At 68.1% G+C, this 57,671-nt stretch carries 46 protein-coding genes and 1 pseudogene (2 of these 47 running past the window's edge); 34 read left to right on the top strand and 13 right to left on the bottom strand.

Features of this window, described 5'->3' with window-relative positions; genetic code table 11:
* Nucleotides 1–17,341, bottom strand: the beginning of a protein-coding gene (locus tag KO481_RS20245; RefSeq protein ID WP_215918737.1) for an ADP-ribosyltransferase. The gene continues 19,007 nt to the left of window position 1, outside the view; the window shows 17,341 of its 36,348 coding nt (coding positions 1–17,341); its start codon is at nt 17,339–17,341; the stop codon falls past the left edge of the window.
* A 455-nt stretch (nt 17,342–17,796) separates the two neighbouring features.
* Between KO481_RS20245 and KO481_RS20250 the strand changes: the two genes are divergently transcribed.
* The 7 genes from KO481_RS20250 to trmD all read left to right on the top strand — a co-directional run bounded on the left by KO481_RS20250 (nt 17,797) and on the right by trmD (nt 21,890).
* Entirely contained in the window at nt 17,797–18,897 is a 1,101-nt protein-coding gene (locus KO481_RS20250) for an amidohydrolase family protein (protein ID WP_215918738.1), read from the top strand.
* A gap of 18 nt (nt 18,898–18,915) precedes the next feature.
* Nucleotides 18,916–19,068 carry a hypothetical protein gene (locus KO481_RS20255; protein WP_215918739.1) on the top strand — a complete coding sequence of 51 codons (153 nt, stop codon included), beginning with the start codon at nt 18,916–18,918 and terminating at the stop codon, nt 19,066–19,068.
* Between the two features lie 19 nt (nt 19,069–19,087).
* Nucleotides 19,088–19,666: a Uma2 family endonuclease gene (locus tag KO481_RS20260; RefSeq protein ID WP_215918740.1), complete on the top strand. Its 579-nt coding sequence runs from the start codon at nt 19,088–19,090 to the stop codon at nt 19,664–19,666.
* 204 nt (nt 19,667–19,870) lie between these two features.
* A complete protein-coding gene (rpsP, locus tag KO481_RS20265) occupies nt 19,871–20,308 on the top strand; it encodes a 30S ribosomal protein S16 (RefSeq protein ID WP_215918741.1) in 438 nt (145 codons plus the stop codon).
* A gap of 1 nt (nt 20,309) precedes the next feature.
* The gene (locus KO481_RS20270; protein WP_067669576.1) at nt 20,310–20,552 is read left to right on the top strand and encodes an RNA-binding protein; all 243 of its coding nucleotides are present in this window, start codon (nt 20,310–20,312) and stop codon (nt 20,550–20,552) included.
* Entirely contained in the window at nt 20,553–21,104 is a 552-nt protein-coding gene (gene rimM / locus KO481_RS20275; RefSeq protein WP_215918742.1) for a ribosome maturation factor RimM, read from the top strand.
* Between the two features lie 102 nt (nt 21,105–21,206).
* Nucleotides 21,207–21,890 carry a tRNA (guanosine(37)-N1)-methyltransferase TrmD gene (gene trmD / locus KO481_RS20280; protein WP_215918943.1) on the top strand — a complete coding sequence of 228 codons (684 nt, stop codon included), beginning with the start codon at nt 21,207–21,209 and terminating at the stop codon, nt 21,888–21,890.
* Between the two features lie 105 nt (nt 21,891–21,995).
* On the opposite strand, the gene KO481_RS20285 is transcribed toward trmD, so the two are convergent.
* Nucleotides 21,996–22,628, bottom strand: coding sequence for a Rossmann-fold NAD(P)-binding domain-containing protein (locus tag KO481_RS20285; RefSeq protein WP_215918743.1), 633 nt, complete (start codon nt 22,626–22,628; stop codon nt 21,996–21,998).
* Between KO481_RS20285 and KO481_RS20290 the strand changes: the two genes are divergently transcribed.
* The 12 genes from KO481_RS20290 to KO481_RS20345 all read left to right on the top strand — a co-directional run bounded on the left by KO481_RS20290 (nt 22,618) and on the right by KO481_RS20345 (nt 34,402).
* Nucleotides 22,618–22,767 carry a hypothetical protein gene (locus KO481_RS20290; protein ID WP_215918744.1) on the top strand — a complete coding sequence of 50 codons (150 nt, stop codon included), beginning with the start codon at nt 22,618–22,620 and terminating at the stop codon, nt 22,765–22,767. The two genes, KO481_RS20285 and KO481_RS20290, sit on opposite strands and share 11 nt — an antisense overlap.
* A gap of 140 nt (nt 22,768–22,907) precedes the next feature.
* A complete protein-coding gene (locus KO481_RS20295) occupies nt 22,908–25,472 on the top strand; it encodes a Tex family protein (protein ID WP_308166703.1) in 2,565 nt (854 codons plus the stop codon).
* Nucleotides 25,473–25,712: 240 nt separating this feature from the next.
* Complete coding sequence (locus KO481_RS20300; protein WP_215918745.1) at nt 25,713–26,603, top strand: hypothetical protein; 891 nt, start codon at nt 25,713–25,715, stop codon at nt 26,601–26,603.
* Nucleotides 26,604–26,749: 146 nt separating this feature from the next.
* On the top strand, nt 26,750–27,091 hold the full coding sequence (gene rplS / locus KO481_RS20305) for a 50S ribosomal protein L19 (protein ID WP_040826229.1): 342 nt from the start codon (nt 26,750–26,752) through the stop codon (nt 27,089–27,091).
* A 106-nt stretch (nt 27,092–27,197) separates the two neighbouring features.
* Entirely contained in the window at nt 27,198–28,025 is an 828-nt protein-coding gene (gene lepB, locus KO481_RS20310; RefSeq protein ID WP_215918746.1) for a signal peptidase I, read from the top strand.
* A gap of 39 nt (nt 28,026–28,064) precedes the next feature.
* The gene (locus tag KO481_RS20315; RefSeq protein ID WP_308166714.1) at nt 28,065–28,808 is read left to right on the top strand and encodes a ribonuclease HII; all 744 of its coding nucleotides are present in this window, start codon (nt 28,065–28,067) and stop codon (nt 28,806–28,808) included.
* A gap of 122 nt (nt 28,809–28,930) precedes the next feature.
* Nucleotides 28,931–29,236, top strand: coding sequence for a DUF2469 domain-containing protein (locus KO481_RS20320; protein WP_011210678.1), 306 nt, complete (start codon nt 28,931–28,933; stop codon nt 29,234–29,236).
* Nucleotides 29,237–29,413: 177 nt separating this feature from the next.
* The gene (locus KO481_RS20325; RefSeq protein WP_215918747.1) at nt 29,414–29,770 is read left to right on the top strand and encodes a YraN family protein; all 357 of its coding nucleotides are present in this window, start codon (nt 29,414–29,416) and stop codon (nt 29,768–29,770) included.
* Complete coding sequence (locus tag KO481_RS20330) at nt 29,770–31,278, top strand: YifB family Mg chelatase-like AAA ATPase (RefSeq protein WP_215918748.1); 1,509 nt, start codon at nt 29,770–29,772, stop codon at nt 31,276–31,278. The genes KO481_RS20325 and KO481_RS20330 overlap by 1 nt, the downstream gene beginning before the upstream one ends.
* Nucleotides 31,279–31,867: 589 nt before the next feature.
* Nucleotides 31,868–32,986: a DNA-processing protein DprA gene (dprA, locus tag KO481_RS20335; protein ID WP_245401256.1), complete on the top strand. Its 1,119-nt coding sequence runs from the start codon at nt 31,868–31,870 to the stop codon at nt 32,984–32,986.
* Nucleotides 32,987–33,082: 96 nt separating this feature from the next.
* Nucleotides 33,083–33,382: a transposase gene (locus KO481_RS20340; protein WP_504740216.1), complete on the top strand. Its 300-nt coding sequence runs from the start codon at nt 33,083–33,085 to the stop codon at nt 33,380–33,382.
* A gap of 96 nt (nt 33,383–33,478) precedes the next feature.
* Nucleotides 33,479–34,402: a tyrosine recombinase XerC gene (locus KO481_RS20345; RefSeq protein WP_215918750.1), complete on the top strand. Its 924-nt coding sequence runs from the start codon at nt 33,479–33,481 to the stop codon at nt 34,400–34,402.
* Nucleotides 34,403–34,648: 246 nt separating this feature from the next.
* Here KO481_RS20345 and KO481_RS20350 read toward each other — a convergent pair whose 3' ends face one another.
* Complete coding sequence (locus KO481_RS20350) at nt 34,649–35,164, bottom strand: DUF1990 domain-containing protein (protein ID WP_215918751.1); 516 nt, start codon at nt 35,162–35,164, stop codon at nt 34,649–34,651.
* Nucleotides 35,165–35,429: 265 nt separating this feature from the next.
* Between KO481_RS20350 and KO481_RS20355 the strand changes: the two genes are divergently transcribed.
* A complete protein-coding gene (locus KO481_RS20355) occupies nt 35,430–36,194 on the top strand; it encodes a siderophore-interacting protein (protein ID WP_215918752.1) in 765 nt (254 codons plus the stop codon).
* An 83-nt stretch (nt 36,195–36,277) separates the two neighbouring features.
* Here the strand turns inward: KO481_RS20355 and KO481_RS43135 are convergent, their stop codons facing one another.
* Nucleotides 36,278–36,745, bottom strand: coding sequence for a M23 family metallopeptidase (locus tag KO481_RS43135; RefSeq protein ID WP_308166704.1), 468 nt, complete (start codon nt 36,743–36,745; stop codon nt 36,278–36,280).
* A gap of 998 nt (nt 36,746–37,743) precedes the next feature.
* On the opposite strand from KO481_RS43135, the gene rpsB reads away from it, so the two are divergent.
* From rpsB to KO481_RS20390, 6 genes are all read left to right on the top strand, one after another.
* A complete protein-coding gene (rpsB, locus tag KO481_RS20365; protein ID WP_215918754.1) occupies nt 37,744–38,580 on the top strand; it encodes a 30S ribosomal protein S2 in 837 nt (278 codons plus the stop codon).
* Between the two features lie 106 nt (nt 38,581–38,686).
* Nucleotides 38,687–39,511, top strand: coding sequence for a translation elongation factor Ts (tsf, locus tag KO481_RS20370; protein WP_215918755.1), 825 nt, complete (start codon nt 38,687–38,689; stop codon nt 39,509–39,511).
* Between the two features lie 247 nt (nt 39,512–39,758).
* The gene (gene pyrH / locus KO481_RS20375; RefSeq protein ID WP_215918756.1) at nt 39,759–40,487 is read left to right on the top strand and encodes a UMP kinase; all 729 of its coding nucleotides are present in this window, start codon (nt 39,759–39,761) and stop codon (nt 40,485–40,487) included.
* Nucleotides 40,488–40,556: 69 nt separating this feature from the next.
* Entirely contained in the window at nt 40,557–41,114 is a 558-nt protein-coding gene (gene frr, locus KO481_RS20380) for a ribosome recycling factor (RefSeq protein ID WP_215918757.1), read from the top strand.
* A 69-nt stretch (nt 41,115–41,183) separates the two neighbouring features.
* A complete protein-coding gene (locus KO481_RS20385) occupies nt 41,184–42,116 on the top strand; it encodes a phosphatidate cytidylyltransferase (RefSeq protein ID WP_215918947.1) in 933 nt (310 codons plus the stop codon).
* A 377-nt stretch (nt 42,117–42,493) separates the two neighbouring features.
* Nucleotides 42,494–44,170 (top strand): metallophosphoesterase, encoded by a 1,677-nt coding sequence (locus KO481_RS20390; protein ID WP_215918758.1) that lies wholly within the window; start codon nt 42,494–42,496, stop codon nt 44,168–44,170.
* An 18-nt stretch (nt 44,171–44,188) separates the two neighbouring features.
* Here KO481_RS20390 and dgoD read toward each other — a convergent pair whose 3' ends face one another.
* From dgoD to KO481_RS20415, 5 genes are all read right to left on the bottom strand, one after another.
* A complete protein-coding gene (gene dgoD, locus KO481_RS20395) occupies nt 44,189–45,334 on the bottom strand; it encodes a galactonate dehydratase (RefSeq protein ID WP_215918759.1) in 1,146 nt (381 codons plus the stop codon).
* Nucleotides 45,331–46,095, bottom strand: coding sequence for an SDR family NAD(P)-dependent oxidoreductase (locus KO481_RS20400; protein ID WP_215918760.1), 765 nt, complete (start codon nt 46,093–46,095; stop codon nt 45,331–45,333). The genes dgoD and KO481_RS20400 overlap by 4 nt, the downstream gene beginning before the upstream one ends.
* A 72-nt stretch (nt 46,096–46,167) precedes the next feature.
* On the bottom strand, nt 46,168–47,250 hold the full coding sequence (locus KO481_RS20405) for an ABC transporter permease (protein ID WP_215918761.1): 1,083 nt from the start codon (nt 47,248–47,250) through the stop codon (nt 46,168–46,170).
* Nucleotides 47,251–47,306: 56 nt separating this feature from the next.
* Nucleotides 47,307–48,842, bottom strand: coding sequence for a sugar ABC transporter ATP-binding protein (locus KO481_RS20410; protein WP_215918762.1), 1,536 nt, complete (start codon nt 48,840–48,842; stop codon nt 47,307–47,309).
* Nucleotides 48,833–49,882 (bottom strand): substrate-binding domain-containing protein, encoded by a 1,050-nt coding sequence (locus KO481_RS20415; RefSeq protein WP_215918763.1) that lies wholly within the window; start codon nt 49,880–49,882, stop codon nt 48,833–48,835. Before KO481_RS20415 ends, KO481_RS20410 begins: the two co-directional genes overlap by 10 nt.
* A gap of 138 nt (nt 49,883–50,020) precedes the next feature.
* On the opposite strand from KO481_RS20415, the gene KO481_RS20420 reads away from it, so the two are divergent.
* From KO481_RS20420 to KO481_RS20435, 4 genes are all read left to right on the top strand, one after another.
* The gene (locus KO481_RS20420) at nt 50,021–51,256 is read left to right on the top strand and encodes an ROK family protein (protein ID WP_215918764.1); all 1,236 of its coding nucleotides are present in this window, start codon (nt 50,021–50,023) and stop codon (nt 51,254–51,256) included.
* A gap of 88 nt (nt 51,257–51,344) precedes the next feature.
* Nucleotides 51,345–52,259, top strand: coding sequence for an LLM class F420-dependent oxidoreductase (locus KO481_RS20425; RefSeq protein WP_215918765.1), 915 nt, complete (start codon nt 51,345–51,347; stop codon nt 52,257–52,259).
* A 103-nt stretch (nt 52,260–52,362) separates the two neighbouring features.
* Nucleotides 52,363–52,677, top strand: coding sequence for a hypothetical protein (locus KO481_RS20430; RefSeq protein WP_215918766.1), 315 nt, complete (start codon nt 52,363–52,365; stop codon nt 52,675–52,677).
* Complete coding sequence (locus KO481_RS20435) at nt 52,674–53,210, top strand: Dabb family protein (RefSeq protein ID WP_215918767.1); 537 nt, start codon at nt 52,674–52,676, stop codon at nt 53,208–53,210. The genes KO481_RS20430 and KO481_RS20435 overlap by 4 nt, the downstream gene beginning before the upstream one ends.
* 31 nt (nt 53,211–53,241) lie before the next feature.
* On the opposite strand, the gene KO481_RS44820 is transcribed toward KO481_RS20435, so the two are convergent.
* Both KO481_RS44820 and KO481_RS44825 read right to left on the bottom strand, forming a co-directional pair.
* A complete protein-coding gene (locus tag KO481_RS44820) occupies nt 53,242–53,556 on the bottom strand; it encodes a hypothetical protein (protein ID WP_215918768.1) in 315 nt (104 codons plus the stop codon).
* Nucleotides 53,557–53,666: 110 nt separating this feature from the next.
* On the bottom strand, nt 53,667–53,951 hold the full coding sequence (locus KO481_RS44825; RefSeq protein ID WP_372452085.1) for a hypothetical protein: 285 nt from the start codon (nt 53,949–53,951) through the stop codon (nt 53,667–53,669).
* Nucleotides 53,952–54,203: 252 nt separating this feature from the next.
* Between KO481_RS44825 and rlmN the strand changes: the two genes are divergently transcribed.
* The gene (rlmN, locus tag KO481_RS20450) at nt 54,204–55,313 is read left to right on the top strand and encodes a dual-specificity RNA methyltransferase RlmN (RefSeq protein ID WP_215918948.1); all 1,110 of its coding nucleotides are present in this window, start codon (nt 54,204–54,206) and stop codon (nt 55,311–55,313) included.
* A 44-nt stretch (nt 55,314–55,357) separates the two neighbouring features.
* Here rlmN and KO481_RS20455 read toward each other — a convergent pair whose 3' ends face one another.
* Complete coding sequence (locus KO481_RS20455; protein WP_215918769.1) at nt 55,358–55,639, bottom strand: hypothetical protein; 282 nt, start codon at nt 55,637–55,639, stop codon at nt 55,358–55,360.
* 271 nt (nt 55,640–55,910) lie between these two features.
* Between KO481_RS20455 and KO481_RS20460 the strand changes: the two genes are divergently transcribed.
* From KO481_RS20460 to KO481_RS20470, 3 genes and pseudogenes are all read left to right on the top strand, one after another.
* Nucleotides 55,911–56,387 carry a helix-turn-helix domain-containing protein gene (locus tag KO481_RS20460; RefSeq protein WP_245401186.1) on the top strand — a complete coding sequence of 159 codons (477 nt, stop codon included), beginning with the start codon at nt 55,911–55,913 and terminating at the stop codon, nt 56,385–56,387.
* Nucleotides 56,387–56,947 (top strand): PIN domain-containing protein, encoded by a 561-nt coding sequence (locus tag KO481_RS20465; protein WP_281066138.1) that lies wholly within the window; start codon nt 56,387–56,389, stop codon nt 56,945–56,947. The genes KO481_RS20460 and KO481_RS20465 overlap by 1 nt, the downstream gene beginning before the upstream one ends.
* A 4-nt stretch (nt 56,948–56,951) precedes the next feature.
* Nucleotides 56,952–57,167: pseudogene (locus KO481_RS20470) on the top strand (23S rRNA (adenine(2503)-C(2))-methyltransferase RlmN); the annotation flags it as partial.
* A 262-nt stretch (nt 57,168–57,429) separates the two neighbouring features.
* Here the strand turns inward: KO481_RS20470 and KO481_RS20475 are convergent.
* Nucleotides 57,430–57,671 carry the 3' portion of a CGNR zinc finger domain-containing protein gene (locus KO481_RS20475; RefSeq protein ID WP_215918771.1) on the bottom strand. It continues 331 nt past the right edge of the window, so 242 of the gene's 573 nt are visible here — the last part of the coding sequence; its start codon lies beyond the right edge, outside the window; its stop codon occupies nt 57,430–57,432.

A 57,671-nucleotide genomic window follows, 5' to 3' on the forward strand; every position in this document is an offset into this window, starting at 1 on the left:
GGGTGTGGGGGCTCGGCGGGGTCGAATCGGGGTGCTCCCGAGCCCAGTGCGCGGCCCAGTCGTCGTAGGTGTCACCGAGGGCGCGGGCGAACTCGGGGTCGGCCGCGGGGATCTCGTCGTTCGTCAGCCCGGTGGGCACCCGATCGCGCAGGACGAGACTGTTCACCAGCTCGTGCAGCGTGTCGGCGTCGAGTCGGAGGGGATGCAGGAAGTCGCGGTCATCGACGTTCCGGACGGGTTGCCGCCGACCCCCATCCGCTGCCTGATAGAAGCCCTTACCGAGGCGTTCGGCCGGCTCGGCGACCAGATTTCCCGCGAGGTCGAAGCCGTGGAAGCCGTTGCCGTCGTTGAATCGGAGCGCATAGGCCTTCTCGATCATGCTGGCCCACAGCGGTTCTCCCGGTTGATGGCCCGCGAAGACGCCGTTGCCGGTATCGGGTGAGACGTAGATCGATTTTTCGACGCGTACCCATTCGAGTTGGCCGCCGGTGGAGAAGCGGACGCTCGCGGTGCCGTCGCCGTGATCGTGCACGATCTCGCGGATCGCCTGCGGATTGCGGGCGGACAGCTGTTTGAGGTACGAGATCAGGAGGCAGTCGCCGGCATCGCCCTGGCGCGCATCCTGCGGTACGGGCCCGTGTTCCCCGAAGATCGGGTCGTGGTGCCGGGCGGCGAGTGCGGGCAGCGCCGGGAACAGGGCGGCGGGCGCCGTAACGCCGGCCCGTGCCCCGAATCCCGGGAGCTTCAGCCACCACGACGACGGCCCCCGGCGGGTCACCACGAGGGGGGAGCCGTACGGCACGCTCATCCGGGCCGTCCGGCCGAGGTCGTCGACTCCGAGGAATCGGACCTCGCCGTTCGACGTGCCCCAGCTCAGCAGGCCGTCGGGGTCGGTCCCGCGGGGCGGTTCGAAGGTGAACGTCCGGGAGTCGGTGAGCGCGACCGGGATACGAACGAGCGGCCTGCCCGGAATCCGGGCCTCATAGTACCGGTGTCCGTCCTCCTCGACCTCCCGCGCGCGCACCGGTTCGGACATGTTCGGCAGCCGGTGCACCCGGCCGTCGTGGTCCACCAGCAGCAGGGCGTTCATGTCGCCCCTACCCCGCGGAGGCCGCAGCTCGACCGGGACGCCGGGTGTCGGCAGCAGTGTCTCCTTCTGCTGCGCCGAGAGTCGTTCGCGGCCCTGGTCGTCGAGCAGGCGCTCGTCGTCGGGCAGTACCGGCGGTTCGAGGCCGGGGCGATCGAGGTGCGGTTGCGGGGTATCGGACGCACCGGAGGGCTCGAATCCCAGCTTCTCCAGCACGTCGTCGCCGAAATAGTTGTCGTCCCGCTCCGGTTCGAATGTCGGCGTGCCCGGCCGGGGCGTCGGAATCACGGTGGCGTGCAGGACGGTAACGCCGTCGGGTCCGCGCTCTACGCCGGTGACCGTGTATTGCGTGTCGCGGGCGAGCTGGAGCTCGTTCCGCAGCGGGTCCGCGCCGTGCCTGCCGAGGTAGGCGCCGCGCGTGCCGGGCGGCAACGTCAGCTCCAGGCGGTACGGGGCATCGCTGCGCGCATCGTGCACGCGAGGGCCGAGGGAGGTGGGCAGGTAGCCTCGGTCTTTCCGGACGGCGCCGATCAGATCCTCGGGTTCTCCGGCGCCGAGGAACGAAATATCGTCCAGGGCGCCGACGACGCGAATCGGCTCGGTCAGCGGCAGCTCACGACGGGTCGCCTGATCGAGCCGAGTGATGTACCGCCGCACCGTTTCCGGGGTGACGTCCTGGTCGAAGTGCTCGGAGAACAGCGATTTCAGGTCGAGATACGCCCAGGCGTCGGATGCGATCCGGTCCCACCGGTCCGCGGGGGATTCGTCCGACAGAATCACCTGCAGCGCTTGCCTTTCCCGCTCCTCGTCGTCGGTGTGGTGATCTTGGCCGTCGAGTTCGTCTCGCCGGGAGGCCATGGCGGCCAGGTTGCCGAAGTGGTCGGACACCGCCTCGTGGATCTCCTCGCTGCGGGCGTACTCGTCGATCCGGGCGGCGAGGTCCTCGTCCGACGAGGTGCCCCGGAGGAGGTTGGTGATCAGCGGCGCTTGCGAATTCGTCCGCAGCGCGGCGCGCACCGCCGAGGGCAGCCTGTCCCAGAAGTCCAGTGTCCGGGCGCCGAAGCGGCCGCCCGCGATATCGGTGGGGAACCGGCGCACGCCGTCCTCGACGGAGCTTTCGTTCGCCGGGTCGTGGATCGGAGCCGGGTGTGCCGGGGCGGGGAGCAAGGACGATGCAGGGTCCGTGTGCCGCTCCACGATGCCGCGTAGCACCGTGACCCCCTCGTCGGGGTCGTATTCGACCTCGGTGATCCGGTACGGCGTATCGCGCGGCAGCAGCAGTTCCTGCTGGGTCGGCGCGTAGCCGTCGAGGCCGACGTACAGGCCGCGCGTGCCCCGGGGCACCGTCAGTTCCAGGCGATACTTCGCGTCGGAGGCGAAGTTGATCGCTCCGGCGCTGACCGAGGTGGACAGGAAGCCGGGCTCTCGCTGCGGGACACCGATCAGCAGCCGGGGGTCCTGGTCCCGCAGCGGGGTGCCGTTCTGGTCGACGGCCAGGAAGTCGACGTCGTCGAGGCCGCGCACGACGCGAATCGGGTGGTCCAGTGGTAGCGCGCGGTCGGTCGCCCGATCCAGCAGCGCCAGCTGCCGCCGCAGGACATCCGGCCCGAACTCCTCGTCGAAGTGCTCGTGGTAGGCATCGTCGTAGAGGCGATAGCGGGTGGCCTCGGCTTGGATCCGCTCCCATGCGGCCGCGGGCCGGGGGTCGGACAGGACCGCGTCCAGGGCTCGCATCTCCTGCGCCTGACGGGATGTGAGCTGATCTCTGGTTTGCAGACGTGCTTGCCTGCGACGCAGCGCGGCAAGACTCGGCGGGGTGTCGCGCCGGCCGGTCAGCAGATCCCTCGTCTCGGCGCTCTCGCGCAGCCCGGCGATCCAGCGGGTGATCTCCGCGTCCGACATGTTCCGGCGCGGCAGGTTGTTGACCACAGCGGTGTGCTCGTACGCGTGCACGGCGGAGCGCTCGTCGGCCGGCACGTCGGGCCAGACACGCAGCATGTGATGGCCGAATTGGGAACCGGCGGCATCGGATTCGAACACGATGACACCGTCGCTGCCGACCTCCCACTCGGGCTGTTCGTCTTCCTGCGAGCCGGCGTCGCTGCCGAACGGGTCGTATTCGGCCTCCGGGAGGAGGAAAGTGTCGCCGGCCGCGCCGGGATGTCGCGCCGGCCGGAACGGATGGGAGGGATCGTCCTGCTCCTCGGACAGGTACGGATCGTCATCGGATTCGTATTCCGGCTCGGGCAGGTGGGCGGGGTCGTGTCCGAGCCGTTCCAGCAGGTCGCCGCCGAACGCGTCCTCGTTCTCGGGATCGGAGTCCAGCCGGAACGGGTCGTCCGCATCCGCCGGGTGCTGCAGGTTCGTGTCCGGTCCCAGGGCGATGCGCGGCCAGGTGCTGGCGGCCTCGGGGGATACCGGCGACGGCTCCACGACGGCGTGCAGGACGGTGATGCCGTCGGGCATCTCCTCGACGCCGGTGATCCGGTAGTGCGTGTCGCGCGCCAGCAGGAGCTCCTGCTGACTCGGGAAGACGCCGTCGTCGCCGATGTAGGCGCCCCGAGCGCCGGGCGGCACGACCAGCTCCAGGCGGTACGACTCGGCGGCGCCGGTGCGGATCGAGGTGGACAGGAATCCGGGATCGCGCTGGGGGACATTGACGATGCCGCCGTGCTCATCGGTGGCGAGGAAGTCGATATCGTTCAGCCCGCGGATCACCCGGATCGGCTCGGTCAGCGGCAGCGGCCGGCTGGTCGCGTGGTCCAGCAGGGCGATGTGATGGCGGACGGCGCTCGGATCGAAGGGCCGGTCGAAGTATTCGCTATACCTCTCGGCGAGTTCGTTGTAGTTCTCGGCGTCCTCCTCGATCTGCTCCCACCGGGCCGCGGGCCGGGGGTCGTGCAGCACCGTCTCGAGCGCCCGCAGCTCCCTGTCCTCGCGGGCGGTGCGGGAGTCGTTGGCGAGCAGCGCATTTCGCCGGTCGGGCATCGTGGACAGATCGCGGACGCTACCGTACGGGCCTTCCAGCGCCCGCATGATGTCGCTGCTCTCGCGCAGCCGATCGATCCAGTCGGCGAGTTCGGTGTCCGACATTCCCTGCCGCAGTACGGTATTGACCTGTGACACCTCCTCGTAGGCGTGCAGTGCGGCGCGGACCTCGTCCGTCAGGTGGGGCCAGAGGTGCAGGCGGGTGCGGGCGAAGGCGGCGCCCGCCTCGTCGCTGTGGAAGCGGCGAATGCCGTCGGCGGCGATGTGGCCCAGCGGGTGGGCCGGGTCGGTAGCGGGGTCTCCGGGATGCGGGGCGGAATAGGCCGGACGGCCCTGCGGGGTGTAGAGGACGGCGTGAGCGCCGGAGAGCTCTCGTTGTGGCCGGGGCGGGAATTGGTGTTCGACATCGAGTCCCCGGTCGACGACGGTGAGGGTGCCGTGGTCGTTGACCAGCAGGTAGGCGTGGGCGCCGACGCCGTTCCGGTCGACGGTGGCGTAATCGTCGACGACCAGGGCGATGTGGCCGTGGCCCAGCGCCAGGAGCTGCCGGGCGATGTCGGCGTGGTCGGCGAACGGTCGTAACCAGGCGCCGGCGGCGTGCTCGAGTTGTTCGCGGGTGATTCCAGCGAGATAGGCCTGGCCGATGATCCGGCGGACGATGGGACTGTTTGTGCGCCTGAGGAGTTCGTCGATGGTGCGGGGACCGCAGTCGTAGCGCTGCGAGGCGGCCGCTGGGTCGTGGGACGGTTCGGCTGTCGGGTGCGGCGTGGCGTTCGCCTGGTCGTGGGACGGTTCGGCCGTGAGGTGCGATGTGTCGTCCGTCCGGGGTGACGATGGCGCGCTGCCGTCGGACAGGGCGACGGCGGTTCCGTCCGGGCGGGTGAGGGTGACGGCGAGAACCGGTGTGCCGCTCCGCGGTTGGATGCTCGGCAGGGGGAAGTCGGCGCGACCCGCGGGGGCGGTCCGAATCTCGTTCCCGGCGGGCTGGGTCCGTCGTGGCTGTTCCAGGTCGTCGAGCTCCGAATCCGACCGTGGGCGTTTGCGCGAATCATCTTGGGGCGCCGCGATTTCCGGTGCACTGCCGTCGGCGATCCGGATGGCCATGGCGGTCGTCCGGCCGCGGGCCAGGAGTCCCTGCGGAACGAACGGGGAACCGGCGGTACCGGATTCGGGTTCGGGGACATCGTCGCCTGCCTCCGAGTCGGGGTGGTCGTCGTCCAGCCAGTCGTTCCAGTCGTCGTCGCTGTCGTACGGGTCGCGTTCAGCAGAGGCCAGGACGTCGTCGGGGAGTGTCGTATGCGTGGTCGATCTCGAGTCGAGTGTGTCCAGAATCGACGGCAGGTTCTGGGCGAAGGCCGAATGCAGTTCGCCATTCGCCGCCATGGCCAGGAGATCCGCGCGGGTCACCCAGCGTGCCTCCTGCGTCTCGTCCCCGTCCAGGACCGGGTCGAATCGGGCGGGGGCGTCGGCGGTCAGATTGGTGTACCTCCAGCCCCGGGGTCCCTCCACGACGTGAGTGCCGGCCAAGACGAGACTGCCGAGGTAGTCCTGTGCCGCCCCCAGTTCCTCGATGGTTTCCCGCGCTGCCCCCTGTGCCGGTGTTTCGTTCGAGTGCAGTGCCCCGCCGGGTAGTTGCCAGTTTCCCTGGGAGTAGCCGGGTGCGGACTTGGCGATCAGGAAATGCTCGTCCCCGTGCTCGTCGATATTTCTGATGAGTACGCCGGCCGCGCCGTAGCGGCCCCAGAAGCCGCGGGCGAGGAAACCGTCGCCGGACACGCCGGGGTGCTGCGCGAGCGTGAACGGGCGGGAGGCGTCGTCCTGGCCGGAGTCGGACGCGAGGCGGACGGGCGACGCCGATTCCGTGACAGCGGTGGCGGGAAGCTCCGAGCCGCCGGTCTCGTCGCGGACCGGGTCGGGTGCGGCCGATCTCGGCCGCGAGCCGCCGCTGGGCGCGTTGCCGGTCGTCGAGGGGGCGGGCGGTTGCGTGCCACGGTGCGCGCCGAGCGTGGGGGTCGCCGCGGTGGCGGTGGGTTCCGGTCCGAACAGGCCGTGTGCGCCCGGGCCGCTCATCCCGACGGTCGTGAATTTCGACAGGTGGGCGAGGTCGACCGCGACGATGCCGCCGCGCGACGGAACGGGGGCCCACAGGTCGAGGGGCTCCGCGAGCCGAGTCGGTTCTCCGCCCGGCCGCTGGCCGTAGGAGACGTAGGAGTCGCCCTCCTTGACCGTCTTGTACTCGGCACCGTCCGGCGTTATCTGCATCCTGGTGCCGTCCGGGTACGCCCGGTACTCCATGCCCTCCGAGTCCCAGAAGTACCGTATTCCCTTGGGGGACAGGCCATACACGGGGCGGCGGCCCCGCGTGCCGGGCGGCTTCGGATCTCTGCGGTACTGCGTGCCGTGCTCGTCGGTGTGGTACGTGGCGCCGTCCTCGGCCACGAGATATTTGCCCGTCCGGTCGGGGACGAGCCTGCCCGCGGGCGGCATCAGCCGGTATTCGATGCCGTCGCCCGGTTCGGGGTATTCCTCGTGGGTGTCCCACGGGTTTTCCAGCAGCAGCCGCTCCGGCGCGCCCGTCTCGGCGTTGTACTCGACCCCGAGGACGGCATAGGAGTGGTTGTCGATCAACCCCGGCACGCTGTTCACGTCCGGGAGGCGGGCGCTCACGAGCAGTACGGTGGTGTCCCGTCGCAGGGCGTAGTCGATCTGCTTCGCGAACGTCCGGGCCGCGATCCGATACCGATCGGGCAGCAGGCGATCCTCGGCGGGCCCGCGGTGTACTTCGTCGTAATAGTCTGCGAGAGCCTTCTTCTCGTCCGGCCATTCCCCCGGATACCGGTCGTTCAGGTAGTCGCGGAAAGCCCGGGGCAGGTTCTGCTGCTCGTCGGCGAGGAACGTGCGCCACTCGGCGTCCCTGGTGGCCGTGTCGTTCCCGTGGAGGGTGATGAGTCGCTGCCACGTCGGTGTGTACCGCTGCCTGAGCGTGTCCTCCCAGTGGGTCAGTGTGTCGGCGAAGCGATGCGAGAACGCGATATCGGCCCGCCGGCCGTCGGGCAGCGCGGTGCTCACCAGGCCGTGCAGGGTGTCCGCGTCGAACCGGAGCGGGTTCAGCGGATCCGCGGAGTCGACACTGCGGACGGGTTGTTGTATCGAACCCGGGGCGGCCTGGTGGAAGCCCTTGCCGAGGAGCCCGGCCGTCTTGCCGGCGTCGTCTCCGCCGGTGATGCCGCGGTAGCCGTTCGCCCCGCCGAACCGGACGGTGTATGCCTTGTCCAGCATGGCGGCCCAGAGAGGCTCTCCGGGGGAGTGGCCGATGAAATAGCCCTGCTCGGTGCCCGGTGCGACGTGGATGCTCTTCTCGACGCGGGTCCATTCGGGCACGCCGGCGACGGTGAAGCGGACACTGACGGTGCCGTCGCCGTGATCATGCATCGCCTCGACGATCGAGTTCGGATCGTTCTCGGCGCGATGCTTCATCGCGGAGACCAGGGCGCAGCTGTCCGATGCGCCCTGACGAGCCTCCTGCGGTCTGGGCCGCGGCCTGCCCTGTTTGTCCAGCCCGAACAGCGGCGTGTCATGCAGGGTGACGAGCGGCGGCAGCTCCGGCACGATGTCATGAGGGGCGTTGACCTCGAGCCATTCCGGCCTGTTGGTGAGTTTGATCCACCGCCGCGGCGAGTCACCCTCGCGCATGACGAACTCGGTTCCGTGCGGTACCTGGAACAGGCCCTCCTGGCCCGCGTCGTCGCGGGCGGCGAATCGGACCGCGCCGCCCCGGACGTTCCAGCGCAGCGTGCCGGGGCCGCCGTCGGCGCCCGGCCGGTACTTGAAGCCTCTCGTCAGCGCGACGGGGAGCGTGGCGGTGGTGCCGTCCGGATGCTCGATCACGTAGTGCCGCGGGGTGGTGGTCCCCGCGTCCGACGCGTCGACGCGTGTCGCCGTTACGCTCCCCGAGGCGGGCAGGCGGTGCACCGTGCCCGAGCCGTCGACCATGATCAGGCCGTCGCCGCCGGTCATCGTGATCGGGACGCCCGGCGTCGGCAGCAGCCTCTTCTTGTCCTCGGGGCTGAGGTTCTCCAGCCGCTCCTGGTCGGACAGGACCGGGCGCGCGAGGTCTGGGTGGTCGTAGCGGGTCCGGGTGAGATCCGGGTGGCCGGGGTCGCTGGGGAGTTCCCACTCCAGTTTTCGCAGGAGATCGGCGCCGAAGTAAGAGTCGCCGTCGACGGGTTCGTGCGCCGAGGTACCGCCGGTATCGGCCTGCGTGGAGTGGGTGGCGGGCGGTTCGGCCTGGATGAATTGCCGGGCCTGCGATTCCGCGGGGTCCGGATCGCCGAGGGCGAAGCGCACACCGGTGCCACGAATATTGATCGAGCTGAACTTGTTCAGATGCTCGATATCGACATCCAGTTCGGCGCCGTCGCCATAGGTGATGCCGTCGATCGGGTCCAGCACTCTCGAGTTTTCCCGATACGTGTTTTCGAGTTGCAGCATGATGCTGCCGTTGGGCTCGGATCGTACGCCGCGCACCGAATATCCGTGGCCCCCCACGATTCCCGGGTATTTGGTCTGATTGTCCCAGGAGTTCCCGGAATCGGGTGTGCTCAGGGTGATCGTGTCACCGCGTCCGAGGGTGAACCGGAGGAAGTCGGCGATATGGCGAACGGTGACGTCGCTCGTCAGCGGTTCCTCGGTGTCGTAGACTTCGTACAGGTGGTTGCGCAGGGCGGCGATTTCGTCCGACCAGTGGTTCAGCTCCGCATCGTCCAGGTGGTACTCCAGGAATTCCTGAAAGCTGTCGGAGTGGAGTTCCGTATCTCCGTAGTGCCATTCATCGTGCCATTCGTCCTGCAGTCCGGCGAGCCGTTTCGCGAATGTGAACGTGTCCGGCGTCGTATTCTCGTCCAGTTGCTCGGAGATCAGCTCGTGCAGCGTATCGATATCGAACCGCATCGGATGCAGGAATGTCATGATTTCAACGCTGCGCGTGGGCTGGTGTATCGAGTCGAAGCTTCCCGCCTCGTACGGCGGCAACAGTTCCGTCATGATGATCGACGGGTTACCGCCCACGATATTCTGGAAGTCACCGCCCTTCCACGACGCATACGCCTTCTCGATGAGCGCCGGCCACAGCGCATGCTGATCGTCGTGTACCGCATAGATCATCGCGCCGTTGTCGTCGGCATGGAATTCCGGGGTGACTCGCACCCATGTCGGAATGCCGCCCGGTGCGAAGAATCGCACGGCGAAAGTTCCGTCCGGATATTCCTTGATCATGCTCCGGATGGCCTCGGGATTCCGGCTCGCGATATTCTTCAGCGGCGCTACCAGGTAGCAGTCTCCGATGCTGCCCTGCGCCGCATCCCGCGCCACCGGCCCGCCGTCGCGGTACAGGGCGCCGGTCGAGGTCTGTATCGTCCGCCCCGGTTCTCGCAGCGGTCGCGGCATGGGGCGTACCGGTACGGAATCGGGATCGATGGGCGCGTCGAACGGCCGGGCCGAAATCGTTGCTGCTGGACCGGTCTCGAATCGCACAATCGAATAGGCCTTGTGCAGCAGTGCGGGCCACAGCGGCTTGCCGTTCGAGGGGAAGTGCAGCGGGCTGCGGTCGGTCCGTACCCAGCGCGGCATGCCGTCGACGAAGAATCGGATCCCGACGGTGCCGTCGGGGTAGGCGTGGAACATGTCCGCCAGCGCCTGCGGGTCCTGCTCGGCGATGTCACCGAGATTGCGCAGCAGCCCGGGGCGATCCGGCCAGATATCGCCGTGCACATCGGCCCGGCGTGGGGTCGGCCGCGAGTCCGTCTCTGTGAACAGCGGATCCGCGGATATCGGCACTGCCGATTCCGAGGGGCCGTCCATGCCCAGCGCGTGCACGGCGTCCGGTGGAAGCACGACGAGTGAGCCCTGATGCTCGACCTTCAGCCCGCCCGCGGTCGGCCTGCTCGGTACGAGGGTGCCGGGTCCCCACCCCACGACCGATCCCTGGCCGGTCGTGAACAGCAGCCGCCCGGTTCCCCCGTGCTGCGGGCTCTGTTTCGGCGTGCCCGCCCATCCGCCGTCGGGATGCGCGGACCAATCGAACATCTCGCGCAGCCCGGCGGCCATCGTAAATACCTCGGCGGGGTTCGAATCCAGCCAGATCGGAATGTCAGAATCGCCGGACAGGGGCGATCCACCCGTTCGCACCCTCGCCGTGGGCCCGATCACCACTGCCCGGCCATCCGCGGCGATCACCACGGTGTGCTGTGCCGTCCCGATCGTGCTGAGCCCATGGACCGCCGGGTTGTCCGGGACCGCCGAGGAGAACCACCTGCGCCCGCTGTACGGATCCTGCTGCGCATCCCGGGGCCCGGGCTCGTCCTGGAACAGCCAGTGCAACTCGTTGTCGGTGTACTCGGAGCCGGTGAAGTATCCGGGACCTGGGCCGTGGTCTTCGGTGGGGCCGAAGTCGGAGTCGACGTCCATGGGCTCGAATGCCGGTACTGTGCGAGGGGATTCCTCGTCGCTCTCGGAGACGGTGTCGTCCTCGAGCGGCAGGTTCAGGTGCACCTCATCGGGATCAATATCTCTGAGGATGAACTGGTTCTGCACCTCGTTATAGAAGTCGTCGAATGTGCCGTGACGGTGCATGCTGAGCGCCGTGGCGATCGCGGAGGCCCGAGAGGTGCCGAAGCTACCTTCCAGTGCTTCGGCGGCGAAGCCGACACCGGCCAGCTCCTGTTCGGACCCCGTCGGCGCGTCCCACAGGAACATATCGAGGTGACCGGCCTGGAATTCCCGCAACCAGGCGAGCACCCGATACACCGCGTCCATATCGCTGACGTAGGCCACGACGTTGTCCACCCGCCGCTCCCCCGGGCCGAACGCCTTCACCTCGCCGACCCCCGGGAACCGGTCGGGGTCGTCGAGAACCTCGCGCACGAGGTGGGCGAGCACCCGAGACCGCGCGTTGCCGGCCGCATTCACGTAAATCTTGAATCCGCCGTCCTCGGGGCGGGCATTCTCCCGAGCGAAATGTACGACCGGGATGTCTTCGGGCGCCCAGTTGCCGGCGTTGTCCGGCGTGAGAACCCCGACCTCCTCCATGTCGGCCTGCCGCGCGGAGCCGGGCGCGCGGTGCGCGAGGATCTGCACCACCTCATCCCTGAAGGTGCGAGCGTCGGGCCGCTCACCCGCTCCCCGGTCCAGGTATGCGTTGTAGATGTGATTCACGTTCGGGAACGACTCGCGGCGGTCCCAGATGCCGTGCACGAAGGCATCCATGTTCTCCCGCGCCACCGTCGGGGGCGACATCCCGTTCTCCAGATAGGAGTGTGTCCGCAACGTCTGCAGGTCATCGAACGACAGGTCCGGCCACTCCGGCTGTAGCGCGTGATACAGCTGTTCCAGTCTGAGCGGCTGGTCGAAAATGTCCTCGAATTCCTCGGCAGCGCGCGACACCACCGAATCCGTTCGGTCCGTCGCGGGCGGTGCGGGCGGCCGCGCGGGCGCAAACACCGCGCGGTCATATTCCTCCAGTGGCTCGTGCGATGTTGCCGGATTCGTCTCGGTGTTCGTCGGGTGCCCGAGGGGGGACTGTTCCGGGTGGTGGCCGTCGGCGTCGTGTGGTTGCGGCGCCCCGGATGGATCCGTGATGACGAAGGTGGGGATGTCCGGCTCTGCGTTCCTTGTAGGGGTCGAGCCGATGCGTGCGGTGCCGATGAGCTGGGTGCCGACGGTGTCGTAGCCGGGGACGATTTCGGCCTGGCCTTGTGGGTTGTACATGGCGGCGGTGATGCCGGCGAGGTTATGGGGGGTGTGGGATTCGAGGGGGTATTCCCGGTCGCTCGAGGGATCCCAGACCGAAATGTCTTCGCCGTTGGTATTTTTCAGATAGAGGGCGTGTGCGCCGATACCGTGCCGGTTGGTCGCGCCCGTGTACTTCTCGACGACCACGGCCTTCGCTCCGGCGCCGAGCCGACGGAGTTGCTGGGCGATGGCTGCGTGGTCGGGGAAGGTCTGCAGCGTTCCCGCCGAGCGCGTCTGGAAGTCCACGGCGTCCATGCCGTGCAGGCCGACCGGCTCCGTGGGCGGGGCGATGTCGTGGTTGTCGGGGGACTCGTCGGCGAGGCGTTGCAGGACCTGCTGGGCGCAGTCGTTGCGGGCCTGCTCGACGGTGACGGGGTGGGTGTTGCCGATTGCAGCGCCGAAGAGCGTGTCCAGGTCCACGGGTGTGTGGCCGGTATGCGGCGGGGTGGCCTCGGATGTCTGGCTGCCGTCGGTTCTGGGAGGAGGCGTGGCGGGCTGGTGGGCGGCGGACTCGTGCGCCGGTGGGGCGTTGGCGGCGTAGTCGTGTGCCCGGCGGGAGTTGACGAGTTGCTGTTCGACGGCGGCCTTCTGCCAAGGGGTGGCGTACTTGCGGAGGTCGCCCACGGCGTGGTCGAGGTCGTTCCGAGTGTGTTCGAGGGTGGCCTCGCTGTCCGCGGTCGGTTCGGTCTCGTGCGCCTCGGTGGCCCGCGTGTGGGCGGTCGCGGCGTCTTGGTAGCGGGTGACCAGGACCTTGACGCGGGGAGTCGGGGCGCTCGATCGGTAGTCCTCGGGGGAGATGTAGTGCACGGCCTCGCCGGGGGTGCCGCCGTTTTCCCGGCCGCGCGCGAGGTCGCCGCTGCGGGCGGCGCGGGTCTCGACCTGATGGTTCACGCGGGCCGAATAGGCCGGGCCGCCACTGATTTTCACCTTCAGGCCGCCCGTGACCTTCACGTTGCCGTCCTCGTCGACGACTTCCTTGAAGGCCTCCTTGACCGGGGTGATGTCCACGCCGCGGCTCATCACCTTGTTCCCGAGGGTGATCTTCCCCAGCTGGCCGCCCGCGGCGATGATCTCCTGGAGCCGGTCGTAGGCGGCGCGTTTGCTGCCGAACGAGTCCATCCACGCGGCGTCGATCGCCTCGAAGTGGACATCGACCCTGCGGGCGGCGGCCTCGTCCTTCAACGCGGACGCGAGGCGGGCGACATCGGCGTTATCCATGGCCACCCCCAGCTGTGGCAGACCCTTCTGCTCGAGTTCGCCGGTGTCCTCGTTCCTCACGAACGCGGTATCCAGGATGTCCCTGGCCATCTGGGTGAATTTGCTGGATTTATCGGCGAAGTGCTGGTCCGGGCGCCGATCCAGTTGTGAGGTGAAGAACCGCTCCACCCGAGCGATGGGGCCGGTGCCGTATTCGTCGTGCATGACGTCCTCGACGCCGCGCGGAGTCTCCTCGGTGGGAGTGAGCAGGGTGCCCGAGGTGCCGCGGATCTCGAAGTGCCCGCCGGAGAACAACTGTTTACCGGTGATGCTGATCGAGTATTCCGGGTCGGCGGTGATGTTGCTGCCGTCGCCGGAGCCGTGTTTGACCTCCAGGTATTTGGCGAACCCGTTCCAGCGGCTGGAGGATTGTTTCTCCGGGTCGTCCATGAGCTGGTCGTTGGTGGCCGAGGAGATGATTTTGATTTTCCCCTCGTCATTGACGTGATAGTCGGTGTCCTGGCTGGGTCCCCACTCGGCCTGGGCGGCGTGCGCGTATTCCTCGACCTCGTGGTCGGTGAGCGGGCGCCCGAGCAGGGTTTCGAGTTTGCCGCGCCCGGCATCGGTCAGGCGGGAGTTGAACATTCCGGGGATATCGGGGTTCTTCCCGAAATCGGCCGCCTCCAGCGCCCCTTCGTCCTTGGCGCGCTGGAAGTTTCCCCAGAGGTCCTTGGTGTTCGCCACGAATTCCGGGCTCGCGGCGTCGGCCTTGCCGGGGGAGAGCACGTAGTGGGTCTGCTCGTCGATCAGCTGGGCGTCGATCTCGTCGACGGTCAGTTTCCCGCCCGGGAACGGTTCGTAGCGGTCCTTCAGGCCGCGGGCCTGCGCGGCGTCGTCGAGAAGGGTCTTGTAGGCGGGGAAGTCCGGGGCGGACTCGAGGCTCGTCTGCAGGGACTTCAGGTCGTCGCCGGCCAGCCCGGCGTCCTTCAGCTTGTCGATCATGGCCTGGGCTTCCTTGACCGCGCGGAATCCGTAGTCCTGGGCGGTGCCCACCACGATCAGGGATTCGCCGTCGGTGCGGTGCGGGAACGGCTCATCCGAATCCAGGTGGTAGACCTTCAGATTCAGGGTGCGCTCGCCGACCAGCTTCAGGAACTCGTGCTGCATGTGATCCACCAGGGGATCACTGGAGGTCATCACGTGCGCCAGGCCGTCGTCCAGGGCGATACGCACCGAGCGCAGGATGACCAGCATCTCCTTGCCCTCGCCGGTATCGACCTCGACCGGGGCGTGCTCCATCAACAGGTCCGCCATGTCCTGGGTGAACCGCTTCACCTTCCCGGACACTCGGCGTGACAGCTCGTTGAGCGCGGCGTTCTTCTCGTTGTCCGTCCCGTGCTTGATCGTGTGTTCCAGCTCGGTGTCGGTGAGCTTGGTCAACGGCCCCGACTTGTCCGACGGCTTACCCGATCCGGCCCGCAGCTCGTAATACTCCTGCCGCGCATCCGCCGCCGCGCGGGCGGCCTGGACCCGCTCCTGCGCGACCGCCTTGAAGGTCTCCGCCCGGTCCAGCTCCCCGCGCTGGTACGCCTCCCACCGCTCGCCGCCCGCCGAGCGCGACGCGGTCAGCAGCTTGGTCAGGGCGTCGTCGACGGTCTTCGTATGCTCGGCGACCGCCTGATCGTGTGCGGCCTGCGCGGCGGGCACGTCGTGGTCGCGGGCCTCGTGCAACGCCCGCTCGGCGGACTCGACGCGTTGCCGGGAGGAGGTGATCCGGTCGGTCTGTGCCTGACGCTCTTGCGCGGCACGGGTTTCCGCCTCCACGACCCGCCTGCGCGTCCGTTTGAGCCCTTCCTCACGAGCCTGCGCGACCTCGTGCTCATGCGCGGCCGCCGCCGGGACGTCGCGTGGCGCGGTGACATCGTGTTTGCCGGATTCGGGCCGGGTGGTGCGGGATTCGATACCCGCCTGCGGCTTGTCCGAGGCCGATGCCCGCGCCGCCGGAGTATCGGCCGGTTCGCGGTCGCCGGGTGCGCGCCGGTCCGCGGTGATCCGGGATGCTGGATCACCGGATTTGCCTGTGCCCGTGTCGATTCGGGCGTCACCGCGACGCACCTCGCCGGTCGGCTTTCCGTCGGCGCCCAGCGGTGTGGAGGGCTCGTAAATTTGATCGCTTCCGGTGCGGCGCAACGGATTACTGCCCTCGATGCCGAGCGGGCGGGGACCGGGAGCGTCCACGGAATCGGGGTCGCGGCCCATCGGGGTCGTCTTGCTCTCGGGGGTAGCCGAGAGGGACGGGTCGCGCCCCTGGATATTTTCGGTCTCGGCGACCGGGCGCAACGGGCTGCCTCCGGCGGTATCGGTCCCGGAGGTGCCCAGGTCCTTATCGCCGTACTCGCTGCCGGTGTCGCTGTATTCGGTATCGGTATCGCTGTACTGGCTGCGGGCGTCGTCGTTGTCCCAGATGCTGTGGGTGTCCGAGATGCTGTCGCTGTCACTGTCGCTGCGGTAGTCGCCGACCGGGGAGTCCGGGCGGGACGGGATGTCGCGGGTCGTCGTGGGAAGCGGGCTACTGCCGGTGGCGGGGGCGGTGTGATCGGTGTCGGTGCGCAGCGGGTCGAGGTGGCCGGTGGATCCGTCCGCGACGGTCGAGGTCGCCGAGTAGCGGCGCGGTGGCTGGACCGGCCTGGTCGTCGCGGGTTCGGCGTGGGACGACAGTGTTTGCGCGGCTGCGGGTTTCGAGGATTCACGGGCCGTGCCGGAGGTGCGCTCGGGCGCGGTCCGGCCGGTGTGCTGCGCGACCGGATTGCGTTCGAGGGAGGTCCGGCCGTCCCCGCCCGCCGAGGCGGACCGTGCGGCCCTGTTCCCGTTCGTGGCGGTGCGCTGCTCACTCGGCGTGGGCTTCGGCCGCGCGGTCGAGGACCCGGTGCTCGTGCGGGGTGTGCCGTTGCCGGTCGAGGGGGCGTTGCGGGTGCTGCCGTTGCGGGAGCCGGAGGAGCCCGCGGCCACGTAGCGGGTGGACCCGATGTTCCCGACGGGTGTCGGGGTGGTTCGCCGGGCTCCAGGATTCGATCCCGCGCCCGTATCGCCCCGCGAGGTTGCCGTGGTCGAGGCGCCGATGACCGGCTCGTTGCCGCCGGCCGATTCGTCGGGGCGGGCGTTCGTGACCTCGAGGGGCTCGCCCGCGAAGCGTTCGGCTCGCACGTTCGCGTTCGTGGCGCTCGGCGTGTCCGGGGTGTAGCGGGAGCCGGGGTCGGTCTTACCCGTCTTGTCCGTGGAACCGTCGCCGTAGGCGGGTGGGCGTTCGTCGGTGTAGGCGGGGAGTTGTTCGCCGTGTTCGTCCAGTCCGTGCAGGCCGAAGTTGCCCTGGACATGACCCAGCACCCCGTGCACGCCACCGACTAGACCACCACCGACCCCACCCAGCAGCGAGACCGGATCGAATTCCCACTGCCCGGTCAGGATCCCGTTGGTCAGGCTCCCGGCCCCCGCACCCACCATCCCGGCCGGGATACCCGAACCGACCGCGACGAGACCCGCCTTCCACCAGGTCATGCCCTTATCGCCCGCGACCAGCTTGCCCAGATACTGCCCGCCCAAATGCCCGACCGGGGTCGCGACCCCCGCCGACACCGCGCCGACCGCGCCGGAGACCAGCATCTGCTTGAGGTTGAACGAATGCTCGTGCCCCTGCGCCAGTTCGATGCCCTGGGCCAGCGCATCTGAGGCCATCCCGATGCCGCCCTGCTTGAGCGCCTCGATCGCGGCCAGCTTCCACAACGGCTTCTCGGCCACCTTCGCCGCTTGCGCGGCCAGCTTCTCGGCCAGCGTGCGCGCGATGATCCGCATGAGGCCCGCACCCTCGGCCTCGATCACCCCCACCGCCCACGCCCCCCACACCGTGGCCAGCGCGTACGCGATCTCCGCGGCCATGATCGCGAGCATGATGATGATCTGCAGCTTGGCGTACTCGGTCTGGGTGCCGCAGTCGTAGACCGATTCCTCGATCTGCTGCAGGCCCTTGACCATGTTCTCGATCGAGTTGTCCCCGGTAAAGAACCCGTCGAACTGGGTCTTCATCTGATCAGCGCCGCCACCGGAATAATTCGCCAGCGCGGTATCGCACGCGGCATGCAACTGCGGGATGATGTTCTCGAGATCGGTCGCCGCGACGCCCCACACCTTGCTCAGATCGAAGAGCTTGTCCTCATCACCCTTCGGCCACGACGAACCCGCCAGGTAGGACAACCACTGCAACCCTGGGGGGATCTCGAGACTCATCGATCGGTGCTTCTCAGCGCGGGATCCGTTGTGCCATCAGGATTCAACGGTGAACGGAAAGCAACTGCGGAGACGAGACGGCGGTCGAGCGAAGACGCCCGTCGATCGCCCGGCGCGACTCGGTGCGGCCGACGCCGGTTTCATCGTTGTTCACGTCGAGTTCTCCTGATGCTCAACACAATCTGGTTCGGCCGCACCGCCACACCACTCTATGGGGAGACTTTACTCTGCAATACCTCTTGACATGCCCATCGGGCCGCGGCGGGACGGACATCGGCGGCCGGCCATCGACCGGCAACGCTTCCGGCGCAGCGGGTCTCCTGCACTCCAACCGACCTGCCACAGTGTATTTCACACCCGATGTGTCACATGCCCGTTCGTGCGCGGGAGCGTGACTGTTATCGGCGTGGACAGTATTTTGTGATCGGAAACATGGGGCGCAACCAGGAGGCGGTATGCGATTGCATCTGCGGGGAGTGGTTCTTCCGGGCAACGACGTGCGCGATCTGTGGGTGCACGACGGCCTGATCTCCGTCGAGCCCGTTCGAGACGCCGAAACCCTATGCGACACAGGCTGGATCGTGCCCGGCCTGGTCGATGCGCACTGCCACGTCGGCCTGCGTTACGGCGGCGGCGACGAGGACCGCGCGGGCGCGATCGCCCAGGCCGAGACCGAGCGCGACGCCGGCGCGCTGCTGCTCCGCGACGCGGGCTCGCCCATCGACACCCACTTCATCGACGATCACGAAGATCTGCCGAGGATCATCCGCGCCGGTCGGCATATCGCCCGGCCCAAGCGCTACATCCGGGAACTGGGCATCGAACTCGACGACGAGCGCGACCTGCCGGAGATCGTCGCCGAACAGGCGCGCTTCGGCGACGGCTGGGTCAAGATCGTCGGCGATTGGATCGACCGCTCCGTCGGCGACCTGCGCCCGCTGTGGAGCGATGCGATCCTGAAGGAGGCGATCGACGCCGCCCACCGCGAGGGCGCCCGGGTTACCGCCCACGTCTTCGGTGAGGACGCGCTGCCCGGACTGATCGGCGCCGGCATCGACTGCCTCGAGCACGGCACCGGCCTGACCGACGACACCATCGAGATGATGGCCCGCCAGGGCACCGCCCTGGTGCCGACCCTGGTCAATATCGCCACCTTCCCCGAAATCGCCGACAGCGCAACCAAATTCCCCGTCTATGCCGCGCACATGCGCGATCTGCACCGCCGCGTGCGCGACACCGTCGCCAACGCCCATGCCGCGGGGGTGCCGATATATACGGGTACCGACGCGGGCGGTTCGATCAGGCACGGCCGCATCGCCGAGGAGATCGACGCGTTGGCCGGCGCGGGCCTGTCCCGGCACGAGGCGCTGGGTGCGTCGTCGTGGAATGCCCGCGAGTGGCTAGGGCGTCCGGGGATCGAACACGGGGCCTCGGCGGATTTCGTGGTGTATGAGGCGGACCCGCGGATTGGTCCGGAAGCGCTGTCCGCCCCCGCCTATGTCGTCCTTCGAGGGCGGGTGTACCCCCGCCGCGATCCGGTCACAGCGCATCGGTGACGTCTGCACGGCGTGCCCGTGAGCCTGGTCGACGAGGCGTCGAATTACTGGAAATTCCAGAAACCGGCGGGTCTGCCACGCCGCGCCGATGCTGATTTTCTGGCTGCGACCTGCTGCGATGTAGTAGGTCAACTGTTGTGCGAACAGGTACTGCTCTACCTACCCACCTGATGTCCGTTGGGAGACGACGATGACCGCCGAGGTTGCGACGATCCACCCGCTGGGGCCCACGACAGTGGACGACTGGCTGGCGATGGACCACCCAGACGATGGATCGCGACTCGAGTTGATTCTGGGGTACCTGCATACGACGCCTCCACCCGGCGGTTCGCATCAGAAGGTGACGTTTCGGCTTGCGCGTCTGTTGGATGATGCGATCGAGGTGGCCGGTCGTGTCGACCTCGAGGTCTTGCCTGGGGTGGGTGTGCGGCTGAGTACGCCTTTCCGAACGGGCGTGATACCGGACATCTCGATTGTCGACACCGATGCCGAGCACACCAGTTTCTCCGCGAACAACCTGCTGCTTGCCGTGGAGGTCTGGTCTCCGGGCAATACTCGCGAGGAGCGGGACACCAAAATCGCGGCCTATGCGGGTGCGCAGGTTCGTTATTTGTGGATCGTAGAGTTGCCGAAGAAGGGCGGGGTGCGATTCTGGGGCTACGAACTGGACGGGGGCGGATACAGCCAGCGGGTCTACGCGGATGCGGGTGAAGTGATCACCGCCCCAGGCCCAGCGCCGGTCAAGGTCTCTACGGCCCAACTGCGCTGATCGCGGCCCGATTTCTGGGCGCTGAGCCCCGTCTGGCACAATGAACAACCGTCCTCGTCGAGGACAAGTGCAGCCCGTCTCCGGTTACGTACCGCGCGGCGGTCACACACTCAACGCGAAACCGGGCCCGCAAGCCGTGCGGGTCGCTGAATTGCGCCGTGACCATTCGGTCGGCCCAGGCCGACCCATCCGAAAGGCAAGCCCATGGCTGTCAAGATCAAGCTCACGCGGCTCGGCAAGATCCGCAACCCCCAGTACCGCATCGTCGTCGCCGATGCGCGCACCCGCCGCGACGGCCGCGCCATCGAGAATGTCGGCAAGTACCACCCGAAGGAAGAGCCCTCGCTGATCGAGGTGGACTCCGAGCGCGTGCAGTACTGGCTGAGCGTCGGCGCGCAGCCCACCGAGCCCGTCCAGCGCCTGCTGGAGATCACCGGTGACTGGCAGAAGTTCAAGGGCCTGCCGGGCGCCGAGGGCACCCTCAAGACCAAGGCCGCCAAGCCGTCCAAGCTGGACCTGTTCAACGCCGCCCTGGCCGCGGCCGACAACGCGCCGGTCGCCGAGGCCGTGACCCCGAAGAAGAAGGCCGCCAAGAAGGAGGAGGCCGCCGAGGCCGCCACCGAGACCGAGGCTGCTGAATAATATGTCTGCCGTCGTCGCCGATGCTGTCGAACATCTGGTTCGCGGCATCGTCGCCAATCCCGACGACGTCCGCGTCGAGCTGATCACCAGCCGTCGCGGCCGCACCGTCGAGGTGCATGTGCACCCGGACGATCTGGGCAAGGTGATCGGGCGGGGCGGCCGTACCGCGACCGCGCTGCGCACCCTCGTGTCCGGGATCGGCGGCCGGGGCATTCGGGTCGACGTCGTCGACACCGATCAGTAGATGGAACTGGTTGTCGGGCGGGTCGCCAAGTCGCACGGAGTGCGCGGCGAACTCGTCGTGGAGATCCGCACCGACGAGCCCGAATTGCGCTTCGCCGAGGGTGCGGTCCTGCGTGGCCGCATGCCGCGCGCGAAGTCGGTTCAGGAATACACCGTCGAGTCGGTCCGGGAGCACTCGGGCCGGCTCCTCGTGCATCTGCGCGGCGTCGCCGGACGGTCCGCGGCGGATGCGTTGCGCGGCATGGTCTTTCTGGTCGACACCGATGATCTGCCGCCGTCGCAGGATCCCGACGAGTTCTACGACCATGAGCTCGAGGGACTCTCGGTGCAGCTGGCCGACGGCACCGTGGTCGGTACCGTCGCGGAGGTCTTGCATTCGGCTGCGGGAGAACTGCTTTCGGTGACCGCCGAGGATGCCGCGGGCAAGCAGCGGGAGATCCTGATTCCCTTCGTCAACGCGATCGTTCCCACCGTATCGATCGCCGAGGGCCTGATCGTCATCGATCCGCCCGAGGGCCTGCTGGACCCGGAAGGGTTGCCGGACAAGGAGTGAGCGATGAGCGACGGATTCGCCGAACCACGTGACGCGGCGCCGGGTCACGAGGCGGCGGGCGAGTCCGGGGCGGCATCCTCGACCGAATCCGCACCCGGGCCGCTGCGCCTGGACGTAATCACGATCTTCCCCGAGTACCTGGAGCCCCTGCGGACGGCGCTATTGGGCAAGGCCATCGACAAGGGCCTGGTCGAGGTGGGAGTCCACGATCTGCGTCGCTGGACCCACGACGTGCACAAGGCCGTGGATGATTCCCCCTACGGCGGCGGCCCGGGGATGGTCATGAAGCCCACCGTGTGGGGTGACGCGCTCGACGAGGTCTGCCCCGACGACGCCCTCCTGGTGGTGCCCACCCCCGCCGGAGTCCCGTTCACGCAGGCCACCGCCCAGAGATGGTCCGGTGAGCGGCATCTCGTCTTCGCCTGCGGTCGTTACGAGGGCATCGATCAAAGAGTCTTCGATGATGCCTCGCGCCGGGTGCGGGTCGAGGAGGTCAGCATCGGCGACTACGTGCTGATCGGCGGCGAGGCCGCGGTACTGGTGATGGCCGAGGCCGTGGTCCGCCTGCGCCCGGGCGTCCTGGGCAATCGGCAGTCCCACGAACAGGATTCGTTCTCCGACGGGCTGCTCGAGGGGCCGAGTTATACCCGTCCGGTCAGCTGGCGCGGGCTGGACGTTCCGGAGATCCTGCTGTCGGGCAACCACGCCAAGATCGATGCCTGGCGTCGCGAGCAGTCACTGGCCCGCACCCGGGAGCGCCGCCCCGACCTGCTCCCGCCCGAGTAGGTACCCACGGCCCGCCCTCGGATATAGCGGCGGTATTCCGGTGTGCCGCAATGCCGTCGTGTGATCGCGGTGGACTCTGTGCGCCGCGATATCCCGCGCGACGAATCAACCAGGCAGTCCGACAAGTTGGGCACTCTCGTGCCAGAGCAAGTCCTGGCGAGCGTCGTCGGTGGTATGCGGCGCCGTGCGAACCTCCTTGCGGCGCACGAAGAATCGTCCCGTAACGCCCTCGAGTTCGGCGGCCGTCGCCAGCCACACGGGGGTGTCCGCGCCCGCGTCCGGACCGGGCAGGAACGGATTGACCCATTGCGTCCATCCGAATACACGAAACAGACCTTTCGCGGAGTCCCGGGCGAGTCCGGTGTTGCGGATGATGCCCGGATGCGCCCCGTTGACCGTGACGCCGCAGCCCGCCAACCGGCGCGCCAGGCTGTAGACGAACATCGCGTTCATATTCTTGGTGCGGCCATAGGCCACGAACGGGCGGAAGCTGGGTGGGACGCCGTGCGGATGTTCGTTCGCAAACCCCAGATCGTCCAGGCGCACCGGTACGCGGCGTAGTGCGGTGGGTGATGCGCCGACGACCACCAGGCGCGCGGATCGCCCAGCCGCCGCGAGGGATTCGCCGAGCAGCCGCAACAGCAAGTAGGGCGCCAGGTGGTTGGTGGCCAGCGTGCGCTGGATGCCCTCGGCGGTGTGGTCCCGCAGGTCCGCAACCACGGCCGCATTGCTGATCACCGCGTCGATCTCGGCCTGGTTCGGCAGCTGGTCGTCCGAGTCGATCGAACTGGCCGCCGACGGAAAGGCGCGCGCCGATCCGGCCGACCTCGTCGACGACCTGCTGGGGTATCTGCGCGCCGCGATTCGGCGCGCGTAGTCGCGTCGGGCAATTGCGCTGGGGGAGCGTGGATTTCGCAACCGGAACGGCGTGCGATGGGCGGAAAGGGGTGCGGCCGCGCGGCGCGGCGGCGCGGCACCCTGGTTTGCTGTCGGAGGGCGACGGTAGTGTCTGCGGGCGTGACGACAGCCTCCGAACCCGTCAGCACCAAAACGGCCAGCGCCGAGACCGGCAGCGCCGCGCCCGCGGCTCCGGCAGGAACAGCGACGGTCCACCTAGCCAGCGTCGGCCGCCGCCTCGCCACCGAGCTCAACGTGCGCGACGAACAGGTACGCGCCGCGGTCGAACTGCTCGACGGCGGGTCCACCGTTCCGTTCATCGCCCGGTACCGCAAGGAGGTCACCGGCGGCCTGGACGACGCGCAGCTGCGCCAGCTGGAGGAGCGGCTGCACTACCTGCGCGAGCTCGACGAGCGCCGGGCCTCGATCCTGGAATCCGTTCGAGGCCAGGGCAAGCTGGACGCCGCGCTGGAGCAGCAGATCATGCTGGCCGAGACCAAGGCCCGCCTCGAGGACATCTACCTGCCCTACAAGCCGAAGCGGCGCACCAAGGCCCAGATCGCGCGCGAGGCCGGGCACGAGCCGGTCGCCGACGCGCTGATCGGCGACCCGACCACCGATCCGGCGCAGTACACCGCCGACCAGCTCGAGGGTGCCCGCGCGATCTTGGTGGAGCGCTTCGCCGAGGACGCCGATCTCGTGGGCGAGCTGCGTGAGCTGATGTGGAATCGCGGGCAGGTCAGCTCGCGGGTGCGCGCCGGCAAGGAAGAGGCCGGGGCGAAGTTCGCCGACTACTTCGAGTTCAGCGAGCCGTTCGACAAGCTGCCCTCGCACCGCATCCTGGCCCTGCTGCGCGGGGAGAAGGAGGAGGTGCTGACCCTGCACCTCGAGTCCGACGCGGAAGAACTCGCCGAGGGCGAGCGCACGATCTACGAGGGCCGGATCGCGCTGAAGTTCGTCATCGCCGATCAGGGCCGCGCCGCCGACACTTGGCTGCTGGACACCGTGCGCTGGGCGTGGCGGACCAAGCTGCAGGTCAGCCTCGGCATCGATATCCGGATGCGGCTGCGGCAGTCCGCCGAGAAGGACGCGGTCGACGTGTTCGCCACCAATCTGCGCGATCTGCTGCTGGCCGCGCCCGCGGGCACGCGCGCCACGATGGGCCTGGATCCCGGATACCGCACCGGGGTCAAGGTGGCGGTGGTGGACAGCACGGGCAAGGCCGTGGCCACCGAGGTCATCTACCCGCACAAGCCGCAGGGGCAGACCGAGAAGTCCCTGGCCGTGCTCGCCGCGCTGGTCGCCCGGTTCAACGTGGAGCTGATCGCCATCGGTAACGGCACCGCCTCGCGGGAGACCGACGCCCTGGCCACGGAGCTGATTTCCCGGATCCCGGAGAACAAGCCCACCAAGATCGTGGTGTCCGAGGCCGGGGCCTCGGTGTACTCCGCCTCCGCGTACGCCTCGCAGGAACTACCCGACATGGACGTCTCGTTGCGGGGCGCCGTCTCCATCGCGCGACGTCTGCAGGATCCGCTCGCCGAGCTGGTGAAGATCGACCCCAAGTCCATCGGCGTCGGCCAGTACCAGCACGACGTCTCGGAGACACTGCTGGCCCGGTCGCTGGGCGCGGTCGTCGAGGACGCGGTGAACGCGGTCGGCGTCGATGTCAACACCGCCTCGGTACCGCTGCTCTCGCGGGTGTCGGGCATCGCGGCGTCGGTGGCGGAATCCATTGTGGCGCATCGCGATCAGAACGGTCCGTTCGGCAGTCGCAGCGCCCTGCTGAAGGTGCCGCGGCTGGGTCCCAAGGCCTTCGAGCAGTGTGCGGGCTTCCTGCGCATCCGCGGCGGGGACGACCCGCTGGACACCTCGGCGGTGCATCCGGAGTCCTATCCGGTGGTGCGCCGGATGCTCGAGTCCACCGGTCGCGGTGTGGCCGAACTCATCGGCAACACCGCGGTGCTGCGCTCGCTGCGCCCCGCGGATTTCACCGACGAGCGTTTCGGAGTCCCCACCGTCACCGACATCATTTCCGAGCTGGAGAAGCCGGGCCGAGACCCGCGCCCGGAGTTCAAGACCGCCGAGTTCGCCGCGGGTATCGAGAAGGTTGCCGACCTGCAGCCCGGCATGGTGCTCGAGGGCGTGGTCACCAATGTGGCCGCCTTCGGCGCCTTCGTCGACATCGGCGTCCATCAGGATGGGCTGGTGCACGTGTCGGCCATGTCGCACAATTTCGTCAAGGACCCGCGCGAGGTCGTCAAGTCCGGCGACGTGGTGAAGGTCAAGGTACTCGAGGTCGACGTGGCCCGGCAGCGCATCGGACTGTCGTTGCGGCTGGACGATGAGCCCGGCAAACCGGACAAGGGCGATTCGCGCCCGCGGCAGCAGGGCCAGCGCGGCGGCGGCAACCCGCGCCAGCAGGGGCAGGGCGGTCAGGGGCGCGGAGGCCAGGGCCGCGGCGGGCAGGGTGGCCGCGGAGGCCAAGGCGGCCAGGGCGGCCAGGGCGGCCAGGGCGGCCAGGGCGGCCAGGGCGGCCAGGGCGGCCAGGGCGGCCAGGGCGGCCAGGGCGGCCAGGGCGGCCAGGGCCGCAGTGGGCAGGATCGCAACTCGCAGCGCCGCAATGCCCCCGAGCCCACCGGTTCGATGGCCGACGCGTTGCGCCGGGCCGGATTCGGGAAGTAGCCAGCCGGATTCGGTCGTAACGATGGAATCCGGGTGGCGGATCGTGACATTCGCGCCGGATGAGGTTTGCGCGCTGACGTGCGGGGCAGAAGCGCTGTTCGGCGGCGCCCTGCTTCTGCTCGATGCCCGGGTGGCGGCGCAAGGTCGGCCGTAGTTCACCGGGCGGCACAGCTGGTTCCTGCACAATGTGGCTGTGGGATCCGACTCGCGAGGTGGCGCGAGCGGGGAGGCGAGGTGGAGATGGCTTACTTGCGACGGTGGCTGGAGGACACCGTGGTCGCGCACGGCCGGCTGCCGCTGCTGTGTTTCCTGCTCGGATTCATCGTCGGCTTCCTGCTGATCCGCCTGTCCGTGCGGCTGATCCGCAAGCAGGTGCGCTGGTGGCCCGGCAACGTGCGCGCGGGCGACGTGCACATCCACCACATGGTGTTCGGCGTGGTGCTGGTGCTGCTGTCGGGAATCGGACTGGTCACGATGTACAGCAGCGGCCTGGGCGCGGTGAGCGCGCTGTCGTCGGTGTTCGGCCTCGGTGCGGCCCTGGTGCTCGACGAGTTCGCGCTCATCTACTACCTGCGCGATGTCTACTGGGAGGAGCAGGGCCGCACCTCGGTGGACGCGGTATTCGTGGCGCTGGCGGTCACCGGTCTGCTGCTGCTCGGCTTTCATCCGCTCTGGCTGCTTGACATCGGCGGTATCTGGCACGATCACAGCCCTCTGGGCCGCACCTTCATCAGCCTGTTCGCGTTCGTGAATCTGGCCCTCGCGGCGATCGTCATCGCCAAGGGCAAGATCTGGACCGGGCTGTTCGGAATGTTCTTCCTGCCGCTGCTTTTCGTCGGTGCGCTGCGGCTGAGCCGGCCCGGGGCGCCGTGGGCACGCTGGCGATATGCCGGGCGACCCCGTTTGATGCAACGGTCGATCCGGCGTGAACGCCGGTACCGCCGGCCGGTGATCCGGGCCAAGATCTTCGTGCAGGACCTTGTCGCCGGTAAGCCGAATGTCGTCGAACACATGCGGTGGGCGGCGGAGGAAGAGCTGGCCCGTACGGTGGTGCCCGCGCCCCCGCACCCGCTCGGCCCCTTGCTTCCGCACATGGCCGCTCCGCGACGGCCCGGTCACGGACCCGATTAACGATCGGCCGAGCCGATCTGGCACAATACTCGGGTTGCCTGGGCGAATTCTGCCCAGCGCACCGCCCATATCCGGAGCACGAACCGGTCGAGCGCAGACTGCGCGCCGCCAGGTTCCTCTGTTCGCGCGAACTCCAAAGGACGGAAATGAACACCCTCGACTTTGTCGATGAAAAGTCGCTGCGCAGCGACGTCCCGGACTTCCGGCCCGGTGACACCATCAACGTGCACGTGAAGGTTATCGAAGGCAACAAGGAGCGCATCCAGGTCTTCAAGGGCGCCGTGATCCGGCGTCAGGGTGGCGGCATCCGCGAGACCTTCACGGTCCGCAAGGTCTCCTTCGGCGTCGGTGTCGAGCGCACCTTCCCGGTGCACAGCCCCAACATCGACCACATCGATGTGGTGACCCGCGGTGATGTCCGCCGGGCCAAGCTGTACTACCTGCGTGATCTGCGCGGCAAGGCCGCCAAGATCAAGGAGAAGCGCTGAGCTTCGCGCTCCGCGTCGGTACGAACCCCCGGTCCATCGGCCCGGGGGTTTCGTGTATCCGTGGCCCGGTCAACGTTTGCCGGGTTGTCGGGATAACCTGTTCGGCGTGGCAGACGACATCGACTCGGTGAGGGTGGCCGGCTTGGACGAAGACAGTGTGGGTGATGCCGCGCCGCGTCGTCGGCGGTCCCGGGCGAAGAAGCAGAAGAAGCAGCGCCCGTTCTGGCAGGAGTTGCCGATCCTCATCGTGATCGCGGCGGTGATCGCGGCGCTGGTGGTGACGTTCATCGGTCGTCCGTACGTGATCCCCTCGCAGTCGATGGAGCCCACGTTGCACGGCTGTCCGGGCTGTACCGGGGACCGGATCTACGTGGAGAAGCTCAGCTACGATTTCGGCGATCCGAAGCCGGGTGACGTGGTGGTCTTCGTCGGTCCGACCGGTTCCTGGAACAGCGACTACCACTCGAACCGCTCCACCAATACGGTCGTGCGCGGCATCCAGAATTTCTTCTCCTTCTTCGGCCTGGTGCCGCCGGACGAGAACGACCTGGTCAAGCGCGTAATCGCGGTCGGTGGCCAAACGGTGCAGTGCTGCGATGCGCAGGGTCGCGTGGAGGTCGACGGCAAACCGCTGGACGAGCCGTACGCCCACTACCTCGATCCGTATCAGCCCGGCCTGCCGTTCGCGGTCAAGACCCCGATGGGCCTGTCGATCAATCCCGTCGGCCGCGAATTCGGCCCGATCAAGGTGCCCGACGGCAATCTGTGGGTGATGGGCGACAACCGCAACGAATCCGCCGATTCGCGCGCCCACGTCGACGACGAGCTGTCCGGGACCGTGCCGATCAAGGACGTGCGCGGCAAGGCGGTCTTCAAGATCTGGCCGCCGGGACGGATCGGGCCGGTGCGGGCCCAGGACCCCCAGAGGAACTGAGACCGCCGGGGCGCGAAGGATAATCGAACTGTGGGTGCAGTGGCGCGCAACGGGCATCGTCCCGGAGACTGGCCGCCGCGGGTGGTGATGCGCAGGGCGGCGGGCCTGCGCACTCTCGAGGCGGCGCTGATTCGCAGTGGACTCGGGCCGGTGGCCGGCGTCGACGAGGCAGGGCGGGGCTGCTGTGCGGGCCCCCTCGTCGTGGCGGCCTGCCTGCTGGCACCCAAGGCCTACGACTCGCTGGCCGGGCTCGACGACTCCAAGAAGCTGTCCGAGACGACTCGTGAGCAGCTGTTTCCGATTATTCAGCGGCGCGCACTGGCCTACCGGGTGGTGGTGATCCCGGCCTGGGAGATCGACGCCATCGGCATTCACGTCGCCAATATCGAGGGCATGCGGCGGGCGGTCGCGGGCCTCGAACAGCGGCCCGGCTACGTGCTGACCGACGGATTCCGGGTGCCCGGGATCGTGGTGCCCTCGCTGCCGGTGATCGGCGGCGACGCGAGCGCGGCGTGCATCGCGGCGGCCAGCATCCTGGCCAAGGTCACCCGGGACCGGATGATGGTCGAACTCGATCAACGGCTGCCCGGCTACGGATTCGCCGCGCACAAGGGTTACAACACGCCCGAGCATCTTGCGGCGCTGAATCGTCTGGGGCCCAGCAGCGAGCATCGCCGGAGCTGGCGGAACGTACGCTCGACCGACGGCGTGGAAGTCGGGGCGGCGGAACCGGAATCGCCCGGGGTGAGGCGGGTGGCCCCCGCTCGCGCGCATGCGAGATGATATCTGCACACGATCGGCGAGAGAGGGAGGACTTTCCACCAGATGAGCGAGCGCAGCGAGCGAAGCATAGGCACAGCGCTTTCAGCGCTCATGCCGGAGCCGAGCGCTAGCGAGGTGGAGGCATGAGTGCTGAGGACCTCGAGAAGTACGAAACCGAGATGGAACTCTCGTTGTATCGGGAGTACAAGGACATCGTCGGTCAGTTCTCGTACGTGGTGGAGACCGAACGCCGCTTCTACCTGGCCAATTCTGTCGAACTGCGACCGCAGAACGCCGACGGTGAGGTCTACTTCGAAGTGCGCATGTCCGATGCCTGGGTGTGGGACATGTACCGTCCGGCGCGGTTCGTCAAACACGTTCGCGTCATCACCTTCAAGGACGTGAACATCGAGGAGCTGGAGAAGCCGGACCTTCGCCTGCCGGAGTAGACGTGGGCGGCGCTGCCGGCCGAGCCGGGGCGCCGCGCATCGTTCGACCGGGTGCGGCTCGACGGGCGATCCGCGTGTCGGCGCCGTGTTGTCCACAGCCGCAAGGCTTTCCACAGGCTTTCTGTTTCCGCAGGTCGCCCGCAGGGGGCCGGTACAGGCCAACGCCAAGCTGGCCGGGTGGCACATAATCTGGCGCTCGGCGCACACGGGGAAGAGCTGGCCGCGGAGTTTCTGCAGTCGGCCGGCATGGAGATCGTCGAGCGGAACTGGCGTTGCCGCTACGGCGAGCTGGATCTGATTGTCCGGGATGCGGAGGTTACCGCCTTCGTCGAGGTGAAGACCCGCTCAGGATGCGGATTCGGCACCCCGGCCGAGGCGGTGACCTTCACCAAACAGCAGCGCATCCGCAGGCTGGCGCTGCTGTGGCTGCACGAGCAGGCCGGGCCGTGGCGGCACATCCGCTTCGATGTGGTGTCGGTGCTGCTCGCACCGGCCCGCGAGCCGGTCCTGGAGCACCTGAAGGCGGTGTTCTGATGGTGCTGGGCCGGGCCTTCTCGGTGGCGGTGACCGGAGTGGACGGGCAGCTGGTCGAGATCGAGGCGGATATCGGACAGGGCCTGCCGTCGGTGCATCTGGTCGGCCTGCCCGACACCACCCTGCAGGAATCGCGGGATCGGGTGCGCGCCGCGGTGCAGAACTCCGGGGAGAAATGGCCCGACGGGCGAGTGATCCTGGCGTTGTCCCCGGCGACGCTGCCGAAGATCGGCAGCGTGTATGACCTGGCGTTGGCCGCGGCGGTCCTGGACGCGGGCGGCGCGATCCCCTCCGCGCGCCCGGAAGGCACGGTGCTGCTGGGCGAGCTAGCCCTCGACGGCCGGGTGCGGCAGGCCCGCGGGGTGCTGCCCGCGGTGCTGGCCGCGCGCGGTGCGGGCCGGACGACGGCGGTGGTACCCGAATCCGCACTCGCGGAGGCCGGGCTGGTCGACGGAATCACCGTCCTCGGTGTGGCAACCCTGCGCGAGCTCATCGACTGGCTGCGCGGCGAGGGACAGCTGCGCAAACCCGATGGCGCTCTGCCCTCGTGCGCCCGTACCGGCGACGATCTCGACGAGGTGGTCGGGCAGGACGAGGCGCGATGGGCGCTGGAGGTGGCCGCGGCCGGAGGCCACCATGTCCTGCTCACCGGTCCACCCGGGATCGGTAAAACAATGCTGGCGCAACGGCTTCCGGGGCTGCTGCCGCCACTGAGCGAGCGGGAGGCGCTGGAGGTCACCGCGATTCATTCAGTGGCAGGCACACTGCCCGGCGACCATCCGCTGATCACCATCCCGCCCTTCGTCGCCCCACATCATTCGACGTCGGTGACGGCGATGGTCGGAGGTGGGTCCGGCTCGGCCCGTCCGGGCGCGGTGAGCCGCGCGCACCGCGGGGTGCTGTTCCTCGACGAATGCGCCGAGATCGGCACGAAGGTGCTCGAGGCGTTGCGAACTCCGTTGGAGGAGGGTGAGATTCGCATTGCCCGCCGCGACGGCGTGGCTCGGTATCCGGCCCGCTTCCAACTGATCCTGGCCGCCAATCCCTGCCCGTGCGCCCCCGCTCGCGATGTCGACTGCATCTGCGCGCCGCTGGCCAGGCGGCGCTATCTCGGCAAATTGTCGGGGCCGCTGATGGATCGGATCGATATCTGGTGCCAGATGCACGGTCAGGCCGCCGGTGCGTTCGCCGCCGCGGCGGCCGAGAGCAGCGCGGTGGTCCGCGGGCGGGTCGAGTTGGCGCGCCGTGCGGCCGCGGAGCGCTGGCAGGAGTACGGCTGGAGAACGAACGCCGAGGTGCCCGGACACACTCTGCGCCAGCGCTTCCGGCTGCCGACCGAGGCGCTGGTCCCGGTGGAGAACGCCCTGCGGCTGGGCCGGATGTCGGCCCGAGGCGCAGATAGAGCCATCAGAGTTGCCTGGACTATTTGCGACTTGCGCGGGGGAGAGGTGCCGAACACGCAGGATGTCATGCAGGCGCTGAACTTCCGTCAGCGAGGTGCGGCATGAGTGCGTGCGGCGAGCCCGCCGATGGGCTGCGAGCGGTGCTGACGCCGGGAACGCGCAGTGGCCAGCTGTGTTTGCGCCGGAACGGGCGGTGGCGGGCTGTCGGGAATGGATGGTGGCGAGCTGTTTTGCGCCGGGAGCGGGCGGTGGGGAGCTGTGTTTGCGATCGAGTTGTCAGTGCAAGGTCCAGGCGCGGCCCGCTGTTACCGGGCACAGGCGCGGACGAGCGACCGCGCGTCGGAGCGGATCAGCCGGTGGCACTTCGGAATACGACACGCGGCGTCTACGGAAGGCCGGCTGTCGCGATTCGGCGCATTACCGAATGGGAGGGCTGGCAATGTCTGAGGAAGCGGTGACCAGCGCCGCGGAGAGCACATCGGCCCATCCGGAGACGATCGCGGCGGCCCATCCCGCGGACGGTTATCGGGTGCCGACGGATACCGAGGGGTCCGCTGTCGGTTTGCGGGATTGCGCGGGTGCGGGTTTCGACGCCGCCGACGATTCCGTCGGCGTTGATGCCGCGACGGCCGGGGGTGCGGTTGCGGAGCTGCCGGTGACGGTGTTTCTCCCGTCCGTGGATGACGAGCGGCTGCTGGCGTGGGTGTACCTCTCGCGGGTGGTCCAGGGGCCGTGCGCGGCGCTGTCGGCACTGATCGAACAGATCGGAGTCGTCGAGGCGGCGCGGGCCGTGCGCGAGTGCGATCTGCCGGAGTCGTTGCGGGGGCCGACCGAGCGGCGTCGTGGGATCGACTGCGCCGAAAGAGATGTGAATGCCATGGCGCGACTGGGCGGGCGGGTGATCACCCCGGACGATCCGGAGTGGCCCGCGTGGCGTCTGCTCGGGTTGAGCCAGCTCGACCCGGGGCGCGACAAGGACGCGTCGACGCCGCTGGTGCTGTGGGCACGGGGACCGCTGTCGCTGCTGGGCTCCAGCGAGCAGGCCCTGGCGGTGGTGGGCTCGCGGTGCAGCACCGGCTACGGCGAGCTGGTGACCGGGCAGATCACCGGCGACCTCGCGGCGCGCGGGTGGACAATTGTCTCGGGCGCGGCCTTCGGGGTCGACGGCGCCGCTCATCGTGCGGCACTCGCCTCGGGGGCGCCGACGATCGCGGTGCTGGCGTGCGGCGTCGATCGGCCCTATCCGGCGGCACATGCGCAACTGCTGGCCGAGATCGCCGATGCCGGGCTCGTCCTGAGCGAATATCCGCCCGGCGTGGCCGCTCGCAAGGAGCACTTTCTGGCCCGGAATCGGCTCATCGCCGCACTCGCCGACGGTGTACTGGTTGTCGAGGCGGGGCTGCGTAGCGGCGCGCGTAACACCGTGAAATGGGCTCGCCGCCTGGGCCGCCCGGCGCTGGCCGTACCAGGACCGGTTACCTCGTCGACCTCGGTGGGGTGTCATCGCATGATTCGTGAGGGGGAAGCGTTACTGGTCAGCCGCGCCGAGGAGATCATCGACGAGGCCGGCCCGTTGCGCCTGTCACTGCCCGGCGACCCTCGCCCGAGTCCGGGCGACTCGCTGTCCGGCGTCGAGGCGTTGATCTACGCGGCACTTCCCGCAATTGGCTCGCGGCTGCCGATGGAGCTGGTGCAGCAGTGCGACCTGGAGCCGGCGAGCGTGCGTGCGGTGCTCGCGGCCCTGGAGCTAGCGGGCCTGGTCGGCTCGGACCACTCCGGCTGGTTCAGGATCGCGTCGCGCGCAGGGCCGTAATGGCCTTCAGAGGGTGAAAGCGGCCGATTCGGGGGTGACTCGGAGGCCCGGTGGTCGCGTCCCCTGCCAGAGGGCGAATTGCCGTCGCCGGTGACAGTGTCGGGGGACAGCGCCCTGTCTCGAAAGCAGAAGAGCTCGAGGGATCGTGCGAAGGTCCGACCGAAAGTCGCTCGTATCCACGCCCGCATTGTCGACCGGCGTCATGACCACCTGCACAAGCTCTCGACCCGATTGATCAACGAAAACCAAGTTGTGGCGATCGAGGACTTGAATCTGCGGAACATGGTCCGCGATCACAGTGTGGCGCGTGCGATCGATGCTGGAATACAAGGCGGACTGGTACGGGCGCACAGTGGTGGCGATCGACCGCGGTTCTCGCCTGCGGAGATGGTGTGAGACCGCTCCGCAACCGACGTGGGAAGGCAACCGGCCTGCCTGCCTGTACGGCGCGGGAACTTGCCGATTGCGGCCGGTGCGGTGACCGTGGAGGGTATGGACGCGTTGCCCGAGGATCTGGAGGCCCTGCTCGAGGAGTTCGGGCGGCATCTGCGGCTCGGGCGGAACAGGTCGGCGCACACCGCGCGGGCCTATGTGGCCGATGCGCGGTCGCTACTGGCGCACTTGTGTTCTCGGGCAGCGGATTCCGGGGTGGGGGAAATCGATGTGGCGTTGCTTCGGTCCTGGTTGGCCGAGCAGTCCGGATCCGGGGCGGCGCGCACGACCATGGCGCGGCGGGCTTCGGCGGCGCGCACCTTTACCGCCTGGCTGACCCACACCGGGCGGCTGGCCGTCGATCCCGGCCCGCGCCTGGGGTCGGCTCGGGCACACCGGGTACTGCCCGCGGTACTGGGGCGCGAGCAGGCCGCCGCGGCGATGGATGCGGCGCAGTCGGGTGCGGCGCAACAGGATCCGATGGCTCTGCGCGATCGGCTGATCGTGGAGCTGCTGTATGCCACCGGGATCCGGGTGAGCGAGCTGTGCGGGCTGGACATCGACGACATCGATTCGGAGCGCCGCCTGGTCCGGGTGCTCGGCAAGGGCAACAAGGAACGCGCCGTCCCGTTCGGGGGACCCGCCGATGAGGCACTTCGGGACTGGCTGCGATCGGGCCGCCCGGACTTCGCGAATGCCGAATCGGGGCGGGCGCTGTTGCTCGGCCGCCGCGGTCGCCGGCTCGACCAGCGTCAGGCCAGAACCGTAGTGCACGAGGTAGTTTCGGCAATTCCCGGTGCGCCGGACATGGGTCCGCACGGGTTGCGCCACACTGCGGCGACACATCTGCTCGAGGGCGGGGCGGATCTGCGCATCGTGCAGGAACTGCTCGGTCATGCCAGCATGGCGACCACACAGCTCTACACCCACGTCTCCATCGAGCGCCTCAAGAAGGTCCACGACCAGGCCCATCCCCGAGCCTGAGCGGAATCCACGGCCGAATGCGAGCGGCCGGCAGGGTGCGTGATCGTGGATGCCAGTCCGTCGGCGCCGGAGCCTGCACCCACTGCCGGATTCCGAGTGTGATGTGAACTGCGCCGATCCGCACGCTGGAAGTGCCTGGGCGGCTGGGCTTCTCGGCTGAGTGCGAGGACCGCCTGGGCGGCTTTGCATCTGCGCCGAGTATCGGACCACCGGAGGTCAGGAATTCTCCGCTGAGATGTCTGCCGGTCAGCTCGGCCGGATTGTATCGATGTATTTTCCGGCGATGTAGCGCTGCAGCAGCCGGGTGACCGGTCCGCCCAACCGGGCGTACCAGGCGCCTGGGCGAGAGAAGGCCGCGACCAGGCCGTAGACGGTATCAGTGGTCGCTTCGTACTCCACGGCGAACAGTTCCTCGCCGATCTCGGGGTGGCCGGGCAGTGTGCCGTAGGCGAAGCCGCGGCGATCCGGTTCATTCAGCACATAGACGACGCGGCAGGGTGCGGTGATCGCGACGGGGCCGATGCCCAGGCGGACGGTCAGAGCCGTGCCCGGGGCCGCGGCCGGTGCGCTCGCGGAGTCGAAGATGCCGGTCCCGCGCTGCATCCGGTACGCCAGGATCTGCTCGGCGGCCGAGTCGAACAGGGGCCGGCCCGTGCCGATCGGCCGCCGCAGCCGGAACTGGTGATAGCCGGGCGGGAATTCACCATTGGTGCAGCCGGTTTCGGAATAGGTGAAGGGCGGGACGTCGGGTTCGTGCGGCATGCGTCCATCCTGGCTCACGCCGACGACGCAAGGTCACTGCTTCGGTCGTGGGCTCGCTCACGACCTCGACCGCAGGCGTAAGCGAGCCGGCCGACCGCCTTCTCGGGCGAGCCCACGCGAGGCCTCGTCGACGCGGGCCGGAAGTACCGCGCACCGACAGCGGGTACTTCGGAAGTTGCCGAACTAGTCTTCGTAGACATATCGCGAGCTATCGGTGATACTTCGTGTTATCGTCTATTAGGTAACCCTAATATGGAGGTGTCCCTTGGCTCGTACCCGTTTCTCCTTCGTGGTCCGGCGCACCGAACGCCTGACCGACCATCTGATCCGGGTCCATCTGGGCGGCCCCGCGTTCTCGGCATTCCAGCCCAACGGCTTCACCGACGCCTATGTCAAGCTGCAATTTCCGGGGCCGGACGGCGAGACCACACGCACGTACACGGTCCGCTCGATCGATCCCGAGCTGGAGCAGATCGCGATCGATTTCGTCTACCACGGCGAGGAGGGTGTTGCGGGTCCCTGGGCCGCCGCCGCGAGGCCGGGCGATCCGCTGGAGCTCGCGGGCCCCGGTGGCGCCTACGCCCCCAGCTCCGACGCCGATTGGCATCTGCTGGCCGGTGACGAATCGGCGCTGCCCGCCATCTCCGCCGCGTGTGCCGCGCTGCCGGAACTGGCGGTGGGCCGGGTCTTCGTCGAGGTCGCCGGTCCCTCGGACGAATTGGACTTCGCCCGCCCCGCCGGCGTGGAGCTCACCTGGGTGCATCGCGGTGATCGCGAGCCCGGCTCGGCGCTGGCCGAGGCGGTGCGCGCCGAGCCGTGGCGCGAGGGGCAGGTCCACGTCTTCGTTCATGGCGAGGCGCATGCCGTCATGCACAACCTGCGCCCGTACATCCGCAAGGAGCGCAACGTCCCGGCGGATCGTGCCTCGATCTCGGGCTATTGGCGCCGCGGGCGCACCGAGGAGACCTTCCGGCAGTGGAAGCGCGAGCTTGCCGAAAGCGAGGGTCAATCGGTCGGCGCACGCCGGTAGCCGCTGGGAGAACGCGCGGCGTCCATCCGGGAATGATTGCAGCACAGAGGCTTTCGGCAATCGGTGTAGGGCGCCCGGGTTCGTCACCCGTCCGGCCGCACTGGTTTGAGTCGTAGCGGCGCGAAGTGGATGAGGCCGAGTGGATCGAGATACTCCCGCCCGCGCCGCAGCCCCCAGTGCAGACAGGCTGTGCTGCAGCCGGGATGTCCCGGTTCCAGCGCGCCGAGCACCTCGCCGCGAACCACCCTGTGCCCCACTGGAACCGACGCCCGCACGGGCTCATATGTGGTGCGCAGCCCGCCGGGGTGATCGACCGATACCACCGGTTTTCCGGCGACCTCACCCTCGAACGCCACCACGCCGTTCCCGGACGCCAGGACCGGCTGCCTCGCGACGCCGCCGAGATCGACTCCCCGATGCCCGGGCAGCCAATCGTGCGGGGGTATGTCGAACCGCCGCACAACCGGCGGCCGCGGCCGCAGTGGCCACCCGAAACCTCCAGGGTGCGGGCGGGTCGGTTCGTCGTATCGGCGCGTGACCGGCTGGCGCACGTCCGGCGGCCGGTGGAGGCCGCCCGTACTCGTATCGGCGTGCGTCGCGGACAGGACCGGAATCAGCAGCCAGCCGAAGACGATTGCGGTGATCCGATGCAGTCGGCTCCGGCGAGTCTGCGCACGGTGGCGGCCGCGGCGGGGACCATGCCCGGGGGCATGCGAACGGTGCGGATTTCGCCCTGGGCCGTATGTGCGGGGGCGCGGATGGCGCGGCTCGCCGTCACGGCTGTTTTCTCCGGACTGCGATCGGTATCGGATGCGGAGGGGGCCGCGTCCGCCGGTCCCGTGAGCGAGTGTGCGCTCGCGGTGGTCGAGACCACGGTCGGCAGGATGCGAGCAATCCCGCATCGGCCGCTGTCTCCGATCGGTATGCGTGCATCCGGGCAGACCGTGGTGTCTGTTGCCGATCGCACCGCCGTCGGCGGGGAGCGGATGGTGCCGGATAGGCCAGTTTCCGTGCTCGGTGTGGGTACGGACGCGCACCTCGTGCCGCCGGATGCGGCTACCAGAACCTGTGCGGTATCGATCGGGTACGGCGCAATGGCGACCGTGGTCGAATCGGACGAGGCCGAGTTCGTGGTAGCTGCGAGCGGGGCGTTGTTCACTCCTGAACGAGCCGTACGCCGGGCACGCGCGGTGGTGTCCGCGATCGGCCCGGTGGCGTGCTCGCCTCGTGCTGAGTGCGTTCATGTCCACACCGTGCATCGCGTATTCGTGTCGCGAAAGGCCCTCTTCGGCGAGTGTGGACAACTCCCGGGATGTGAATAAATCGTGCTTCCCATCTCCTGGGGTTAACAGTCCCGCAGCACCCCGTTTAGGACTTCCGGCCGCGGGCTCGTAGACTGATTCCGCGGTTCGCTCATCGCGGACCGACTTCGCGCGTCCAGCGCAAGAGCCGTCGGCTGGTCCCCTTATCGGGGTCCGGCGGCCGTGGACGCCAGGGCAGGGGTCGCCGATCCCTGTGGCAACCAGCAACGAAAGAGGGATACGCAGCTATGGCTGTCGTAACAATGAAGCAGCTGCTCGACAGCGGCGCGCACTTCGGTCACCAGACCCGCCGGTGGAACCCGAAGATGAAGCGTTTCATCTTCACCGACCGCAACGGCATCTACATCATCGACCTGCAGCAGACCCTGACGTACATCGACAAGGCGTACGAATTCGTCAAGGAGACCGTCGCCCACGGCGGCACCGTGCTGTTCGTCGGCACCAAGAAGCAGGCGCAGGAGTCCATCGCCGCCGAGGCCACTCGCGTCGGCATGCCGTATGTGAACCAGCGCTGGCTCGGTGGCATGCTCACCAACTTCTCGACCGTCCACAAGCGGCTGCAGCGCCTGAAGGAGCTGGAGTCGATGGAGCAGACCGGCGGTTTCGAGGGTCGCACCAAGAAGGAAATCCTCATGCTGACGCGTGAGAAGAACAAGCTGGAGCGCACCCTCGGTGGCATCCGGGACATGGCCAAGGTCCCCTCCGCCATCTGGGTCGTCGACACCAACAAGGAGCACATCGCCGTCGGCGAGGCTCGCAAGCTGAACATCCCGGTCATCGCGATCCTGGACACCAACTGCGACCCCGACCTGGTCGATTACCCGATCCCGGGCAACGACGACGCGATCCGCTCGGCCGCGCTGCTGACCAAGGTTGTCGCCTCCGCCGTCGCCGAGGGCGTGCAGGCTCGTGCCTCGCGTGCCGGTGGCGACTCGAAGCCGGAGGCCGGTGCCGCGGGCGAGCCGCTCGCCGAGTGGGAGCAGGAACTGCTGGCTCAGGCCACTCCGGCCGCCGACGAGGCCGCCGAAGTTCCGGCCGCCGAGCCCGCGGCCGCCGAGAGCTAGAAACTCCGCTCGGAACTTCACCGTGCCGACCCTTCCTGTTCGGAAGCGGTCGGCATGGTGGCGCTAGAGACCTGACACCCACTCCCACCGAAGGAGGCTCGCCAGGATGGCGAACTACACCGCCGCTGACGTCAAGCGGCTCCGCGAGCTCACCGGCTCCGGCATGATGGACTGCAAGAAGGCTCTGGAGGAGAACGCCGGCGACTTCGACAAGGCCGTCGAGTTCCTGCGCATCAAGGGCGCCAAGGACGTCGGCAAGCGCGCCGAGCGCTCCACCGCCGAGGGCCTGGTCGCCGCGCAGGACGGCGTCATGATCGAGATCAACTCCGAGACCGACTTCGTCGCCAAGAACGCGGAGTTCCAGGAGCTGGCCGCCGGCGTCCTCGCCGCCGCCGCCAAGTCGCGCCCGGCCGACCTGGATGCGTTGAAGACCGTCGACCTGGGTGGCAAGACCGCCGACCAGGCCGTGCAGGAGCTGGCCGCCAGGATCGGCGAGAAGCTCGAGCTGCGCCGCGTCGTGTCCTTCGAGGGCCCGGTCGCGACCTACCTGCACAAGCGCGCCACCGACCTGCCGCCCGCCGTCGGCGTGCTGGTCGAGTACAAGGGCGAGGGTGAGGGCGCCGCCGAGGCCGCTCGCGCCGCCGGCATGCAGGTCGCCGCGCTCAAGGCCAAGTACCTCACCCGTGAGGACGTCCCGGCCGAGCTCGTCGCCAAGGAGCGCGAGATCGCCGAGGCGACCGCCAAGGAGGAGGGCAAGCCGGAGGCCGCCCTGCCGAAGATCGTCGAGGGTCGCGTCAACGGCTTCTACAAGGACGTCGTCCTGCTGGAGCAGCCGTCGGTCACCGACAACAAGAAGACCGTCAAGGCGCTGCTGGACGAGGCCGGTGTCACCGTGACCCGTTTCGCGCGCTTCGAGGTCGGCCAGGCGTAAGCTCGCCCAAGATCGAGTCGATGGGCCCCTTGCGCACAGGATCTGCGTGAGGGGCTCATTGGCACTTGTGGCATTGTTCTATGCCAACACGACAACTGATTTCGTAAGCACATGGGTAACTCACCGGGGACGGGCCCACCTTGAGCGGGCCGTCATCCGCCGGCCCGACGACCAAGTCTCGTGGCAAGCAGCGGCACGCTGAAGTCGCGGGGAGGCGGGGGAGTTCCTCCCGAGGAGAAGGAGACCGATGTCCGACCCGGAACCGGCCCGTAAGGGTTATCGCCGAGTACTTCTGAAACTGGGCGGGGAGATGTTCGGCGGCGGCAATGTCGGGCTCGACCCGGATGTCGTGCAGACCGTAGCCGAGCAGATCGCGGAGGTGGTCGCGACCGGCGTGCAGGTGGCGGTGGTGATCGGCGGTGGCAACTTCTTCCGCGGCGCCGAGCTCGAGGATCGCGGCATGGAGCGCGCCCGCTCGGACTACATGGGCATGCTCGGCACCGTGATGAACAGCCTTGCGCTGCAGGACTTTCTGCAGAAGCAGGGCGTCGACACCCGGGTGCAGACGGCGATCACGATGGGCCAGGTCGCCGAGCCCTACATCCCGCTGCGGGCCAAGCGGCACCTCGAGAAGGGCCGGGTGGTCATCTTCGGCGCCGGCATGGGCATGCCCTACTTCTCCACCGACACCACCGCGGCCCAGCGCGCTCTGGAGATCGGCGCCGAGGTGGTCCTGATGGCCAAGGCGGTCGACGGCGTGTTCACCGCCGACCCGCGGGTGGATGCCGAGGCCACCATGTTCTCCGAGATCACCCACAAAGAGGTGATCGAGCAGGGACTCAAGGTCGCCGATGCCACCGCCTTCAGCCTTTGTATGGACAACCAGATGCCGATTCTGGTGTTCAATCTTCTGACGAAGGGAAATATTGCCCGAGCGGTGGCTGGTGAGAAGATCGGCACACTGGTGCGGTCCTGAAATCGCCGGGGCGGTGCGTCTCGATGGATCCTGGAACCGACAACGACGAACGCTGTGGAGGAAACGGCCGTGATTGAAGAAGCACTCTTCGACGCCGAGGAGAAAATGGAAAAGGCCGTCTCGGTGGCGAAGGACGATCTCGGATCCATTCGCACTGGCCGGGCGAACCCGAGCATGTTCAGCCGGGTCGTCGTCGAGTACTACGGCACCATGACGCCGATCACCCAGCTGGCCGGCATCACCGTGCCCGAGCCGCGGATGCTTGTCATCAAGCCCTACGAGCAGGCGCAACTGGTGGCCATCGAGACCGCGATCCGCAACTCGGATCTGGGCGTGAACCCGTCGAACAACGGCGACATCATCCGGGTGAACATTCCACAGCTCACCGAGGAGCGTCGCCGCGAGATGGTCAAACAGGCCAAGTCCAAGGGCGAGGACGCCAAGATCGCCATCCGTAACGTGCGGCGCAAGGCGATGGAGGAGCTGAACCGAATCCAGAAGGACGGCGAGGCCGGCGAGGACGAGGTGGGTCGCGCGGAGAAGGAACTGGACAAGACCACCGGCAAATACGTCGGGCAGATCGATGAGCTGGTCAAGCACAAGGAATCGGAACTGCTCGAGGTCTGACAGGCCCGGCAACGAGTGCCTGCCCGGGGTGGGGACGGAGTGGACGGATACGTGAACAACGGGACGATGATGGCCGAACAGGCGTCCGGTGGCGAGGGCACGCCGGCGAACGAAGCACCCGGTACTCCGGACGCACAGGGAGAGCAGCCGTCCGTGCGGCCGACTGCCCCGGAACCGGCGAAATCCTCTCGGGCCGGCCGTAACTTACCAGCCGCGCTGGCGGTCGGCTTCGGCTTGGGCCTGTCGCTCATCGCGATCCTGCTGTTCGCCCCGAAGATCCTGGTGGGGGTGATCGCGGTCGCCGTCGCCATCGCCACCTGGGAGGTCGCCAAGCGGCTGCGCGAGGCCGACGTGCTGGTGCCGCGCATTCCGCTGCTGGTGGGCGGGCAGGCGATGATCTGGCTGGCCTGGCCGTACGGAACGCACGGCGTCGCGGGCGCATTCGGGCTCACGGTCCTGATCTGCATGGCCTGGCGACTGTTCGATCACGGGCTTTCCGCGACGCCGCGGAACTTCCTGCGCGACACCGCGATCACGATCTTCGTACTGTCCTGGATTCCACTGCTGGCCTCCTTCGCGATCGTGATGCTGAGCGAACCGCGCGGCAATCTGCGGGTGTTGACGTTCATGATCCTGGTGGTCTGCTCGGACGTCGGGGGATATGTGGCGGGCGTGCTGTTCGGGCGGCATCCGATGGTTCCGGCCATCAGCCCGAAGAAGTCCTGGGAGGGCTTCGCCGGCTCGCTGGTGTTCTGCGTCATCGGCGGTCTGCTCACCGTGACCCTGCTGTTGCAGGCCAATTCGATGATCGGCGTGCTGCTCGGTGTCGCGGTGGTGCTGGTGGCCACCTCCGGCGATCTGATCGAATCCCAGGTCAAGCGCGAGCTGGGGATCAAGGACATGGGCACCCTGCTGCCCGGGCACGGCGGCATCATGGATCGGCTGGATTCGATGCTGCCCTCGGCGTTCGTATCGTGGCTGGTGCTGACCGCGCTGTTGTAATCGCCGCCGCAGGAGCCGCGATCGCGCTCGGCCCGGAATTCGGCGCCGGCGCAGCCCTGGCGGAGCATCCGCTGCCCGCCTGCGAAGACGTCTACCAGGCCGATGTGCCGTGCCAGAGCCAGCGCGACCCGGTCCACCCCACAGGCACCAACCACGACGCGCCGCCTCAGCAACGGGTGGACAATCTGTCCACCCGAGCGTGGACTGATGAGTCCGGGAGCCGGGATGGCCAGGCGCAGACCCGCATTCGACCGGAGTGCGCGACCGGCGTCCGTGCATGCCTGGGAAGCCTGCCTGTTCATCGGAGCGTAGGTCTTCCGTAATCTGGTCGCATTTGGATGAGTTGGATCCACCCGAACGACCGGTAAAGGTTTCCCATGCTCAACCCTGACGGCCTGGCGCCGGACACCGGCATTCCCGCGGCCGCGGCGGCGCGGATGACGATGGACGAGCAGTACGACTGGCACCGGTCGTATCTGCGGCGGCACCCCGTGAGTCGCCGCTCGTTTCTGCGTGGCAGCACCGCGGCGGGTGTGGCCGCCGGTTTCTCCTCGTTCGGCGCGCTGGCCTATGCCCAAGATGCCCCGCTGGCGGTGGCGGGCAGGCACGTCGGCTTCGGCCCGGATGCCGCCAGCCAGCTGCGGTTCTCCGCGCAGCTGTCGCGCAATCCGAGCCGGGGGAAGGTCTATCTCGAACACGGCCCGACGCCCGCGCTGGGTGCGAGCGTCGAGGCGGAGGTGCGCAATCTGGTCACCCAGCTGCCGCGCACGGACGGCGGAGTGCTGGCCGCGGAACAGTTTTATGTGCACGCGCCGGTGGACGGTCTGCCGGGGCGGATTCCGCACTTCTACCGGTGGCGCACCTCCGATGGCTTCGTGAGTGAGGTGGCTGCTGCTGCGACCGCGATGCCGAGCTCGCGCGCGGCGCTGGTGCCGTTCCGCTTCACCATGATGGGCGATCAGGGCACCGACGACATGCCGTCGCAGCCCGCCGGCATGAAGCCCGGCGCGTATCGCAACAAGTACGGCAAGGGCGATGCGCCCGGATCGCGCAACGCGGACGCCATCCAGCGCCAGATTGTCGCGGCGAACCCGGACTTCCATATTCTGGCCGGCGATATCAGCTATGCGGACCCCTCGCACGGCGGTGGGACGGATTGGTTCGTGCCCAGCGCAGCGCCCAAGACCAAGGGCATCGACGCTTACAACCCGTTTGTCTGGGACGACTACTTCCACCTGATCGAATCCAGCGCCGCGCGCGTGCCGTGGATGTTCGCCACCGGCAACCACGACATGGAGGCGGTCTACGGCACGCACGGATACGGCGGGCTGACCAAGCGGTTGGATATGCCCGGCAACGGTCCCGCCGGATGCCCCTCGGTGTACTCGTTCCGCTACGGCAATGTCGCGGTGCTCTCGCTGGACGCCAATGAGGCGTGCTACCAGTATCAGGCCAATCTGGGCTATTCCGGTGGCGCGCAGACGAGTTGGCTCGAGCGGACCCTGGCCTCGCTGCGCGCCGACCCGGCGATCGACTTCATCGTCTGCTTCTTTCACGAATGCGCCTATGCGACCGGCGTGGGCGGCGCGAGCGACGATGGGGTGCGCGGGGCGTTCGCGGCGCTGTTCGATCGCTATGGCGTGGATCTGGCGCTGCAGGGGCACAATCATTGCTTCGAGCGCACCGATCCGATTCGCGGCGGTCGTGCGACGAGGGTGGCCGCGGACAACTCGATCGTCTACCCCGAGACCGACGGGACCGTCTACTACGTGGTCGGCGGTGGTGGTGCGGCGCACGGCGAATTCGATTTCGGGGAGACCTATCGCGGTCACGAGCTGCCCGACACCGCCGTTGCCAAGTCCGGGCTGTGGGATCGCGATGGTAAGCAGCAGTTCGAGGCGGCGCAGTGGTCGCGGGTGCGCTTCAGCCGCTATTCGTTCATCCGCGTGGACGTCCGGCCCGGGGTGTTCTCCAGCGAGATGGATGTGACCGCCGTCGACGCATCCGGCCGCGAATTCGACAAGGTCACCTTCCGGCGGCTGGTGCGGCGGTAACAGCGCACCCGCGCCCGTTCACCATTCCGCCAGGGAACCGTCCCGGCGCTGCCAGATCGGATTGCGCCAGCGGTGACCGGATTCCGCCGCGCGGGCCACGGCGCGTTCGTCGATCGTCAGGCCCAGGCCCGGGCCGTCGGGACGCGCAACGTAGCCGCCGCGGAGGTCGAATACGGCGGGGTCGAGCAGATAGTCCAGCAGATCCATCCCGCTGTTGTAGTGGATGCCGAGGCTGGACTCCTGGATCAGCAGATTCGGGGTGGCGAAGCCGACCTGCAGGGCCGCGGCCAGCGCGATCGGGCCCAGCGGACAGTGCGGGGCCAGGCTCGCGCCGTATGTCTCGGCCAGGGCCGCGATCCTGCGCACCTCGGAGATCCCGCCCGCATGGGACGGATCGGGCTGGGCCACGGCGATGCCCGCGCGCAGCGCAGCCGCGAAATCCCAGCGTGAGTACAACCTTTCGCCGGTGGCGATGGGAATGCTCGTCGCGCCGGTGATCTCGCCGAGCCGATCGCCGAGCTCGGGTACCAGCGGCTCCTCGGCGAACATCGGCAGATAGGGCTCCAGCAGCGGCAGCACGCGCCGGGCCATCGCCATGCTGAGGCGACCGTGGAAATCGACGGCGATATCGAAGTCCTCGCCGACCGCGGCGCGCACGGCCGCCACCCGCTCGACGATCTCCCGGGTCGCGCGCGGTGTGTCGATCGGTTCCAGCTCCGCGGCGGCATTCATCTTGATCGCCGTGTAGCCCTGGGACTTTCGCTCCAGCGCTGCGGCGGCGACGTCGTCCGGGCGGTCGCCGCCGATCCAGCCGTACATCCGGATCCGCTCGCGCACCGCCCCGCCCAGCAGCTGCCAGACCGGTATGCCCAGGGCCTTGCCGGTGATGTCCCACAGCGCCTGATCGATGCCCGCGACGGCGCTGGACAGGATCGGCCCGCCGCGATAGAAGCCGCCCTTCGTCAGTGTCTGCCAATGCCTTTCGATACTCATCGGGTTCGCGCCGACGAGGTGGTCCGAGAGCTCGGCGACCGCCGCGGCGACCGTCTGCGCGCGGCCCTCGACCACCGGCTCGCCCCAGCCGATCAGGCCCTCGTCGGTGTCGATCCGCAGGAAACACCAGCGCGGCGCGACCAGGTAGGTGGTCAGGGCGGTGATCTTCATCGGGATTCCTTGCTAACGCTCCAACCGCCGTCCACCACCAGCTCCGCGCCGGTGATATAGGAGGCATCGGACGAGGCGAGAAACGCCACCGCGGAGGCGATCTCGTCCGGATCGCCGAGGCGTTCCAGCGCGGTCGCCGCGGCCGAGGCGCGCCGGCCCGCGTCGTCGATGCCGTCCCAGGCGGGGGTGAGGATCGGGCCGGGCAGGATGGCATTCACGCGGATGCCCTCGGGCCCGTACTCGACCGCGAGCTGACGCACCAGCGCCGTCAGCCCGCCCTTGGCCGCGGCGTAGCCGGGCCGTCCCGGCAGGCCGAAGTGGGCGTGCACGCTGGAGATCGCGATGACGCTGCCACGGCGGGCGCGCAGGTCCTCGAGGAAGGTGCGGACGCCGAGGAACAGCGGGGTGAGGTTGACCGCCAGGCCCTCGTCCCAGGCCTGTCGTGTCAGTTCGTGCGCCGCAGCGTTCCGATGCGTGAATGCGCTGCTGCACAACACATCCAGCGGCCCGAACAGCCGGTGAACCCGGCCCGCGAGCATGGTCCAATCATCCTCGCGGGACACGTCGCACGATACGAAAGCGGCTCGGTATCCCTCGGCGCGCAGTCCGGTGGCGACGTCGTCGCCGCGCTCGGCGATGTCCGCGAGCACCACCGCGGCTCCCTCCTCGGCCAGGCGCGCGGCGGTTGCCGCCCCAATTCCCGAAGCGGCGCCGGTGACGACCGCGACCCGGCCGGTCAGCCGACGCGATGCCGCCGTCATGATCGGCTCGGGTACGCCGAATACCCAGTGGTGCAGGATATTCCGACTCGCTCCATGTCGTGCCCGCGCCGACTACGTCGGCAGCCCGACCGCACGCTCACCGCTGCGCCGTTGCTGGATGACGACCGCGGCGACCAGCAGCGCGCCCTGAGCGACGTTCTGCCAGAAGGTGTTCACCCCGACCACGTTGAGCCCGTTGTTCAGCGCGCCGAGCAACAGCACCGCCAGCAGCGTGCCCGCGACCGTGCCCTTGCCGCCCTTGAGTGCGCTGCCACCCAGGGCCGCGGCGGTGATCGACTGCAGCTCCAAACCCTCACTCCCCGAGACCGGTTGGCCCGATCCGGTGCGCGCGGTGAGGATGATTCCGGCGATCGCGGCGACGATGCCCGCGAGTACGTAGACCGCGATCAGGTACTTGTTGATGTTGATGCCCGAGAGCCGGGCCGCGGTGTCGTTGCCGCCGATGGCGTAGATGTTGCGGCCGATATCGGTGTACTTCAGCAGTACATGCACGCCGATCGAGACGACCGCCAGGATGATCACCGGCACCGGCAGCCCGAGAACCTTGCCGCGCGCCAGAAAGATGAACAGGTCGTTGTCCAGCACGAAGCCCTGCGCCTTGCCGCCCGAGATCAACTGCGCCAGGCCCTTGTAGGCGGCCAGGGTGGCCAGCGTCGCGATCACCGGATTGACCCGGCCGTAGACGATGATGATGCCGTTGACGATTCCGAGCACCACGCCGAATCCGATCGCCGCCAGGATGCCCAGCCACGGGTTGCTCCCCATGGAGGTGAACACCATCGCGCTGATCACCGAGGCGACCCCGGCCTGCGATCCGACCGAGATATCCATCGCGCCGCAGATGATCACCACGGTCTGCACGACGGCCAGCAGCCCGAAAACCGTGACCGCGTCGCCGATTCCGGCCAGATTCCCGGTCGAGAGATAACCGCCGTTGAGGGAGCTGAAGATGATGACCAGCACGATCAGCGCACCGATCAGGCTCAGGTTGCCCGGGCCGATCGCGCGCAGTATTCGGCGCGGGGTCAGGGCGGAGGAGTCGAGGCGGCGTGCGGTGGAGGATTCCGGCGCGCCGGGAGAGGAGTCGGAGGTGGGGCCGGCCGCCGGATGCGGGGTCGTGCTCTGGTCGGTCATTGAGAATCCTTGCGGGAGAGATCATCCGGGCCCGTCGGCGCCGGATGTGTGAGTCGTCAGGGTGTCGGCGCCGAGTCCGCGGCGGTCAGGTCCGAGGCCATGGCCAGCGCGAGGATGGCCTCCTCGCTGGCCTCGTCGCGGCTCAGCTCGCCGGTCACCCGTCCCTGCTGCATGACCACGATGCGGTCGGCCAGGCCCAGCACCTCGGGCAGCTCGGAGGAGATGACCAGCACGGCCACACCGGATTCGGCCAATTCCTCGATGACGTGATAGATCTCGATCTTGGCGCCGACATCGACACCGCGAGTGGGCTCGTCGAGGATCAGCACCGTGGGCTTGCGGGCGAGCCAGCGCGCCAGCACCACCTTCTGCTGATTGCCACCCGAGAGCTTGCGTACCTCCTGCTCGAGCGAGGGCGTTCGGATCCGCAGGGCGTCGACGTACTCTCGGGCCAGCCGGGTTTCGGCGGCCCGGCGCACGAATCTCAACCGCCGCAGCCGATCCAGCACCGCCAGCGAAATATTGTCCCGCACACCGCGGTGCAGCAGCAGCGCCTGTGCCTTGCGCTCCTCGGGCGCATATCCCATGCCGGCGCGCACCGCATCGCGGGGCTGGCGCAGGTGCAGCCGCGTGCCGTCCACCCGCACCTCGCCGGAGTGGATCGGCAGGTCCCCGACCAGTGCTCCGGCCAGCTCGGACCGTCCCGCGCCGACCAACCCGGCCAGCGCGACGACCTCCCCGGCCCGCACCGTCAGGCTCACCTCGCGCACGTCGTCGGTGGTGACCGCGTCGACCTCCAGCAGGACCCGGCCGGGCACATTGTGCTTGCGCGCGAACACCGTCGACAGATCGCGCCCGACCATCATCGCCACGATCTCGCGATCGGTCGTCTCGGAGGTGGATCGCTCACCGACCATCGCGCCGTCCCGCAGCACGACCACCCGGTCGGCCACCTGGAAGATCTCTCGCATCCGGTGCGAGACGTAGATGACCGCCAGGCCCTGCTCGCGCAGCCGCCCGATCAGTGCGAACAGCGACTCGGTCTCGTGGTCGGACAGTGAGGACGTGGGCTCGTCGAAGGCGATGACCCTGGCCTCGGTGGTCAGCGCCCGCATGATCTCTACCAGCTGGCGTTGCGCGGCGGTCAGTTTCGACCCGAGCACGTCCGGATCCAGGGCGCGCTCGAAGCCGAGCCGGGCCAGATCTTCGCGCATCCGGGCGTTCAGGGCCGCCCGATCGACGAATCGTCCGGCTCGGCGGGGTAATTCGCCGAGGTAGACGTTCTCCGCGACCGAGACGTGCGGCACGATCTCGGGCTCCTGGGCGATCACCCGGATCCCGGCGGTGCGCGCCGCGGCCGGGGTGGCCGGGGCGAAGGGTGCGCCGTCGAGCTCGAGATCGCCGCCGTCGGGACGGTGATCGCCGCCGAGAATCCTGATGAGCGTGGACTTTCCGGCGCCGTTCTCGCCGATCAGTGCGGTCACCACGCCCGCGGGGAAGTCCACGCTCACCTCGCGCAGGGCGGGCACGCCGGCGAAACTCTTGGAGATCGCGCTCGCGCGCAGCCCGCCCCGCCGGTCGCTCAGCTGCACTTCAGCCCCGACTGCTGCCAGTTGCTCGCATCGACCATCTTGGTCGGCGCGAACGCCTCCGCCGGCATCGCCTTGCCGTTCTTCAGGTAGTCGACCATGGTCTGGACGGCCAGCGCGCCGACATCGGTGCCGTTGATGAACAGCGCGGCTTTGAATCCGGTGGGCTTGCCGCTGCGCCACTCCTTGCACGCCAGGTAGGCGCCGAGGCCCACACCCAGGACGTCGTCGGCGGAGTAGCCGGCGTTCTGGATCGCCGAGACGCCGCCGCTGACGTTCTCGTCGTTGCAGCCCATGACGATCCAGTGCTTCACCGACCGGTTGCCCGCGACCGTCGCGGAGATCTTGTTCTGCGCATCGGACGGGGTGTTGTCGGTGCCGACCTCGATCACCCGCACGGGCGCGCCCGCGGCCTGGGCGAACGCCTTCTCGTTGGCCTTGACCCGGTCGGTGCAGACGGTCACGTCCTGCTTCCAGGCGTCCACGATCGCGGTGTCCGCGGGGTTCCAGCCGGACTTCTTGAAGTCCTCGCCCGCGCGGGTGCCGACATCGGTCCCCATCTGGGTGCCGCTGAACCCGACCCGGGGCAGCAGATCCTTCGCATCGCACTTGGAGGGGTCGGGGCCGGTCACGCAGACCTGGTCGTCGGAGCTGAGCAGCGCGACGTTGCCCGCCTTGGTCAGCTGCACGACCTGGGGGCCGACCGCCGGGTCCGGCGGGACGACGATCATGCCGTTGGCCTTCTGGCTCACCGCGTTCTGCGTCTCGCTGATCGCCTTGTTGGCGTCGTTGCCCAGATCCACCACCTTCAGGTCCGCACCGAGCGCGGCGGCCTTGGCCTTGGCGCCGTCGGCCTCGTCGATGAAATACTCCTGGTCGCCCTGTTTCTGGGCGTAGACGAGGCTGATCTTGCTGGTCAGGTGCTGGGGTCCGCTTGCGGCAGAGCCGGATTCCTTGCCGGAGGAACAGGCGGAGGTGGCCAGGGCCAGCGCCAATCCGCACACTGCTACGCCGGTCCAACGACGATGGTGGGTCCAGGACATGGACACTCCTAGGTGATCTGCCGCACAGTCGGCATTATTTGGTGGTGGCGGTCACACTATGACTTCTGGTAACTGTTGTAAATACCGTTGGTCGAAGTGATTTCGGACGAGTGGCGCCGAAGCGGAAGGATCCCTGGCGTGTACCAGCTGACCGCGCGTGACATCAGGCGCCGCAACAGATTCGCCGTCCTGCAGGCGGTGTATGCCGCGGCGCCTGGACATATCAGTCGCCAGGAGGTTGCCAAGGCGACCGGGCTGTCGTTCGCCACGGTCGGCAACATGATCGCCGAACTGCTCGACGTCGGAGTGCTGGCGGAGCTCGGCTACGATGCGGCAAGCGTCGGGCGCCCGCGGGCGCGCCTGGCGATCAACCCGGAGCGCGGGATGCTGGCGGGGGTCGACATCGCCGAAACGGCCATACATTTCGACCTGTTCGACCTGGCCATGACGGTGCTGCGCTCGGTGGAGATTCCGGTCGAGCCGACGGCCACCCGGCCCGAGGACGTGGTCGCGCTGATAGCGCGCGGCATCCGCGAGCTGGTCGGTGCCGACGCGGGCAGGGTGCTGGGCGTCGGGCTCAGCGTGCCCGGGCCGGTCGAACCCGAGCGCGGGGTCTCGGTCTTCTCGCCGTACTGGGACTGGCACGACATCGAGCTGAAAAGCCTCTTGGAGCGGCATCTTTCGCATCCGGTGTACCTGGACAATCCACTCAAGGCCAGCGCCGTGGCGCAGCTGTGGTTCGGGGCGGGCCGCGACGTGGACGATCTGATCGTGCTCACGCTGCGGGCCGGGGTCGGCATCGGTGTGGTGATCGACGGCGCGCTGTATCGCGGCGTCGGCAACAGCGCGGGGGAGTGGGGGCACACCATCCTGGTGCTGGACGGGCGCGAATGCCGGTGTGGGCGAAGAGGTTGCGTGGAGGCCTATGTCGGTGCGCCCGGCATCGTGGCCACGCTGCGCGAGCACGATCCGGGCAGCGGTCTGCTGCGGTCCGACGACGCCGCCACCATCGCGGCCATTGCGACAGCCGCTGCGCGCGGGGATACCTTGGCGCGCACGGTGATCGAGATCACCGGCCACTACCTCGGTGTCGCCGTCGCGAATCTGGTGAATCTGTTCAATCCGCGCACCATGGTCTTCGGCGATCTGGTGGCGAACCTCCTCGGCGAGCCGCTGCTGGAGGCCACCCGGCGGGTTGCCACCGAGCATGCCATGACCGCGCCCTTCGAGGCCGTCTCCCTGCAACTGTGCACCCTGCCGCACAACCCGGCCAGCCTCGGCGCCGCCACCCTGGCGCTCGAGGCGTTCCTCGCCGACCGCGAGACCTTCGGTTCGATCGCCGCCCGCCGGGCCCAGCGCGCGAGCTCGACCTAGCTTCCCCTCGGCCTCGGATTCCTCCGCGCCTTCCTGCTGACCGGGATCGAGGCTGGATGTGTTGCAAGTCACCTCGCAGGCTCGGTGCATGATTCGGATTGGCATGTTGCTGCCCTACGTCGAGGGCTTGGTCACGTCGGGCGGATTTCTCCGGGACCTGGCCGGGACGCTGGAGGAATGTGGCGTCGAATCGCTCTGGACCGTCGAGCACGTGGTCGTGGCGGACGGCTACGAGGCCCGCTACCCCTACTCTGCGGACGGGCGGATGCCCGGACCCGAGCACGGCGTCCCGATGACCGATCCGCTCGAGACGATCGCCTTCATGGCCGGGGCGACCGAGGCGTTGCGATTCGGCACCGCGATGGTGGTGGCGCCGCTGCACAGCCCCGTCGTGCTGGCCAAGCGGGCCGCGACGATCGCACTGCATTCGGCGGACCGGCTGCTGCTCGGGCTCGGAATCGGCTGGCAGCAGGAGGAATACGCGGCGGTGGGGGCGCCGTTCCGGCAGCGTGGCGCCCGTCTGGAGGAGAGCATCGAGGCGATGCGCGCGCTGTGGCGTGATGCCCCGGCGGCCTACCACGGCGAGCACTACTCGTTCGATCCGCTGTTCTGCGAGCCGCGGCCCGCATCCGGACGGGTGCCGATCGTGTTGGGCGGCAACAGCGAACCGGCGGTGCGCCGGGCGGGACGGATCGGCGACGGGTGGTTCCCGTACACGATCACCCCGGAGGGATTCGCCGAGGGCGCGGACCTAGTCCGGGCGGAGGCCGCGGCCGCGGGGCGCGACGACGGTGCGGTCGAACTCACCGCGTGGCCCGGATCCTGTGATCCCACCCGGGAGTTCGACGCCGACTTCGTCCGGGGCTACACCGATGCGGGCGCGACCAGGCTGGTGATCTACCCGCCGATGTACGGGCCCGAATCCCTGCTGGGACCCGCGGGACTGACGGGCCTGCCCGCGTACGTCGACCGCTTCCGCGAGCAGGTGGTGAGCAAACTGTGAGCGGGCGCGGCGCCGTGCACGCTGGAACCCGGCGTCGGGGAGGACGGGGTGCGATCGGGCGTCGCGGCGGAGTCGGGGTCGCGGGCGTCGGCAAGGTGCGGCCGTGGCTGTGAACATATTGGACCGCATCACGATTCGGCTCGACGACGTCGGCACGTGGCTGGAGCGCTGGCAGCGCGAGTATCTGCCCGGCGCGCAGCGGCGCGGTATGCGAGTGGTGCGGCGCTGGCGGTCGTTCGCCGACGTCGGGGCGGTCACCGTCCATGTGCTGTGGGAGATCGACGGCGTGTACCCGTTCTACGGGATGCGCGGTGCGGCCGGTGGCGATCCGGCGGTGGCCGAGTTCTGGGCCTGGACCGATGAGCATGTGGTGTCCCGCGACCGCAGCGTGCTGGAGCCGATGGGAGATCCGTCATGACCCGCTGGGTGATTCGAACCGAATCCGATGCGGCCGGTCCGCTCGAGGGTTCGGGCGGTCCCGACCTGCCCGGTAGTACCGGCGGCCTCGGCATGACCTGGGACGTGGTGGCCGACGAGGTCACCGCGGCGTGGCCGGACGTGCCCGCGTCGGCCGATGTGGTGCCGCTGACCCCGGTGCTGGCCGTGCACGCGCCGCTGGCCGGTCCGCGCATCAAACGCACGCTGCTGCTGCGCGTGCGCCCCGGCACGCCCGAGGACACCGTGCGGCGATTCGAGGACGCGCTGACGGCCATGCCGCGCCACATCTCCTCGATCCACTCCTGGGCGCTGAGCCGCACCGCCACCGGACCGTGGACCCACGCCTGGGAGCAGGAGTTCGCCGACCTCGACGGCCTCAACGGCGAATACCTCCGCCACCCGTACCACTGGACCTGCGTGGACCGGTGGTTCGACCCGGAGTCGCCGATTTCGATCGTCGAGCCGGGGTACGCCCATCTGTTCCGCTGGGCCGACGGGCCGGTGCTGTGCTGAGGCGGTCCACAGCGGTACGCCGACCGTGATCTCAGGTGCGCCCGCGGTCGATAACGGTCATTTTCTCCTCCAGGGGGGCGGGGACCTGGCGGATGTCGGCGGCAATGCCGGCCTCGGTGAGTGCGGCGCGGATCTTCGCCGGGTCGGTGTCGGCGAGGCGGACCTGGCGGCCGTCCAGGGTGACCGGCAGGTCGGCGGCGGTCAGGGCGGTGAAGGCGGCGGCCCAGTCCTGGCTGTCGACCTCGGTCGCGGTGGTGTCGCCGATGATGTCGGATTCGTTGCCGGAGGCCACATTTCGGCCATGCGACATCAGGACCAGCCGGTCGCACTGTTCGGCCTCCTGCATGTAGTGGGTGGTGACCAGTACTCCGATCCCGGCATCGGCCTGATCGTGGATGGTGTCCCACAGGCGTGCCCGGGACAGTGGGTCGACGCCGGAGGTCGGTTCGTCCAGGATCAGCAGTTCGGGGTGATGGGCCAGGGCAACGGTGAAGGCCAGGTGGCGTTGCGGGCCCAGCCCGATATCGCCGACCAGGTGATCGCGGACCGCTTCCAGCGCGGGCGGTAGCGATACCTCGCGGCCACCTGCCGTGCCTGCGGGCCGACCACCTCGGTGCGCAGCGAATCGACATTGAAACTGGCCGCATAGCCGAAGATGACCAGCAGCAACAGCGGCAACGCGATGATCATCGCCATCATCCGCTTGTCGCGGCGCAGCTCCAGAAACTCCTTCAACACCATCGCTCGCATCGCGATGCTTCGTTCCCGGACCGCCGCCGACACGGTGATCCGACGTGATGGTCAGTGACACCCGGTCCTCGCCGGGCGTGCGGAACACCCGTGCTGATCAGGGCTATCAGAAGTGGGCCGGGCCTCGTCGGCGACGGTCGAGGGCTGGTGCAGGTGATTTCGGACACCCGGTTGCCGAGGATCGGCGGCGTGGTCTGTGCTGCTCACAGAGTGCCATCGGTTCTAGGCCATACTGGTAGGGCTATGGCTACCCCTGTACCGCTCGTCTTCGACGCCCCCCGCCGCGGCATGCCACCGCGGCATCTAGCCGACCTCGACGCTGACGAGCGTCGCACGGTGGTTCAGGAATTGGGTCTGCCCAAGTTCCGGGCCGACCAGATCGCCCGGCAGTACTATGCGCGACTGCAGGCGGACCCGGAGCAGATGACCGACCTGCCCGCCCCCGTGCGCGCCCAGGTCGCCGAGGCCCTGTTCCCGCCGCTGCTGACCGAGGTTCGGCACGTCGTATGCGACGACGGCACCACCCGCAAGTCGCTATGGCGCGCCGGCGACGGCACCCTGCTGGAATCGGTCCTCATGCGCTACCCCGACCGTAATACCCTGTGCATCTCGAGCCAGGCGGGCTGCGGCATGGCCTGCCCCTTCTGCGCCACCGGCCAGGGCGGCCTCAACCGCAACCTGTCCACCGCGGAAATCGTGGACCAGGTCCGCGCCGCCGCGGCGGCGTTACGCGACGGCGAGGTGGCGGGAGGCCCGGGACGGCTGTCCAACATCGTTTTCATGGGCATGGGTGAGCCGCTGGCGAACTACAAGCGTGTAATTCGTGCGGTTCGTGCGATTACGTCGCCGGCTCCGGATGGTTTCGGGATTTCGCAGCGCAATGTGGTGGTTTCGACTGTTGGTCTGGCGCCGGCTATTCGGAAGTTCGCGGACGAGGGTATGTCGGTGACTTTGGCTGTGTCGCTGCATACTCCGGATGATGAGTTGCGGGATACGTTGGTGCCGGTGAACAATCGCTGGCCGGTAGCCGAAGTTCTGGATGCGGCACGGTATTACGCGGATAAGTCGGGTCGTCGGGTGTCGATCGAGTACGCGTTGATCCGGGATGTCAATGATCAGCCGTGGCGTGCGGATCTCTTGGGCAAGAAGCTGCACAAGGCTCTCGGTCCCCGTGTACATGTGAATCTGATTCCGTTGAATCCGACTCCAGGTTCGGAGTGGGATGCGTCGCCGAAACCTGTTGAGCGGGAGTTTGTTCGGCGGGTGGAGGCGCAGGGTGTGCCGTGCACGGTGCGTGATACGCGGGGGCAGGAGATCGCTGCCGCTTGTGGTCAGTTGGCGGCGGAGGCATAGCTTGTGAACTACATCCGGGCAAGACCGATGGCCTGGTTCGTTCGTTAGTCGAGGTCGTTGTCCCGGCTTGCCACGGCCTGCATGTCATGTAGCCACAGCATGAGCTGGCCGTAGGCTTCGTCGATCTTCCGCCGTCGCTGCTTGTCACGTTCGGCATCAAGCTGATCCTGATGTTGTTGATGTGCCAACTGCAGCTGGGCTTCGAGTTGACGATGAGCGATCGTGATGTCGGCCCGTGCGCGGCGGCTACCAGCGGCAAGCGCCGCGATAGCCGCGACGATCGCCCCTGCGATGGTTCCCGCGACCGGGATCACCTGTGTCCACATGGCTCGAATTATCAATCGGTCCAACGGTTTCCGGGTCGTATGCCGTGATCGTCGCCCGCTGTTGTGCCTATGCGAGTTTGCCCTGAACCGCAGGGGGTAAAGGCCTGCTCTCCAACGCGGGCGGTTGGTCGGCCCAGTCCAAGTGAAACCTGCACGGGTTGCGCGGCAGCTGCTAGCGGCAGGAATGGGGCGACCCTGGAGCCTTGGGTCGTCATGTTTTCGATTTATTCGAAAGTAGGGCACAATGGGGTTGGCCATCGAGGAGGGTGTGATGACGGAGACGCTGAATGAGCGCACGCTGCTGCCGGAGCATCCGGATCAGCTGGCGGCGGTGCGCAGGTTCTTGGATGAGGCGTCGACGACGGGTCAAGTGACGGTGCTGCGTTCGGCAGAGGGGGAGATGGTGGCTTTGCCCGCGGAGGTAGTAGAGGGTCTTCGTTTGGTGGCGTCCGCGCTGTCCGAGGGCAAGGCGGTCACGGTTGCGCCATTGCATACCACGCTGACGACGCAGGAGGCTGCTGAGCTGCTGGGGATGAGCAGGCCGACGTTCGTGAAGTTGTTGGATGCGGGCGAGATTCCGTATACCCGGCCGGGGCGGCATCGTCGTGTGCGCCTGACCGATGTGCTGGCGTTTCGGGAGTATCGGCGTGCCGAGCGGGCGGCTGGGCTGTCGGAGTTGACCAGGATCTCCGAGGACCTGGATCTCTACGACGACCTGCCGCCTGAACCGCTGAGGCGGCATGACTAATGCGGCGAGTCCTTCTTGATACCTGTGTCTTGTATCCGGGCCACCTGCGTGACACGCTGTTGCGTCTGGCGGAGGAGGATTTGATCCAACCGCTTTGGACGGCGGAGATCCTGACCGAACTTCGGCGGAATCTCTGTGCGCGATCCGCATCCGACGATTCCGCCGCGGGCAAGGTGGATCGTTTGATCAGTACGTTGATCGGGTTCTTCTCTGATGCTTTGGTCGATGGTTATGAGGAACTGGTCGACAGAATGGAGAACCATCCGAAAGATCGTCATGTGTTTGCGGCGGCGTTGCAGGGCAATGCGGATGTGCTGCTTACGTTCAATCTCAGAGATTTTGCGGTGAGGCCTGTCGGTGAGGGTTTCCCCGAGTTGATGCATCCGGATGCGTTTCTGCTGGATATGCTGGATCGAGCTCCGGGCCAAGTGATCAGGCTTCTGCGCAGGCAGGTGGCCGAGCACAAGCGTCCGCCGAAACATATTCAAGGTCTTCTTGATGTGCTGGATCGCACGGGTGTTTCGGGGTTTGCGGCCGAGGTGCGCCGGCGCCTCGACTGATCGCGGTCATCCTGGTTCGAGCGCTTGTAAAGCGGTGGGCATGGGTGAGCCGCTGGCGAACTACAAGCGTGTCGTGAATGCGGTGCGGCGGATTGGCTGTGTCGCTGCATACTCCGGATGCTGAGCTGCGGGATACATTGGTGCCGGTGAACAATCGCTGGTTGGTGCTGAAGTCCTCTATGCGGCAAGGTATTACTCCACCCGGGCCGGTAGTCGAGTCCTGAGATGTCCGAGGTCAGTTGCTTCCCGAGGGAGCCATTGAGTGTGCAATGAGTTTAATTATATTGTGTCACACCAAATTATGCTGTCCACGATGCGCGGGCCTGTGGCTGTCGAGTGTGGAGATCGTCAGGGCTGATCGTTACGGATCCACCAGGGCGGATACTCCCGCTGTAGATACTATCGCATGCGATAGTATCTCTGATGGAAGTGCAGCGAAGGTGCGCCTTTGATGAGCCGTGGTGTCTGTCGGTGCATTACGTTCATGCTGATCCGGGGTTTTTGCGCTGATTGGCATGGAAGCGGGCTTTCTTCTGGCGGTTTCCGCATGTGTTCATGTCGCACCATCTGCGGGTGCGGCTTTGGCTGGTGTCGAAGAAGGCGGCTCGGCAGGTGGGGGATGCGCAGAGGGCCAGTTTTCCGTCTCGTTCGCCTGCGATGATGCTGATCGCGTCTGCGGCTATTACGCCCAGGGCGTCTTCTACGGATGTGGCCGGGTTGAGGC

This window comes from Nocardia albiluteola, assembly GCF_018860155.1.
Lineage (GTDB): Bacteria > Actinomycetota > Actinomycetes > Mycobacteriales > Mycobacteriaceae > Nocardia > Nocardia albiluteola.

Excerpts from the sequence above, each read along its gene's own strand:
- KO481_RS20250 (WP_215918738.1), top strand. The coding sequence starts at position 17,797 with ATGCGATTGCATCTGCGGGGAGTGGTTCTTCCGGGCAACGACGTGCGC.
- KO481_RS20260 (WP_215918740.1), top strand. The coding sequence starts at position 19,088 with ATGACCGCCGAGGTTGCGACGATCCACCCGCTGGGGCCCACGACAGTG.
- rpsP (WP_215918741.1), top strand. The coding sequence starts at position 19,871 with ATGGCTGTCAAGATCAAGCTCACGCGGCTCGGCAAGATCCGCAACCCC.
- KO481_RS20270 (WP_067669576.1), top strand. The coding sequence starts at position 20,310 with ATGTCTGCCGTCGTCGCCGATGCTGTCGAACATCTGGTTCGCGGCATC.
- rimM (WP_215918742.1), top strand. The coding sequence starts at position 20,553 with ATGGAACTGGTTGTCGGGCGGGTCGCCAAGTCGCACGGAGTGCGCGGC.
- KO481_RS20300 (WP_215918745.1), top strand. The coding sequence starts at position 25,713 with ATGGCTTACTTGCGACGGTGGCTGGAGGACACCGTGGTCGCGCACGGC.
- rplS (WP_040826229.1), top strand. The coding sequence starts at position 26,750 with ATGAACACCCTCGACTTTGTCGATGAAAAGTCGCTGCGCAGCGACGTC.
- KO481_RS20320 (WP_011210678.1), top strand. The coding sequence starts at position 28,931 with ATGAGTGCTGAGGACCTCGAGAAGTACGAAACCGAGATGGAACTCTCG.
- KO481_RS20330 (WP_215918748.1), top strand. The coding sequence starts at position 29,770 with ATGGTGCTGGGCCGGGCCTTCTCGGTGGCGGTGACCGGAGTGGACGGG.
- KO481_RS20345 (WP_215918750.1), top strand. The coding sequence starts at position 33,479 with ATGGACGCGTTGCCCGAGGATCTGGAGGCCCTGCTCGAGGAGTTCGGG.
- KO481_RS20350 (WP_215918751.1), bottom strand. The coding sequence starts at position 35,164 with ATGCCGCACGAACCCGACGTCCCGCCCTTCACCTATTCCGAAACCGGC.
- rpsB (WP_215918754.1), top strand. The coding sequence starts at position 37,744 with ATGGCTGTCGTAACAATGAAGCAGCTGCTCGACAGCGGCGCGCACTTC.
- tsf (WP_215918755.1), top strand. The coding sequence starts at position 38,687 with ATGGCGAACTACACCGCCGCTGACGTCAAGCGGCTCCGCGAGCTCACC.
- pyrH (WP_215918756.1), top strand. The coding sequence starts at position 39,759 with ATGTCCGACCCGGAACCGGCCCGTAAGGGTTATCGCCGAGTACTTCTG.
- KO481_RS20385 (WP_215918947.1), top strand. The coding sequence starts at position 41,184 with ATGGCCGAACAGGCGTCCGGTGGCGAGGGCACGCCGGCGAACGAAGCA.
- KO481_RS20390 (WP_215918758.1), top strand. The coding sequence starts at position 42,494 with ATGCTCAACCCTGACGGCCTGGCGCCGGACACCGGCATTCCCGCGGCC.
- dgoD (WP_215918759.1), bottom strand. The coding sequence starts at position 45,334 with ATGAAGATCACCGCCCTGACCACCTACCTGGTCGCGCCGCGCTGGTGT.
- KO481_RS20400 (WP_215918760.1), bottom strand. The coding sequence starts at position 46,095 with ATGACGGCGGCATCGCGTCGGCTGACCGGCCGGGTCGCGGTCGTCACC.
- KO481_RS20405 (WP_215918761.1), bottom strand. The coding sequence starts at position 47,250 with ATGACCGACCAGAGCACGACCCCGCATCCGGCGGCCGGCCCCACCTCC.
- KO481_RS20415 (WP_215918763.1), bottom strand. The coding sequence starts at position 49,882 with ATGTCCTGGACCCACCATCGTCGTTGGACCGGCGTAGCAGTGTGCGGA.
- KO481_RS20425 (WP_215918765.1), top strand. The coding sequence starts at position 51,345 with ATGATTCGGATTGGCATGTTGCTGCCCTACGTCGAGGGCTTGGTCACG.
- KO481_RS20435 (WP_215918767.1), top strand. The coding sequence starts at position 52,674 with ATGACCCGCTGGGTGATTCGAACCGAATCCGATGCGGCCGGTCCGCTC.
- KO481_RS44820 (WP_215918768.1), bottom strand. The coding sequence starts at position 53,556 with ATGCAGGAGGCCGAACAGTGCGACCGGCTGGTCCTGATGTCGCATGGC.
- KO481_RS44825 (WP_372452085.1), bottom strand. The coding sequence starts at position 53,951 with ATGGTGTTGAAGGAGTTTCTGGAGCTGCGCCGCGACAAGCGGATGATG.
- rlmN (WP_215918948.1), top strand. The coding sequence starts at position 54,204 with ATGGCTACCCCTGTACCGCTCGTCTTCGACGCCCCCCGCCGCGGCATG.
- KO481_RS20455 (WP_215918769.1), bottom strand. The coding sequence starts at position 55,639 with ATGTGGACACAGGTGATCCCGGTCGCGGGAACCATCGCAGGGGCGATC.
- KO481_RS20460 (WP_245401186.1), top strand. The coding sequence starts at position 55,911 with ATGACGGAGACGCTGAATGAGCGCACGCTGCTGCCGGAGCATCCGGAT.
- KO481_RS20465 (WP_281066138.1), top strand. The coding sequence starts at position 56,387 with ATGCGGCGAGTCCTTCTTGATACCTGTGTCTTGTATCCGGGCCACCTG.